At 70.8% G+C, this 57,671-nt stretch carries 47 protein-coding genes and 4 pseudogenes (1 of these 51 running past the window's edge); 25 read left to right on the top strand and 26 right to left on the bottom strand.

The window, feature by feature from the left end; all coding sequences use genetic code 11:
- Positions 1-87, top strand: the final stretch of a protein-coding gene (locus AB0472_RS25675; protein ID WP_366359367.1) for a LacI family DNA-binding transcriptional regulator. The gene continues 936 nt to the left of window position 1, outside the view; 87 of the gene's 1,023 nt are visible here — the last part of the coding sequence; its start codon lies off the left edge, out of view; its stop codon occupies positions 85-87.
- A 142-nt stretch (positions 88-229) separates the two neighbouring features.
- Here AB0472_RS25675 and AB0472_RS25670 read toward each other — a convergent pair whose 3' ends face one another.
- From AB0472_RS25670 to AB0472_RS25645, 6 genes are all read right to left on the bottom strand, one after another.
- Entirely contained in the window at positions 230-1,540 is a 1,311-nt protein-coding gene (locus AB0472_RS25670) for an alpha-glucosidase/alpha-galactosidase (RefSeq protein WP_366359365.1), read from the bottom strand.
- Positions 1,537-1,665, bottom strand: coding sequence for a hypothetical protein (locus AB0472_RS25665; protein WP_366359363.1), 129 nt, complete (start codon positions 1,663-1,665; stop codon positions 1,537-1,539). Before AB0472_RS25665 ends, AB0472_RS25670 begins: the two co-directional genes overlap by 4 nt.
- 43 nt (positions 1,666-1,708) lie before the next feature.
- Positions 1,709-2,599, bottom strand: coding sequence for a carbohydrate ABC transporter permease (locus tag AB0472_RS25660; RefSeq protein WP_366359361.1), 891 nt, complete (start codon positions 2,597-2,599; stop codon positions 1,709-1,711).
- Entirely contained in the window at positions 2,596-3,534 is a 939-nt protein-coding gene (locus AB0472_RS25655) for a sugar ABC transporter permease (RefSeq protein ID WP_366359359.1), read from the bottom strand. The genes AB0472_RS25660 and AB0472_RS25655 overlap by 4 nt, the downstream gene beginning before the upstream one ends.
- 11 nt (positions 3,535-3,545) lie before the next feature.
- On the bottom strand, positions 3,546-4,874 hold the full coding sequence (locus tag AB0472_RS25650) for an ABC transporter substrate-binding protein (RefSeq protein WP_366359357.1): 1,329 nt from the start codon (positions 4,872-4,874) through the stop codon (positions 3,546-3,548).
- A gap of 560 nt (positions 4,875-5,434) precedes the next feature.
- Positions 5,435-6,250, bottom strand: coding sequence for an endo alpha-1,4 polygalactosaminidase (locus tag AB0472_RS25645; RefSeq protein ID WP_366359355.1), 816 nt, complete (start codon positions 6,248-6,250; stop codon positions 5,435-5,437).
- A 524-nt stretch (positions 6,251-6,774) separates the two neighbouring features.
- On the opposite strand from AB0472_RS25645, the gene AB0472_RS25640 reads away from it, so the two are divergent.
- Entirely contained in the window at positions 6,775-8,010 is a 1,236-nt protein-coding gene (locus AB0472_RS25640) for a Gfo/Idh/MocA family oxidoreductase (protein ID WP_366359353.1), read from the top strand.
- Positions 8,011-8,180: 170 nt separating this feature from the next.
- Here the strand turns inward: AB0472_RS25640 and AB0472_RS25635 are convergent, their stop codons facing one another.
- The 9 genes from AB0472_RS25635 to AB0472_RS25595 all read right to left on the bottom strand — a co-directional run bounded on the left by AB0472_RS25635 (position 8,181) and on the right by AB0472_RS25595 (position 21,758).
- Entirely contained in the window at positions 8,181-12,329 is a 4,149-nt protein-coding gene (locus tag AB0472_RS25635) for a carboxypeptidase regulatory-like domain-containing protein (protein WP_366359351.1), read from the bottom strand.
- Between the two features lie 509 nt (positions 12,330-12,838).
- The gene (locus tag AB0472_RS25630; protein ID WP_366359349.1) at positions 12,839-13,894 is read right to left on the bottom strand and encodes a helix-turn-helix domain-containing protein; all 1,056 of its coding nucleotides are present in this window, start codon (positions 13,892-13,894) and stop codon (positions 12,839-12,841) included.
- Between the two features lie 167 nt (positions 13,895-14,061).
- Entirely contained in the window at positions 14,062-14,535 is a 474-nt protein-coding gene (locus AB0472_RS25625) for a cupin domain-containing protein (protein WP_366359347.1), read from the bottom strand.
- A gap of 60 nt (positions 14,536-14,595) precedes the next feature.
- Positions 14,596-16,104: a CoA-acylating methylmalonate-semialdehyde dehydrogenase gene (locus AB0472_RS25620; protein ID WP_366359345.1), complete on the bottom strand. Its 1,509-nt coding sequence runs from the start codon at positions 16,102-16,104 to the stop codon at positions 14,596-14,598.
- Positions 16,105-16,384: 280 nt separating this feature from the next.
- Positions 16,385-17,233, bottom strand: coding sequence for a class II fructose-bisphosphate aldolase (locus tag AB0472_RS25615; RefSeq protein WP_366359343.1), 849 nt, complete (start codon positions 17,231-17,233; stop codon positions 16,385-16,387).
- A 108-nt stretch (positions 17,234-17,341) separates the two neighbouring features.
- Positions 17,342-18,265 carry a DMT family transporter gene (locus AB0472_RS25610; RefSeq protein WP_366359341.1) on the bottom strand — a complete coding sequence of 308 codons (924 nt, stop codon included), beginning with the start codon at positions 18,263-18,265 and terminating at the stop codon, positions 17,342-17,344.
- Positions 18,258-19,262: a BadF/BadG/BcrA/BcrD ATPase family protein gene (locus tag AB0472_RS25605; RefSeq protein ID WP_366359339.1), complete on the bottom strand. Its 1,005-nt coding sequence runs from the start codon at positions 19,260-19,262 to the stop codon at positions 18,258-18,260. The genes AB0472_RS25610 and AB0472_RS25605 overlap by 8 nt, the downstream gene beginning before the upstream one ends.
- A gap of 34 nt (positions 19,263-19,296) precedes the next feature.
- Positions 19,297-20,469: an SIS domain-containing protein gene (locus AB0472_RS25600; protein ID WP_366359337.1), complete on the bottom strand. Its 1,173-nt coding sequence runs from the start codon at positions 20,467-20,469 to the stop codon at positions 19,297-19,299.
- On the bottom strand, positions 20,466-21,758 hold the full coding sequence (locus AB0472_RS25595) for a D-tagatose-bisphosphate aldolase, class II, non-catalytic subunit (RefSeq protein ID WP_366359335.1): 1,293 nt from the start codon (positions 21,756-21,758) through the stop codon (positions 20,466-20,468). The genes AB0472_RS25600 and AB0472_RS25595 overlap by 4 nt, the downstream gene beginning before the upstream one ends.
- Before the next feature lie 149 nt (positions 21,759-21,907).
- Between AB0472_RS25595 and AB0472_RS25590 the strand changes: the two genes are divergently transcribed.
- Positions 21,908-22,702 carry a GntR family transcriptional regulator gene (locus AB0472_RS25590; RefSeq protein ID WP_366359333.1) on the top strand — a complete coding sequence of 265 codons (795 nt, stop codon included), beginning with the start codon at positions 21,908-21,910 and terminating at the stop codon, positions 22,700-22,702.
- A gap of 64 nt (positions 22,703-22,766) precedes the next feature.
- On the opposite strand, the gene AB0472_RS25585 is transcribed toward AB0472_RS25590, so the two are convergent.
- On the bottom strand, positions 22,767-23,294 hold the full coding sequence (locus AB0472_RS25585) for a hypothetical protein (RefSeq protein ID WP_366359331.1): 528 nt from the start codon (positions 23,292-23,294) through the stop codon (positions 22,767-22,769).
- Here AB0472_RS25585 and AB0472_RS25580 point away from each other — a divergent pair.
- The 6 genes from AB0472_RS25580 to AB0472_RS25555 all read left to right on the top strand — a co-directional run bounded on the left by AB0472_RS25580 (position 23,265) and on the right by AB0472_RS25555 (position 30,047).
- Positions 23,265-23,789 (top strand): XRE family transcriptional regulator, encoded by a 525-nt coding sequence (locus tag AB0472_RS25580; protein WP_366359329.1) that lies wholly within the window; start codon positions 23,265-23,267, stop codon positions 23,787-23,789. The two genes, AB0472_RS25585 and AB0472_RS25580, sit on opposite strands and share 30 nt — an antisense overlap.
- 131 nt (positions 23,790-23,920) lie before the next feature.
- Entirely contained in the window at positions 23,921-24,652 is a 732-nt protein-coding gene (locus AB0472_RS25575; protein ID WP_366359327.1) for a TetR/AcrR family transcriptional regulator, read from the top strand.
- A 16-nt stretch (positions 24,653-24,668) separates the two neighbouring features.
- Positions 24,669-27,122 carry a SpoIIE family protein phosphatase gene (locus tag AB0472_RS25570; protein WP_366359325.1) on the top strand — a complete coding sequence of 818 codons (2,454 nt, stop codon included), beginning with the start codon at positions 24,669-24,671 and terminating at the stop codon, positions 27,120-27,122.
- 263 nt (positions 27,123-27,385) lie between these two features.
- Positions 27,386-28,309, top strand: coding sequence for an aldo/keto reductase (locus AB0472_RS25565; protein ID WP_366359323.1), 924 nt, complete (start codon positions 27,386-27,388; stop codon positions 28,307-28,309).
- A gap of 446 nt (positions 28,310-28,755) precedes the next feature.
- Positions 28,756-29,379 (top strand): sigma-70 family RNA polymerase sigma factor, encoded by a 624-nt coding sequence (locus AB0472_RS25560; protein WP_366359321.1) that lies wholly within the window; start codon positions 28,756-28,758, stop codon positions 29,377-29,379.
- Positions 29,376-30,047 (top strand): hypothetical protein, encoded by a 672-nt coding sequence (locus AB0472_RS25555; RefSeq protein ID WP_366359319.1) that lies wholly within the window; start codon positions 29,376-29,378, stop codon positions 30,045-30,047. The genes AB0472_RS25560 and AB0472_RS25555 overlap by 4 nt, the downstream gene beginning before the upstream one ends.
- A 373-nt stretch (positions 30,048-30,420) precedes the next feature.
- Here the strand turns inward: AB0472_RS25555 and AB0472_RS25550 are convergent, their stop codons facing one another.
- On the bottom strand, positions 30,421-31,296 hold the full coding sequence (locus AB0472_RS25550; protein ID WP_366359317.1) for an NUDIX domain-containing protein: 876 nt from the start codon (positions 31,294-31,296) through the stop codon (positions 30,421-30,423).
- Between the two features lie 147 nt (positions 31,297-31,443).
- Positions 31,444-31,731 (bottom strand): annotated as a pseudogene (locus AB0472_RS25545) (ABC transporter ATP-binding protein); the annotation flags it as partial.
- Between the two features lie 113 nt (positions 31,732-31,844).
- Between AB0472_RS25545 and AB0472_RS25540 the strand changes: the two are divergent.
- A pseudogene (locus AB0472_RS25540) lies at positions 31,845-32,177 on the top strand (TetR/AcrR family transcriptional regulator); the annotation flags it as partial.
- Positions 32,178-32,714: 537 nt separating this feature from the next.
- On the opposite strand, the gene AB0472_RS25535 reads toward AB0472_RS25540, so the two are convergent.
- Positions 32,715-33,683: a helix-turn-helix domain-containing protein gene (locus AB0472_RS25535; protein ID WP_366359315.1), complete on the bottom strand. Its 969-nt coding sequence runs from the start codon at positions 33,681-33,683 to the stop codon at positions 32,715-32,717.
- 275 nt (positions 33,684-33,958) lie between these two features.
- On the opposite strand from AB0472_RS25535, the gene AB0472_RS25530 reads away from it, so the two are divergent.
- The 3 genes from AB0472_RS25530 (at position 33,959) to AB0472_RS25520 (ending at position 41,875) form a co-directional block, all read left to right on the top strand.
- The gene (locus tag AB0472_RS25530) at positions 33,959-37,690 is read left to right on the top strand and encodes a S8 family serine peptidase (protein WP_366359313.1); all 3,732 of its coding nucleotides are present in this window, start codon (positions 33,959-33,961) and stop codon (positions 37,688-37,690) included.
- A gap of 446 nt (positions 37,691-38,136) precedes the next feature.
- Positions 38,137-40,539 (top strand): hypothetical protein, encoded by a 2,403-nt coding sequence (locus AB0472_RS25525; RefSeq protein ID WP_366359311.1) that lies wholly within the window; start codon positions 38,137-38,139, stop codon positions 40,537-40,539.
- 70 nt (positions 40,540-40,609) lie between these two features.
- The gene (locus AB0472_RS25520; protein ID WP_366359309.1) at positions 40,610-41,875 is read left to right on the top strand and encodes an SGNH/GDSL hydrolase family protein; all 1,266 of its coding nucleotides are present in this window, start codon (positions 40,610-40,612) and stop codon (positions 41,873-41,875) included.
- Positions 41,876-41,887: 12 nt separating this feature from the next.
- Here AB0472_RS25520 and AB0472_RS25515 read toward each other — a convergent pair whose 3' ends face one another.
- On the bottom strand, positions 41,888-42,754 hold the full coding sequence (locus AB0472_RS25515) for an alpha/beta hydrolase (protein WP_366359307.1): 867 nt from the start codon (positions 42,752-42,754) through the stop codon (positions 41,888-41,890).
- 279 nt (positions 42,755-43,033) lie between these two features.
- Here AB0472_RS25515 and AB0472_RS25510 point away from each other — a divergent pair, with 279 nt between their 5' ends.
- The gene (locus AB0472_RS25510; RefSeq protein WP_366359305.1) at positions 43,034-43,393 is read left to right on the top strand and encodes a nuclear transport factor 2 family protein; all 360 of its coding nucleotides are present in this window, start codon (positions 43,034-43,036) and stop codon (positions 43,391-43,393) included.
- A 100-nt stretch (positions 43,394-43,493) separates the two neighbouring features.
- Here AB0472_RS25510 and AB0472_RS25505 read toward each other — a convergent pair whose 3' ends face one another.
- Positions 43,494-44,468 carry an NADP-dependent oxidoreductase gene (locus AB0472_RS25505; protein ID WP_366359303.1) on the bottom strand — a complete coding sequence of 325 codons (975 nt, stop codon included), beginning with the start codon at positions 44,466-44,468 and terminating at the stop codon, positions 43,494-43,496.
- Between the two features lie 116 nt (positions 44,469-44,584).
- Positions 44,585-45,856 carry a YbfB/YjiJ family MFS transporter gene (locus tag AB0472_RS25500; RefSeq protein WP_366359301.1) on the bottom strand — a complete coding sequence of 424 codons (1,272 nt, stop codon included), beginning with the start codon at positions 45,854-45,856 and terminating at the stop codon, positions 44,585-44,587.
- Positions 45,857-45,994: 138 nt separating this feature from the next.
- On the opposite strand from AB0472_RS25500, the gene AB0472_RS25495 reads away from it, so the two are divergent.
- The 5 genes from AB0472_RS25495 to AB0472_RS25475 all read left to right on the top strand — a co-directional run bounded on the left by AB0472_RS25495 (position 45,995) and on the right by AB0472_RS25475 (position 49,845).
- Positions 45,995-46,576, top strand: a complete 582-nt coding sequence (locus tag AB0472_RS25495; RefSeq protein ID WP_366359299.1) for a helix-turn-helix domain-containing protein — start codon at positions 45,995-45,997, stop codon at positions 46,574-46,576.
- Positions 46,577-46,930: 354 nt separating this feature from the next.
- Positions 46,931-47,389, top strand: coding sequence for a cupin domain-containing protein (locus AB0472_RS25490; RefSeq protein ID WP_366359297.1), 459 nt, complete (start codon positions 46,931-46,933; stop codon positions 47,387-47,389).
- Between the two features lie 139 nt (positions 47,390-47,528).
- Positions 47,529-48,278, top strand: coding sequence for an SDR family oxidoreductase (locus AB0472_RS25485; protein ID WP_366359294.1), 750 nt, complete (start codon positions 47,529-47,531; stop codon positions 48,276-48,278).
- A 340-nt stretch (positions 48,279-48,618) separates the two neighbouring features.
- Positions 48,619-49,332, top strand: coding sequence for an SDR family oxidoreductase (locus AB0472_RS25480; RefSeq protein WP_366359292.1), 714 nt, complete (start codon positions 48,619-48,621; stop codon positions 49,330-49,332).
- Between the two features lie 381 nt (positions 49,333-49,713).
- Complete coding sequence (locus tag AB0472_RS25475) at positions 49,714-49,845, top strand: hypothetical protein (protein WP_366359290.1); 132 nt, start codon at positions 49,714-49,716, stop codon at positions 49,843-49,845.
- 334 nt (positions 49,846-50,179) lie between these two features.
- Here the strand turns inward: AB0472_RS25475 and AB0472_RS25470 are convergent, their stop codons facing one another.
- Both AB0472_RS25470 and AB0472_RS25465 read right to left on the bottom strand, forming a co-directional pair.
- Complete coding sequence (locus tag AB0472_RS25470; protein ID WP_366359288.1) at positions 50,180-50,803, bottom strand: NAD(P)-binding domain-containing protein; 624 nt, start codon at positions 50,801-50,803, stop codon at positions 50,180-50,182.
- A gap of 33 nt (positions 50,804-50,836) precedes the next feature.
- Positions 50,837-51,571: an SDR family oxidoreductase gene (locus AB0472_RS25465; RefSeq protein WP_366359286.1), complete on the bottom strand. Its 735-nt coding sequence runs from the start codon at positions 51,569-51,571 to the stop codon at positions 50,837-50,839.
- A 145-nt stretch (positions 51,572-51,716) separates the two neighbouring features.
- Here AB0472_RS25465 and AB0472_RS25460 point away from each other — a divergent pair, with 145 nt between their 5' ends.
- Complete coding sequence (locus AB0472_RS25460; protein ID WP_366359284.1) at positions 51,717-52,328, top strand: helix-turn-helix domain-containing protein; 612 nt, start codon at positions 51,717-51,719, stop codon at positions 52,326-52,328.
- A gap of 368 nt (positions 52,329-52,696) precedes the next feature.
- A complete protein-coding gene (locus AB0472_RS25455) occupies positions 52,697-53,899 on the top strand; it encodes an alpha/beta hydrolase (RefSeq protein WP_366359282.1) in 1,203 nt (400 codons plus the stop codon).
- Between the two features lie 147 nt (positions 53,900-54,046).
- On the opposite strand, the gene AB0472_RS25450 is transcribed toward AB0472_RS25455, so the two are convergent.
- Complete coding sequence (locus AB0472_RS25450; RefSeq protein WP_366359280.1) at positions 54,047-54,952, bottom strand: helix-turn-helix transcriptional regulator; 906 nt, start codon at positions 54,950-54,952, stop codon at positions 54,047-54,049.
- 153 nt (positions 54,953-55,105) lie between these two features.
- Here AB0472_RS25450 and AB0472_RS25445 point away from each other — a divergent pair, with 153 nt between their 5' ends.
- From AB0472_RS25445 to AB0472_RS25430, 4 genes and pseudogenes are all read left to right on the top strand, one after another.
- The gene (locus tag AB0472_RS25445) at positions 55,106-55,846 is read left to right on the top strand and encodes an SDR family NAD(P)-dependent oxidoreductase (RefSeq protein WP_366359278.1); all 741 of its coding nucleotides are present in this window, start codon (positions 55,106-55,108) and stop codon (positions 55,844-55,846) included.
- Positions 55,847-55,915: 69 nt separating this feature from the next.
- Positions 55,916-56,742: pseudogene (locus tag AB0472_RS25440) on the top strand (alpha/beta hydrolase).
- Positions 56,735-56,911, top strand: a complete 177-nt coding sequence (locus tag AB0472_RS25435; protein WP_366359276.1) for a hypothetical protein — start codon at positions 56,735-56,737, stop codon at positions 56,909-56,911. Before AB0472_RS25440 ends, AB0472_RS25435 begins: the two are co-directional and overlap by 8 nt.
- On the top strand, positions 56,908-57,276 hold the full coding sequence (locus AB0472_RS25430; protein ID WP_366359274.1) for a hypothetical protein: 369 nt from the start codon (positions 56,908-56,910) through the stop codon (positions 57,274-57,276). Before AB0472_RS25435 ends, AB0472_RS25430 begins: the two co-directional genes overlap by 4 nt.
- Positions 57,277-57,380: 104 nt before the next feature.
- On the opposite strand, the pseudogene AB0472_RS25425 reads toward AB0472_RS25430, so the two are convergent.
- A pseudogene (locus AB0472_RS25425) lies at positions 57,381-57,461 on the bottom strand (helix-turn-helix domain-containing protein); the annotation flags it as partial.
- Between the last annotated feature and the right edge of the window lie 210 nt (positions 57,462-57,671).

Here is a 57,671-nt window from a genome sequence, read left to right as displayed (position 1 = left end):
GGGGAGTCCGGCAAGGCCGCCCAGCGCATCGAGCTGGCGACGCACCTGGTGGAACGACAGAGCACGGCCCCGCCAAGCGGGTTGTGAGGAACCCGTTCGGGCCCACGGGACCGCGGGGCGCGGGCCGTGCAGCGGCCGGGCGACCTGTCGAACGCGTCGAATGCGGTTCACCCGGCACGGGGGACGGGCGGTGGGCCGACACATGTCTCGGCCCACCGCCCGCGGTCGCTCACGCGCCCAGGAGGGCGCGCAGTCCGGGCTGGAGGAGGGCGCCGTGGGCGGTGACCATGTCGTCGCACAGCCGCCAGATGTCCTCGACCGGCAGGGCCGCGGCCGTGGCCGGGTCGGTCATCGCCGCGTGCCTGATGTGCCGCGGGTCGTCCTCGACGGCCGCCCGCACCACCAGGTCGTTCGCGCTCAGATAGGTGCGGTTGAGCGCGGCGAGCTGGGGCGGGAGGGAGCCGATGCGGGTGGGCTGGACGCCCAGCGGGTCCACCAGGCACGGCACCTCGACGGTCCCGCGCGCCGGCAGGTTGTCGATCAGGGACCGGTTGGGGACGTTGCCGTAGACCGTGCGCGGGGTGCCGGTCACCATGCTGTGGATGATCTGCGGCGCGTACTCCATCGTCCCCTCGACGGCGACCGGCGTCCCGGCGGTCAGCGCGTCGCGGGTCCTCTCGTACGTCGCGACGTTCTCGTCGACGATCTTGAGGTACTCGCCGATCGGCAGCCGCAGCCGCTCCACCTCGCTGTCGTGGTGCAGATACCAGGGCACGTACTCGGAGGAGTGCTCGCTGGTCTCCGTGGGGTAGTAGCCGAGCCGGCGGTACATGTCGACCCGCACCCTGCGGCGCAACTGGTCGTCGGAGGCGATCAGTTCGTCCAGCCTCGGGTAGAGGCTCCGGCCCTGGTGCTCGAACCGCAGCACCCACGCCTGGTGGTTGACGCCCGCGGCGTGGTAACTGATCTCCTCGTAGGGGACCTTGACCAGGTCGGCGAGGTCGCGCATCGTCCAGTACACCGAGTGGCACAGACCCACCACGCGGGTCAGGCCGGTGGCCTGCGTCAGGTACTGCACGTTCATGGCCATGGGGTTGGTGTAGTTCAGCAGCCAGGCCTGCGGGCAGACCTCGGCGATGTCCCGCCCCAGCTCCTTCAGGAAGGGAAACGTGCGCAGGGCCCGGAAGATGCCGCCGATGCCGAGGGTGTCGCCGATCGTCTGCCGTACGCCGTAGCGGGCCGGGACCTCGAAGTCGGTCCGGGTGGCCTCGACCATGCCGATCTGCACGATGTTGATGACGAAGTCGGCGTCGGCCAGGGCTTCGCGGCGGTCGGTGTGCGCGGTGACGTTCGGGCGGGCGCCGAGCGCGTCGGCGATGCGGCGCGCGGCCGCGTGCGCGGTGGCCAGGCGTTCGGTGTCGATGTCGTGCAGCGCGACGTGCGCGGACTTCAGTTCGGGGAACGCGAGGAGGTCGGCGAGCAGTCCCTGGGTGAAGACGACGCTGCCTGCGCCGACGAAGGCGATCTTGGGGGTGGTCATACCGGGGTTTCCTCGGTCTCGGAAGGGCGGGAGAGGACGTCGTCCCGCGTGGGCTGTGCGGTCGTACCGGCGATGACGTCAGGGGCGGCGTCGCCGGTGACGAACACGTCGAAGGTGTGCGGCACTGAGGTGTTCCTGCCTGGGTGGGGTGTCGGGTGGCGAGCGGGATCAGCCTTTGAGACCGGTGGAGGTGATCGACTGGATGAACGCCTTCTGCGCGCCGAGGAAGGCGAGCAGGACCGGCAGCACGGTGATGACGTTCCCGGCCATCACGGCGGACCACTGCGTGTGGTGCTGTCCCTGGAAGGTCGTGAGGCCGAGCTGGAGCGTGTACTGGGTGTCGTGGTTGATGGCGATCAGCGGCCAGGTCAGGTCGTTCCAGGTGCTGAGGAACGTCAGGACGGCCACCGTGCTGAGGGCCGGCCGGGACAGCGGGAGCACGATCCGCCACAGCACGTGCAGCCGTGAGCAGCCGTCGATCCAGGCGGCCTCCTCCAGCTCGCGCGGCAGCGAGAGGAAGAACTGGCGCAGGAGGAACACCGAGAACGGCGTGACGAGGGACGGCACGATCAGCGCGCCGAGCGTGTCGATGAGGCCGAGCTGCTTCATCACCAGGAACGTGGGAATCATCGTCAGCTGGAACGGGATCGCCATCGTGGCCAGCATCAGTCCCAGCAGCAGCCGGGAGCCGGCGAACCGCATCCGCGCGAACGCGTAGCCGCCCAGGGTGCCGAGCACGAGGTTCGCGGTCACCGTGACGAAGCTGACGAGCAACGAGTTGGCGAACCAGCGCGGGAACATCGCGTTGCCGAGCACATAGCGGTAGCCGCCCAGGTCCAGACGGGAGGGCCACAGCGCCGGCGGGAAGCGGTTGATCTCCGCGTTGCTCATCACCGAGCTGACCGCCAGCCAGATCAGCGGAACCGCGAACAGCAGCGCCATCGGCGCGAGCAGCAGGTGCCAGGGGCTGAACGGCAGCCGCGGGCGTCGCCGGCCGGTCTCGTGCCGGGCGGTCGGGGCGGCCTGCGCGGCCTCGGGAGGGGCGGAGACGGCGGTCATGCGGCGGCTCCCTGGAGTCGGCGGCGGGCGATCTGGAAGATCAGGCCGATCAGGCCCAGGCCCGCGGCCAGTACGTAGGCCGAGGCGGCGCCGTACCCTGCGGTGGCGTTCTTGAACGCCTGCTCCCAGATGAAGTAGACGATCACCGTGGTGGATCCGAGGGGTCCGCCCTTGGTGGTGACGTACACGAGGTCGAACGTCTGGAGGGCCTCGATGGTCTGCCACAGCAACAGGAACACCGAGACGGGCCTGAGCGTGGGCAGGGTGACGTGCCGCAGGATCTGGAAGCGGCCCGCGCCGTCGAGGCGGGCCGCCTCGGTCAGCGAGGCCGGCACGTCCTGCAGCGCCGCGAGGTAGATGACCATGCAGAAGCCGGTACCGCTCCACAGACTGATCGCGACCAGCACGACCAGCGCCTGGGAAGGATCGTTGAGGAAGCCCTGCGCCGGGATGCCGAGGTAGTGCAGTACCGCGTTGGCAGCGCCGAACTGCGGATCCAGGATGAACGAGAACAGCACGCCCTGCGCGGCGGAGGAGACCACGAACGGCACGAAGAACAGGGTGCGGTAGAGCCCGACGAAGCGTATGCGCCGGTTCAGCGCGAGGGCGAGCAGCAGCCCCACCACCATGCTCGCCGGCACGTACAGCGCCGTGTAGAGCAGGGTGTTGTGCACCGCCTGGCTGAAGTGCGGGTCCTGCGCGAGGGCACGGTAGTTGTCCAGGCCCACCCAGCGGCTCGGTGTGACGAGGTCGTCGGCCCGGAAGGACAGCAGCAGCGACCAGATGATGGGCACCACGCTGAGACCGAGGATGATCAGGACCGCGGGCGAGACGAACGTCCAGGCCATCGCGGACTCGGCGGCCCGTCTGCGGCGCAGGGTGCGCCCGTTGTCCGGGGGCCGGGACAGCGTGATCGGGGTGGGCACTCGGGACACGGCGGATCTCCTCAGCGGGGTATGAGCAGTGCGGCGTTGGCGTCGGCGGCGCAGGAGCGCACTGCCTGGGCGGGACTGCTCCGGCCCAGCAGCACCGCGACGACGGCCTGTCCGAGGGCCTGCGAGATCTGCGGGTAGGCGGCGTGCACGGGGCGTACCCGGGCCGAGTCCAGTGCCTTGGTGAACACCTCCAGGCCCTCGGTGGTCTTCTCCTGGTGCTGCCAGGCGGGCAGGTCGCGGGTGCGGCGGCTGAGCGGGAGGCTGCCCGCCTCGATGTCCCAGCGCACGTCCTGCGCCGGCTGCATCAGCCAGCTCACGAAGGTCTGGGCGGCCTTCTTGCGGGCAGCGCCGTTGTCGAACACCGTCCACGTGTCGGGTCCGCTGATGGTCACCGGCCGGCCGGAGAAGGTGGGCAGCGGGACGACGTGATAGTCGATCCTGGCCTGCCGGATGTCGGGGAGCTGCCAGGGACCGGTGACGGCCATGCCCATCCGGTTGGACAGGAAGACCTGGTACATCTGCTCGCTGCCCGGCTTCGGGTCGACGTAGACGCTCTTGTCCCGGGCGAGGGCGGCCACCACCTCCAGGGCGCGGGTGCCGGCGTCGGCGAACCCGATGTGCTTGCCGTCGTCGGCGACGACGTCCCCGCCGAGATCCCAGATCATGGGCCAAAGGCGCCAGACGGTGTCCTCGTCGCCGACGCCGGGCCAGCCGGTGCCGAAACGGCCGCGGCCGACGTCCGTGAGCGCCTTGGCGGTGGCGACGAAGTCGTCCCAGCGCCAGTCCGCCTCGGGCAGCGGCAGGCCGGCCTCCTTGAAGAGCTTCCGGTTGCAGACCACCGCGAGCGAGTCCAGCAGGGCGGGCGCGGCGCGTACCTGACCGTTGACGGTCACGGCCTGGCGGGCCGGCGCCCAGTAGTTCGTCCAGGGTGTGCCGGCATGTCCGACCATGTCGGTGAGGTCGACGACCTGCGGGCTGCGGGCGACGCTCGCCAGGTCGGAACCGAAGATGTAGGCGATGTCCGGGTAGGAGCCCGCGGCGAGGGCGGCCGTCACCTTCTGGAGCATCGCGTCGGCGAGCACTCCGCCGCCCACGTCCACCCGGATCCGGGGGTGGCTCCGCACGAACGAGGCGACCAGCGCATCCATCGCCTTCTTGCCGGTGTCGGTCTGCCCGTGCCACATCTCGATCGTCACGGTGCCGTCGGCGCTCACGCCGTCGTCGCCGCCCGCGGCGCAGCCGGAGGCCCCCAGGCCCGCGGCCGCCGTGGTGGCCAGAGCCGCGCCGGCACGCAGCACTGTGCGGCGTTCGGGCTGTGCGCTGCGGGTGAGCGCGGACATGGGTACCTCCCGTGCGGAGCTGTGGGACATGGGCGGTGCGTCAGGGATGCGTTCGGTGTACGGAGTTCCGGCCGCGGCGACGGCGGGTGGTCCCGGTGGGTCCGGGTGCGGGCCGGTCCCGGGCGGCGGGAACGCCGTGGGGCGGTGCTCAGGGCCGGGCGCGGAGCGGGAGGGGCGGCCGGGTGCGGGCGCTGCCGCGTCGTCCGCGGGGAGTCGCATGGATACGGATCATGTCCAAGCCCCAGAACATGGTGGGTACGTCCCCGCCTCGGACACCGACCTGGGTCCTGGCGACTCAGTCCGGACTCCTGGCGCGTGGTCAGCTACCGGCTGGGCGTACCTCTGCCGCCGAGTGCTTCGACTACGGCGTTGACCAGGAGTTAAACGATGGTGCCGGGCAGCTGTCAAGAGGGAAGCAGTGATTGGATGTGCGCGAAACACCGGGGAAACCTGCATGATTGAGCATCATGCGATGTCGGCCTGGGACGGCTCGCCGAGCCGTCCCAGGCCGACACGCGTTTCAGGGCACGCCTGAGGGCGTGATCGGTGCGGGATGCGCCCTAGCAGGTCTTGCGGACGTATCCGCTGCTGCCGGCCGGCGAGACCGCCACGTCGCGCTGGACGATGCTCAGCGTGCTGCCCCACCCCTTGCACGCCTTCGACTTGCCGGAGTTGGTGTACTCGATCACGATCACGTTGTTGCCGAAGGCGCTGGTGTAGTCGCCGCATTCGTCGTACTGGCCGCACTCCTCGGCCACCGCGAAGTCGAGGCCGTTGGCGGTGCGGTTGCCGGCCAGTTCGGGCGTGTTCTTCTGGGCGATGGCCAGGCCGTCCGCGTGGGCACGGGCGGAGAGCAGCTTGATGAACGCCTGCGCGTTGTTCGCCGTCAGACGGTTTCCGGAGCGGCTGTAGCTGTCGTAGTTGTCGGGCTCGACGGCCTGGAAGCCCTTGTCCCGGCAGCCGTCGATCTGGGATCCGATCTGGCTGGCGATCCGCTGGCGCTTGGCGTCCGTACTGACGTCGAGGAGGGCCTCGCCCCAGTCCTCGTCGTAGACGACCTTGCCCGCGGAGTCGCGCAGCAGCAGGTCCGACGCCCACTCGCCCTCCGCGCCCGGCTGCGCCTGGAAGGCGTTGACGTAGCAGATGTTGTACAGGCCGGCGGCCGGGGAGGCGGTGTGGTCGCGGGTGACGACCTTGACGCCGGCGGGCGGCGTGTAGGCGCCCCCGATCTGGTAGTCGAAGCCCACGTGCGTGGGCGGCAGGGACACGGTCGCCGCCTGCGTCGAGGGCGCCGCGACGCACAGGGCGCCGGTCAGCGCGACCGCGCCGATGACGGTGCCGGTGAGTTTGAGCGGGGTGGTGTTCAGGTGGCTCATGCGTGAGCTCCAGGGGGAAGCGGGCACGTCCCCGCCTCGGACGCACGAGGTGTCCTGGCGACTTGGGCCGGGCTTGCGGCGCGGGGCCTGCATACCGGCTGGGCGTGCCTCTGAACGCGGAGCGTGTGGCTCCGGTGTAGTCCGAGAGTAAAGCGATCGCGTTCGGGGATGTCAACGGCGCCGAAGTCCCTTGTCCCCAGCGCGAGTTGGCGGCTCGCGTGCCCGAGTGTGCCCGTTGGCGGCGGCGACCGGCTGCTGAAATAAATGCTCGAAACTGCTTGATGCAAGCGTTGATTGAGCACCTTCGAGCATCTAAGGTCGGCGTGACGGTCGAACCGGGGCCGCGCCGTCGGCCCGGGGCGATGCGTGACGCACCTCTGCCTCGCTCCCGCGCCTGCCGTGCCCCTGACGGCGCCGGGGACACCGCGAGTCCGTCCACCACCGCGCACCGCGGCCGACCCTCCGACAGGCCCAGGCGTCCAGGCGTCCGCCCCGTCTCCCTGTTCGCGACGAAGGGATGCTCCATGACCGACCAGCCGGCCGCGCAGGAACTGCGTGTCGGTGTCGTAGGCACGGGCCAGCGAGCCGGGCTGGCCGTCCTGGCCGAGCGGCCCGGCTCGGCCCGCGTGGTCTCCTGCGCGGATCCGTCCGAGCGCGGCCGCAGCGACGCCCGCAAGCTCTTCGGGGCGGACGTCCAGGTCCACGACCGTTACGAGGACATGCTCACCGACGACCTGGACGCCGTCTTCGTCCTCACCCCGGACGACCTCCACACGGCTCCGGCCCGGTACTTCCTCGAAGCCGGTGTCGCCGTGTTCGTCGAGAAACCGCTGGCCGTCGACCTCGACGACTGCGACCGGGTCCTGGCCGCCGCGGCCCGCACCGGCACCCGGCTGTACGTCGGGCACAACCTCCGCCATCTGCCGGTCCTGCGCACCATGCGCGACCTCGTCGACGAGGGGGCGATCGGAACCGTGCGGGCGGTGTGGTGCCGGCATTTCGTCGGCCACGGCGGCGACTACTACTTCAAGGACTGGCACGCCGAACGGGCCCGGACCACGGGCCTGTTGCTGCAGAAGGGCGCGCACGACCTGGACGTGATCCACTGGCTCGCGGGCGGCTACGCCCGCACCGTGACCGCGCTGGGCGATCTGTCCGTCTACGGAGCCGGTTCGCACCGCCGTACCCGACCCCAGGGCTCGGAGCGGGTGCAGGACTGGTTCGACGAGGGCGTCTGGCCGCCGTCGGCGCTGCGCGATCTCAACCCCGTCATCGACGTGGAGGACATCAGCATGGTGCTGACCCGCCTCGACAACGGAGTGCTCACCAGTTACCAGCAATGCCACTTCACGCCCGACTACTGGCGCAACTACACCGTCATCGGCGACGAGGGCCGTATCGAGAACCTCGGGGACGGCGTCGAGGGCGACGCCCCGTTGATCAAGGTGTGGAACCGGCACCGTTCCGGCTACCGCGCCGAGGCCGACCTGACGCTGCCGCCCACCGAGGCGGCCGGCGGCCTGCACGGAGGCGCCGACCAGGCACTCGTCGACGAGTTCCTGCGGTTCGTCGCGCACGGCGGTGCGACCGAGACGTCGCCCGTGGCCGCCCGCGAAGCCGTCGCGACCGGCATCGCGGCCACCACGTCGCTGCGCTCGGGGGGCACCCCGGTCGAGGTCCCCGCCCTCGCCCCGCACCTCGCCGACTACTTCGGGCGCCACCAGCCCGGTTCGCGCGGTCCGGCCTCCCGGATCGACTGAGTCCTCCGGCCCGGCCTCCGGTGCCGTGCCGCGACTCGCCGTCCGGGACGGCCGAGTTCACCCCGGGCACGGGTGGGCCGGCCCGCGGGGGCCGGCCCACCCTTCCACGCCCAGGTCACGCCGACAGAGATGCCGTGGTGCGGTTCGGCACGCCGCCGGCGTCACGCGGGCTACCTGCGCTTCAGCGTGAAGTTGCTGGTGACCGTCGCTCCCTTCTGGATCTTGACCGTCGCAACGGTCGGCTGGTACCCGTCCTTGGCCACGATCACGGTCAGCGGGTTGTTGCGGGCGTCGAGCCAGAGTGCGTACGTGCCGTCTGCGGCGGTGGTCAGGGTGTACGTCGAGGCCCAGCTGTCGATCTGAACGGTCGCCCCGGCCAGCGGCGCGGTGCCGCCGGACGCCGTGGCGCCCAGGACGGTTCCGGTGATCTTGCCCCAGGTCTTGGGCGGGTTGACGTGCAGGCTGACCGGTACCCGGGGCACGGAGTACGGCGTGTCGGTGCCCACGGTGAGCGCGGCGGTGAAGTCACCGGGCTGGGTCACCTCGGCGACCGAGGCGTCCAGGGAGACGGTGACAGTCGCCTTCGCACCGGGCTGCAGCGTGAGCTGCTGGGTGCTCTCGCTCAGCCAGGTGATGTCGCCCGATCCGGTCTGGTCGTAGCCGGGCAGCAGCTCGGCCTTCGACGTCGGCGTGCTGGGCGCCGTGCCGCCGCCGATCTTGTAGAAGCCGGGAGCGCCACCGCCGCGGTACGTGGGGACGGCGGGGTTGGGCAGTGCGCTCCAGGTACCGGCCTTCGGGTCGAAGGCCTGGCTGCGGTTGGAGAGGGCGTTGTTGCCGACACCACCGGCCAGCAGCAGCTGTCCGTTGGCCGCCGTGTAGGCCGAACCCCACTGCGCGGCGGGCATGTCCGTGAGCTGGGACCAGCTGTTGGCGTCCGGGTCGTAGACGTAGGTGTGGATCACGTCGCTGTTGCCGGAACCCAGACCGCCCGCGCAATAGAGCAGGTCGTCTATGGCGCCACAGGCCTGCCACGCGATCGGCTCGGGGTAGGAGGCGATCGCGGACCACGAGTCGGACCTGGGGTCGTAGACACTGGCGTCGGTGGTGCCGCAGGAATCGGCGCCGCAACCGCCGATCATGTACAGCCTGCCGTCCAGGACGGCGCTGCCGGAGCCCGCGTACGGCTTGGGCGCGGACGCACCCGTGGTCCAGCTGTCCGAACCCGGGTCGTAGATCTCCAGTTTGGCGTCCGGGTCGCCGCTCGCGCCCCAGCCGCCGGCGGCGTAGAACTTGCCGTCGATGAAGCCGTGCGCGGGGGCCTCACGGGTGTCGGACGCGCTCGCCAGCTTCGTCCAGCTGCCGGCCACCGGGTCCAGGACGTACATGTCCTTGCTGTCGGCCGTTCCCGTGTACCCGTAGGCCGAGTACACCTTTCCGTCGTCCGTGCCGACGGCGTTGTCCATGATGGCGCCGGGGAAGTCCGGGACCGCCTGCCACGGGCCGTCGGCGGGCACGGCGGCCGGTTTCGCCGCTCCGCTCTTGGCGTGGGCCTTGCTGGACAGCGGGGTGTAGTCCCCCTTGACGGTCCGCAGCGCGGCGCCCTTGCCCTGCTGGGTGAAGGTACCGGACTGTTCGCCCAGTTGGACCGTGGCGGGTGCGCCGCCGGTGTTCTTCACCGTCAGGTTCTGCGTCTTGGACCCGCCCCAGGCCACGGTGGCGGCGACGGACGCGGGGGTGACGGTGATGTTCCCGGCCTTGAGGGTGAAGTCGGCCTCCACCGCGCTGTCGGCGCCCACCTTCACCGTCTTCGACAGGGAGGTGTACTTGGACTTGGCGGCGGTGAAGGCGTGGCTGCCGAAGGTGGTCGAGAAGAGGGAGTAATAGCCGTCGGAGAGGTTCGGGTCGTCAGGGGTGGCGACCGTGGTGGCCTTCTCGGCGGGCCTGTCCTGGCTGGTGACGGTGGCGCCGACCACGCCCGTGTCGGTGTTCGCGTCGCTCACGGTGCCGACGACGAGGGCACCGGGGGTGGGTGTGACCGCGCGTTCGCCGATGAAAACGTTGTCGACGGACCACCACCAGCCGAAGTGCGAGGTGAAGTGGAAGCGCAGCTGTACCGCCGGCTTGCCCGCGAAGTCGGTGAGCGGGACGGTGATCCGCTGGCCGGGGAAGATGGACGAGCCCGCGCTCCAGACCTTGGTCCAGGTCTCTCCGCCGTCTGCCGTGGCCTCCACGTCGGCGGTCTGGTTGTTGAACTGCTGGTACTGGGTGTTGAAGGCCAGCTCCGGGTCGTCCTTGCCGGTGAAGTCGTAGACCGGGGTCACCAGCGAGGTGTCCTGGCTGGCCGCGCCGCCGAAGTGGTCGCTGTCGGCGATGGCGAACGCCCCGTCACCACCGGTGCCGTTGCCGCGGTTGGCGGGGTCGTCGAACTCCCAGCCGCCCTCCGTGCCGTCCGCGTTGACCACGCTCCAGCCGCTCGGCGGGGCGTCGGTGGCGTCGAAGGGCTCGGTGTCGCCCTTGTCCTGGACCTGGTACCCGGGGGTGCTGGTGGCCCAGGAGTCGACCGGGACGGAGAAGCCCACGGTCTGGTCGGCGCTGCCGACGTCGACCTTCTTGGTGACGGCCCGGTAGCCGGTGGAGGCCGTGGCGACGTGCAGCGTGTAGGTGTGTCCCTGGGGCAGGTCGAGGCTGTAGGAGCCGGTCACCGGGTCGGTCCACACGGAGCCCGGCACACCGTCAGCGGTGATCTTGGCGTAGAGCGGCCATCCGTGGCCGGAGCCGTCGACGACCTTGCCGGCCACGGTCCGGCTGGGTACGGGGTCGAGGGAGAAGCTCTTCGTGAGTGTGGCGCCGTCGCCGACAACGATGTCGTGAGCCGAACCGTCGGCGTAGCCGAACGCCTGGACATCGATGTCGTAGGTGCCGGCCGGCACCGTCAGGGAGTACGCGCCGGAGGAGTCGGTGTGGGCGACGTTGGTGCCCGCGCTGACGGTGGCCGAAGCGACCGGCTTGCCGGTGGCGCTGTCGGTCACGGTCCCGGAGACCACGCCGTGCGGTCCGCTGCGGAACGCGGAGAGGCCCGCGGGGGTGCCCAGGCCGGTGGGACCGTCGTACCCGGTGGTGCCGTTGCACAGGTACGAGGGGGAGCAACTGCCGTTGCTGCCGGTGGTGATGTCGTTGATCCCGGCGCCCGCCGCGTACGGGTAGGCGTTCGGGTAGGTGCCGGGGACGGGCGTTCCGGCGTCGGCGTACACCGACGCGATGATGGGCGACGAGACGCTCGTGCCGCCGTACACCGCCCAGCCGCCGTTGCCGTAGGTCTGGTAGACCGCCACGTCCTCCGCGACGGCGGAGACGTCGGCGAGCGCCCGGTTGGCGCAGCCGGTGTCGTGCTGGAAGGCGGGCTTGGGCTCGTACAGGGAGCATCCGGAGCCGGCCAGGTTCCAGGCGGACTCGGTCCAGCCGCGCGGCGTGGAGGGCGCCCGGGTCAGTGTGGTGCCGCCGACGGCGGTCACGTACTGGGAGGCCGCCGGATAGCCGACACCGTAGCCGTAGTCGCCGGTGGACGCGGTGATCGCGACACCCGGGTGGTTGTAGTGGGCGTCCAGCGTGGTGGTCTCGGAGGGGTCCTCGCCGTTGCCGCCGCGGTAGTCGGAGCCGTACGAGTTGGAGACGAACTTCGCGCCGAGCGCGACCGCTTCGTCGACCGCCGCGGACAGGCCCTCGAAGCTGTTGTCGTCGGCTTCGACGAGCAGGATGTGGGCGTTGGGCGCGATCGCGGAGACCATGTCGAGGTCGAGCGATATCTCACCGGCCCAGCCCGGGTCCGGGGTGGGGTAGTGGGTGCCGCCGCGCTGGTCGACCTTCTGGAAGCAGCCGTTGTCCGTGGTGCAGGCGGGCAGTCCGTACTGCTCGCGGTAGACGGCCAGGTCCGCCTCGGCGGTCGGGTCGTCGAAGGCGTCGACGATGGCGACGGTCTGGCCGCTGCCGCCGTCGGCGCCCAGGTTGTACGCGCTCTGCAGATCGGTGGCGCCGTAGCCCTGAGGGGTCTCGGCCGTCCGCATCACGCCCTTGACCGACTTCACGTCGGAGCGGCGCAGGGCGAAGCAGGAGAAGTGACTGCGTTTGGCGACGGCACAGGTCGGCTCGAAGAGCGGACGTGTGTCCTTCGCGGTGGTGGACGTGTGTGCGGCGCTCGACGCTGATGCGGGGGCCTGCAGGCCGAGCAGCGCCATCGTGGTGGCGCCGAGGACGGCCAGACCGGTGGAGAGGGTGCGGCGGAGAGGGGATCTGGTTCTTGCTGCGGTGCCTGTGGTGCGCAACGTGTGACTCCCATGCGTGGTTGCTGGGGTCGACCCGTACACGGCTCTCGGGCGACGGTGAAGGGGTTGGTATTCACCGGGGGCCAATTAGCGGGAGGAGTAATTCGCCTGTCAATCATGCGCGTTGAGTGACAGTTGTGACGCACCGTCAGCGTCGTTGCACCGCCGGGGGATGCCGTACCGGCAATTCAGGGGTGTTTCACAGGGAATGCATGGTTCCGTCTGTCCGCTGATCGGACACGGGGTGCGGATCGGGGACCCGTGCTCACCGGTATGTGTCGAAGGCGTGAATACGACACGGCGTCAAACCGCCAGGCGACCGCGCTGACCAGCCGATACGAATGGTCGGACCTTTGTGCTGGTCACCCCGCCTGCTCCACGGAAACCCCACACGCCGAACGCCGCCGGGGCCCCGGCCCCCTGACCGACCTCCTTCCGTGGCTGGAATGAGACGGAACCGGCCGGGACTTGACCCCACCGCTGCGGTGCACGAGTGCGGCGCCGCCCGGCTACGACGACGGCGTGGAAAGGCCATCCTGATCCGGCCGCCACCAGCCACGGCCGGCGGCCAGCACTCCGGCCTGGAACCGGCTCGCCGCTCCGAGCCGGCCGAGGAGAGCCTGCACCCGGCGCTGCACCGTGCGATGTCCTATTCCCAGTTGACGCGCGATGGCCTCGTCCGACATCCCCATGGCGAGCAGCGAGATGATCTGCCGCTCCTCGTTGTTCACGAAATCGTCGTGGCCGTCGGACGCCGGCCTCCCGGGCAGATAGGGCTGCGCCTGCTCCCACAGCGACTCGAAGAGGGTGGACAGCGCGTCGAGCAGAGTGGAGGGATGGACCAGAATGCACGCGTCGAGAACCTGCGGCGTCGCCAACAGCGGGATCAGCGCCGCCTGTTCGTCCGCGATGATCAGTTTCATCGGCGCCTTGGGCAGGAAACGGACCTCTTCGCCGGCGGAGATGTCGACCTCCACCCGCGCCACCACTCCGGGCACGCTGAGGGTGTCACGAGCGTGGATGAAGCGGCTGCGCACACTGCGTCCGGCCACCGCCGTGGCGGAGCTGACGCGTTCGCCGTTGTTCGCCTGGGCATAGGGAGGCGCGTCGATGCCACGGATCTCCCGCTCCGCGCGCCTGAACAGCTGCTGTCCGCAGCGGGCCACGTCGTCACGTCCGGTGATCACCTGTATCAGCGCCGCCGAGTCCCGGCTGCGGCGGGCCTCACGATGCCGCTCCGCCAGCCGCGCGCTCAGGGCACGCACCCGGCGGATGTCACGTTCGCGGGCCAGCAGCAGCACTTCCAGTGCGTGGTCCGGCGGCAGAGCGGTGTAGGTGGGGGTGGCGCCGGGCAGCCGGGCGATCAGACCACCGTCCTCGAGCCGCATCAGAGACGCGACGGCCGTCTTGAGCTCGATGCCGGTACGGCTGCACAACTCGTCCGCCGACATCGGCGGATTGTCGACCAGGACGAGATACAGCACCTCTGCGGGCTGGTCCAGCCCGAGAACTTCCAACACCGTTGCCTCCGACGACAGCCTGGTCTGCGTGATCCCAATGATCACTCGGCCACCGGGTGTCGAACCGGGTTTCGTCGGGTTTCTGCGCACGCCGCCGGGTCGGGCTGTGGCGCGAACGAGCCGGCGGCCACCTCTGGGCCGTCGTTCCGGCGGGGCGGGCGAGTCCCGGCCCGCCGGACCCGGGGCCCCTCAAGCGGTGCGGCGACGGTGGGTCACTGATTCGGCCCGGACCGCCAGTCGGGGATGTTCTCGAGGTGCACGTCGTAGCGGTCCTGTTCAGGGACGAGCGACGCAAATTCCGTCTCGCCGCGGCTGATCGCCGCCAACTGCTCGAAGTAGCCGAACCGTTCGATGCCGGGGCTGAGGACGACGACCATGTCGGCCACCGTCCCCTCGGCAGCGCCGAAGGCGTGCGGCAGGCCGGGCGGTATGACGACGAGTCCGCCCTTGCCCACCGTGGTGAGCGTGTCGCCCAGGCGGAAGAGTACCGCCCCGTCGAGCACGTAGAAGACCTCGTGGGAGAGCTTGTGGTGGTGCGGCGGTGCCCCGTCCGCGCCGGTGTCGAGCGTCAGCCGACTGGCGCTGACCGCGCCTCCGTCGGCGAGCAGTTCGAACGCGCCGTTCTCGAGCAGCGCCCCGGCCGCGTCGCCGGGCTGCACCACCAGCGCCGGGTTCGTGAACTCCATGGTGGCTCCTTCGCCTCGGGACGAGTCAGGTGGGAGACCGGACGGTCCGTGCAGGCCCGGTCAGGCCGCGGTGGGAAAGCCCAGGTCCGGACCGGGAGCGACCTCCGCGAGGTCGGGCCAGCGGCTCGTGACGACCTTGCCGCGGGTGTAGAAGTGCACGGCTTCGCCGCCGTACATGCGGTGGTCGCCGAAGGCCGAGTCCTTCCAGCCGCCGAAGGAGTGGTAGCCCACCGGCACCGGCATCGGCACGTTCACGCCGACCATGCCGGTCTCGACCTCCAGCTGGAACCGGCGGGCCGCGCCGCCGTCCCGCGTGAAGATCGAGCTGGCATTGCCGAACGGCGAGCCGTTGACGATGCGCATGGCCTCCTCGTAGGTCTCGGCGCGCAGCACGCACAGCACCGGGCCGAAGATCTCGTTGCGGTAGGCGTCCGAGTCGGTGCGGACCCGGTCGAGGAGCGTGACGCCCATCCAGAATCCGTTCTCGAAGCCCTCGACGGTGAAGTCCCTTCCGTCGAGCACCACATCGGCTCCCTGGGCGGACGCGCCGGCGACATATTCCGCGACCTCGTCGCGGTGTGCCCGGGTGACCAGGGGCCCCATCTCGGACGCCGGGTCGTCGCCCGGACCGATCCTGACGTTCTTGGCCCGTTCGGCGATCCGTGGCACCAGCGCGTCGCCCGCGGACCCGACCGCGACCACCACGGAGACGGCCATGCAGCGTTGCCCCGCGGAGCCGTAGGCGGCGGTCACGGCCGCTTCCGCGGCCGCGTCGAGGTCGGCGTCCGGCAGGACCAGCATGTGGTTCTTGGCCCCGCCCAGAGCCTGCACCCGCTTACCGCCCGCGGACGCCCTGGTGTAGACGTGACGGGCGACCGGCGTGGAACCCACGAACGACACGGCCGCCACGTCGGGGTGGTCGAGCAGCGCGTTCACCGCGACCTCGTCACCGTGCACGATGTTGAGCACGCCGTCGGGGAGACCGGCCTCGGCCGCGAGCTCGGCGAGCAGCATGGACGCGGACGGCGCCTTGCTGCTCGGCTTGTGGACGAACGTGTTCCCGCAGGCGATCGCCATCGGGAACATCCACATGCTGATCATCGCGGGAAAATTGAACGGTGAGATGCCGACAACCACCCCGAGCGGCTGGCGGATGGTCGCCACGTCGACGCCGCTCGACACCTCCGTCGACATGTCACCCTTGAGGGCCGTGCCGAGTCCGCAGGCCAGTTCGACGATCTCCAGCCCGCGCGCCACCTCCCCGAGCGCGTCCGCGCGGACCTTGCCCTGCTCTGCGGTGATCAGCGCCGCGAGGTCGTCGCGGCGTGCGTGCAGCAGCTCGCGGTAGCGGAAGAGGATCGCGGTCCGCTGCGCGAGCGTCGACCCGCGCCAGGTGGCGTAGGCGGCCGTCGCCGCTGCGACCGCGGCGTCGACCTCGTCGGCACCGGCCATCGCGACCCGCGCGGTGATCTCACCGGTCGCGGGGTCGGTCACGGAGCCCCAGGTGCCGAAGGCGCCGGCAGCGGCGTCGAAGGGCCTGCCGCCGATCCAGTGGTTGACGGTCTTCATCGGCGGAACTCCTTCAAAGTTGACGACAGCGGGGGGGTGAGGTCCATGTCGTTCACCTCACGTGCCTCGACCTCGGCCGGGCGGTCCGCGATCCCTGTCGGGGACCCACTGCCCACGCCCGGCGGAACGGGGCTGCTGGCATCGAAGCTACGCCGCGGGCCCACGCGATCGTCCACTTCGGAGCCATGAGGCGGGAAGTGCCGGTGTCGGGTCCGGAAGTGCAGTGGGGCAGGTCACTCGGAAGTCGTTCCAGGAGTGGCAGGCGGCTGACCGGTGACGGTCAGTGAGCCAGCACGCTGAGCATGCCGTACACGGTGCTCGCAACGGCGTCGCGCCCGGGGCCCAGGTACTTGCGCGGGTCGGTCAGCGCGGGCAGTGAGTCCAGCGTGTCGCGCACGACCCGGGTCAGGGATATGTTGAGCGCCGTTCCGATGTTGATCTTCACGATGCCGGCCCGGACGGCGGAACGGAGTTCGCCGTCGGGGACTCCGGAGGAGCCGTGCAGTACCAGGGGCACCGGAACCGCTTCCCGGAGCCGTTCGACGAGCGCGTGGTCCAGCGTCGCCGACCGCTCGGTCATGGCGTGGCTGCTGCCCACCGCGACCGCGAGGGCGTCCACGCCGGTGCGCGCCACGTAATCGGCGGCTTCCGCCGGGTCGGTGCGCACGCCGGCGGCGTGCGCGCTCGCGGGGGAGTCCGGTTTGCCTCCCACGTATCCCAGCTCGGCCTCCAGCCAGAGCCCCGCGTCGTGCGCCCACCGTGCCGCCGCTGCGGTGGCGGAGACGTTCTCGGCGTAGGGCAGGGCCCCGGCGTCGAACATCACGGAGGAGAAACCGCAGTCGGCCGCCTGGTGCAGCAGCTCCACGTCGGTCACGTGGTCGAGGTGCAGCGCGACGTCGACCGTGCTGGACCGGGCCATCGCCGCCGCGGCCAGGGCGAGCGGGAGGAGCTGGCCCCTGTGATACCGCACGGCGTTCTCGCTGATCTGCAGGATCACGGGCCGTTCGGCTGCCTCGGCCCCTGTGACGATGCCCTCGGCATGCTCCAGGGTGATGACGTTGAAGGCGGTGACGCTACGGCGCTCGGTGGCGGCGTGGGCGACCAACTCGCCGGTGGGGACCAGAGGCATGTGTGCTCCTCGCGCGGGGGCTGTCTGAACCTGAGATGTCCGGATGCGGTGGTTCGGATCAGGCCGGCACCCGTGCGGGCCTGATCCGAACCACCGGAGAGCGGAGGCCTACGGGCCCGTCAGCGGTGCCGACGGCACCCGGGCCTCGGGCAGCTCTTCGCGCTTCTCGTCGGCGTACACCATCAGGGTGGATCCGCCGAGGGCGAGGACGATGCCGATGGTCCCCCATATCGTCGGCAGCGTCTGGTAGACGATCAGCGACAGCACGATGGTGAGCACGGGGGCCAGGGCGTTGGTGACGGGTGCGACGACGCTGGCCTTGCCGCGGCTGAGCGCCATGACGAGGAACAACGCGCCCACGGCGTTGAGGACCTGGGTGCCGGCGGTGAGTGCCGGGGCCTGCCACGGCGCGTCGGGCAGTCCGCCCATCATGGCGACGGCCACGGGGACGAGCAGCAGACCGCTGATCGTCATCCACCCGAACGTGGTGGCGTCGTTGACGTCGGCGAGGGCGGCCTTGCGCATGAAGAACGCCTGGGCGCCCCACGCCACGCAGATGAGGACGGACAGCAGCAGCCAGGACCCGGTGTCGGCCGAGCCGTGGTCGCCCGCGGGGATGCTGATGAGCACGATGGCGATCAGCGCGGCCACCACGCCGATGACGGCGAGCTTTCCGATCCGCTCCCTGAGCAGGGCCACCGCCATCAGGACGGTGATCACCGGGGAGAGCGAGACGACCGGGAAGATCAGGTAGGCGGGACCGTTGGACAGCGCCTGGAACAGCAGGAGTTGGCCGCCCGCTCCGGTGAGTCCCGCCGCGAGTCCGTAGAAGGCGGCGACCGGCCGGCGGTCGAACCGCTGGCGGCGCAGCGCGACCGCCGCGGGCAGCAGCATGGTGAAGGCCCAGATGACGTAGATCATCTCGTTGGGATAGCCGTACCGTTCGGTGGGCTGGCTGGAGAACGCGCCCCAGACGCCCCAGAACAGCACCAGCAGGCCCGCGTACAGGATCCAGTTTCTTTGGTCACGCATGGTGGTTCTCCGTGGGGGTGATCTCCGAGGAGGAGCGCAGGGCGGCGAGCGCCGCGGTGTCGAGAGGGGTGCCGGCGAGCTTCGCCGCGTAGAGGGCCGCGCCGACCACGGGCTCGAACAGGGGCCGGCGCAGTTCGTAGTGGGCGGTGCCGGCGCGGAGTTCGGTGGTGAACGCGTCGAGCACGGCGGCCGAGCGGAAGACGCCGCCCGAGTAGGACACCGGGACGGGTTCGGTCTCGGCGAAGCCCAGCCGGCGCCGCGCACTGTCCACCAGCAGGGCCAGTTCCCGGCCGGCCTCGGTGAGGACGGCGGCGGCCTGCGTGTCGCCCAGCCCGGCCGCCTCGACCACGAGGGGACTCAGCGAGGCGATCTCGCTGCGGTGCCCCTGCCACCGGTTGAGGACGACGTCGATGACCTCGAGGTCGGTGGTCAGAGCGAGATGGCGGCGCAGGAGGTCCGCGAGCGGACCTTCGGGCAGCCGGCCGTCGCTCATCCGGGAGAACACGTTCAGCGCGCGGGCGGCGATCCAGTACGCCGATCCCTCGTCGCTGAACAGTTCGCTCCAGCCTCCGGTGCGCACACCGCTGCCGTTGCGCTCGCCGTAGGTCATCGAGCCGGTGCCGCTGATGACGTTGATGCCGTCCACAGCGCCGAGCGAACCGGCCCAGCCGCAGATCATGTCGTTGTCGCACGCGTAACGCCGGTGTCCCAGCACCTCGCCGGGGACGGCGTCCAGCGCGGCGACGTCGCCGGGGACCTCGCCGTACCCGGGCAGGCCCAGGAACGCGTGGGCGATGTCCGCCGTCGTGATGCCCGCGCCCTCCGTCACGGCCCGGATTCCCTCGCGCAGGACCTGCGCGACGTGCTCCACGCCTCCCGTGCCGTTGTCCGCGAAGTAGTACGCACCCTCCGCGACGGCCCGGGCCCTGATCGCGCCCGCACGGTCGATGAGGCAGAAGGCTGTCTTGGTGCCTCCGCCGTCCACACCCAGAAACATCGTTGTTCCTCCGCTCGGCTCTGTCTGAACGCTGTTAGACGACGTCGTCGCGTCGCTGGGGGAGCGGATGCACGGTCACGCCCTGCACCACGCGGTTCACCTCTCCGGAGGGGAACGGGTTGTCGGGCCGGATGCCCTGGTGCAGGGACGCGCGCAGCGCGATCAGCTGGGCACACAGCACCGCGGGAAGGGCGAGGACGGTGTCGTCGACGCCGGCGAGCCCGGGGAGCAGCCAGGTGTCGTCACCGGGCAGCCCGTCCTGCGACGCGGAGACGGCGACGACGCTGCCCTGCGGCAGCCCCGCGCGCAGTTCGGCGAGGATGTCGAGGTCGTAGCGGCGCGTGTAGGGGTCGTTCGACACGTAGACGACGACGGCCGTGCGGTCGTTCAGGATGGACTTGGGGCCGTGGCGGAAGCCGAGTGAGGACTCCGAGGACGCCACGAGCGCGCCTCCGGTCAGCTCCAGCAGCTTCAGTGCAGACTCCTGGGCGAGCCCCTTGAGCGCGCTGCTGCTGCCCAGGTACACAAGCCGTTCGGGTTCGCGGGCCAGCAGTTCTTCGATCTGCGGGCTGACGCCGCCCGCGGTGATGTGCTCGGCCGCGGCGGCGGGTGCCTCGATGGCGTCCGGGGTGAGCGCGCCCAGGGCGAGCAGGGACGCCAGGAGCATGCCGGTGAAGCTCGACGTCATGGCGAAGCCCTGGTCGTTCGACGCGGCGGGCATCAGCAGGACGCGGGAGGAGGCGCTCTCGCCGTGCAGGCGTGCCAGCTGCCCGGCGCTGTTGCAGGTGATGACGAGGTGGCGCACGTGTGCCAGGACCTGGTCCGCCAGCCGGGTCGCCGCGACACTCTCGGGGCTGTCCCCGGACCGGGCGAACGACACGAGCAGCGTGGGGACGTCGTCGGGGAAGGACGCGTAGGGGTCGGCGACGATGTCGGTGGTGGAGACGGCATCGGTGCGGCGGCCGGTGGCGCGGGCGACCGCGGCCCGGACGACCTCTCCGGCGAAGGCCGAGGTACCGGCTCCCGTGAGGACGATGCGCAGGTCCTCGTCGGCGAGCAGGGGGGACAGGAAGGTGTCCAGGGAGGCGCGTTCACCGGCGACGATCGCCCCGACCTCACGCCACACGTCGGGCTGCTGGATGATCTCGGCGGTGGTGTGGTCGGCCCCGCGGTCCTGAGGTACCAGGTCCTGGGTGGTGGTCTTCACGCGTACTCCTTGTCGTGGGTGCGGCATGCACGGTCGTAGTCGCGCAGGACGTCGCGGACGTGGTCGACGACGAGGTCCCGCGGTGTCGCGGAAAGGGCCCCGGTCCTGACGCGCTGGTACTGGTTGGGCAGGTGGGCGCTGAGCAGCGGCAGCGGAATGTCGCGGCCCGAGAGGTTGGTGAACAGCCGGTCCTGGGCGGCGGCGATCTCGGGGTCGGGCCAGTAGTAACGCATGCGGTCGCTGTAGCTGTAGCGCCTGGCCAGCCGCTGATCGTCGGCGTCGCCGTCGTAGTAGCCCTCCCACCAGGAGGGCTCGTCGCGCATACGCCGGTCGACCACCTCGCTCAGCCGGGACCGGGATCCGGCCGGGACGAGCTCGTCCTCGATGTCGGCCAGCGCGAACAGGGCCTCGCGCAGCGCGAACGTCAGGCCGGGTCCTACCTTGAGCACCGCCCAGTGGTCCTCCACCAGGCCGGCGAGTCCTTCCACCGTCTGGTAGTCGGTCGAGTGGGCTTCGAAGACCATGGCGGGTTCGTCGGCGAGGACCGTGCGCAGCTCGGCCGTCCGCTCACGCCGGTAGTCGAACACCTGGAGGTGATCGAACTCCACACCGGGCTGGACGACCAGGGCCATGACGCGAGGCCATGCCCCCGCCACGCCGTGCCTCCCGAACGCGCGCCGGTTGTGCTCCAGCGTCAGTCGCGCGGCCTGCGGATTGGTGGCAGACATGCCTTCCAGCGTCTCGTGGGCTCCTCCCGGCACCGGAACCTCGGTTCCGATGACATAACGGAGGGTTCCGGCACAGTCGCCCGCGGTGGACTCGGCCACGCGTACCAGGCGTGCGGTGCGCTCGGCGACCAGTTCGTCGGTCAGCGGAGCGGCGTCGTCGGCACAGGCGAAGCTGCAGTCCAGGTGGATCTTCGTGAAGCCCGCCCGGACGTATGCCGCGACGAGCCTGTCCGCCTCGGCCATCGCTTCCGCCGAGGGCAGCGAACGCCATCGGTTGGGTCCCAGGTGGTCTCCGCCCAGCACGACCCGGTCCAGCGGCAGCCCGTGCTCGGCCGCGATGCCGTGCACGAGTTCGCGGAAGTCTTCGGGTCGCATGCCGGTGTAGCCGCCGTACTGGTCCACCTGGTTGGAGGTCGCCTCGGCGAGGACGGTGCCTCCCGATTCGAGGGCCTGGCGGACCGCTGCCTCGATGACCAGCGGATGGGCCGAGCAGACGGAGGTGATGCCGTGCGGTTCGCCTGCCTTCTGGCGGCGGACCACTTCATCCAAGGGGTTCCACATGATCACTCCAGGGTTCACCGAAGGGCGTCAGCCGCGTCTGTCGGCGCGCCTTCGGAAACGTGACTGGAACGGTACTGGTCTCGTTGGTGGCCGTCAATGGTCTGTTATTGGTATGGAACTGGTCTGCATGAAACTGGTATACATCTGGTATGTCTTCTTCGGACCGTGGTCTCCCTCAAGGGCTGTTGAGCGGAGACGCCCTGCCGCTGTACTCCCAGGTCGCCGGACGCCTCCTGGACGACATCGCCGAGAAGGGCGCCCGCCCGGGAGACCGGCTGCCCTCGGAGCGGGCACTGGCCATCCGGTACGGCGTCTCCCGCGTCACCCTTCGCTCCGCCCTGAACGAACTCGCGGAGCGCCAAGTCATCGAGTCCGCGCCGGCCCGCGGCTGGTTCCTCGCCGAGGGCTACGAACGCGTCGCCCCCGTGCCGCCCGCGCCGTCGGCGGGTCAGGCGGCAGCCCAGTCGGTCCAGGGTTTCGCCGACTACGCCGAACAGCAGGGACTGCGGCTGCGCGACGCGGTCCTGGAGACCAGGGTCCGTCCCGCCACGGTCCAGGAGTCCGAACAGCTGAGGGTCGGCCCGGGAGCCGCGCTCTTCGAGATGCGCCGACTGCGCTACCTGGACGACATCGTCGTGGTGCTGGAGCACAACCGGCTGCCGCTCGCGCTGTGCCCGGAGCTCGCGGAGACGGACTTCACCACGCACACGCTCTTCGCCACACTCCGCCGCGCCGACCCGCCCCAACTGCCCAAGGTCGCCGACTACTCCGTGGAGGCCCGCCACCCGACGGCGGAGGAACGCCGACTGCTCGAAATCACCGACGCGACCCCGGTGCTCGTCGCCACCCAGCTCGCCTTCAACCAGAACGGACAGCCCCTCGAACTCACCGCGGCCGCCTACCGCGGCGACCGGTACCACTTCCGGGCCTCCATCACAGGGTGAGTGCGTCACTCGGACGCCCCGACGGACGTGGGCGACGGCTGTGCGTCGCCGTGGGGCGGGTGCTTCACCGCGCGCGTGCGGACACGGGCTCCAGGGCGACCGGCCCGGTCCGCGACAGGTGGGCGACGAAGAAGAGCACTGCGCCACAGCCGGCGACCACGAGCCAACCCGGGTGCGACGCGTGTGCGAGGGCAGAGCCCGCCTGCCGTGATGAAGCCGCCGGCGAGGAGCGGCGGCAGCCGTGGTCCCGAGCGGGCGACCAGGCGGCCGGACCAGGGGGCGAGGACCGTCGCTCCGGCCGCCGGCGGCAGGGCCGCCACACCTGCGGCCGGCGGCGTCCGCTGCCGGGTGTGCTGCGGTAGAGGGTGTTGAGCAGCAGCGTCGTGTCCAGGGCGACGAAGACCGCGACCGCGCCCACCACGGCCCCGCTGAAGACCGGGCGCCTGAAGAGCCGCAGGTCCATCAGCGGCTCCGGCCGGCGGGACTCGACCCACACGAATCCTCCCGCCGCCACGGCAGCGCAGGCGTATCCCGTCAGCGTCGCGGACGACGTCCAGCCGAGGTGCGGCCCTTCGATCAGGACGCCGACCACGGCCGCGCGATCTCCGTCAGCACCCTGTCCCGACGGGAAGCGGGCAAGCGGCGGCCGTCCCTGGACCTGCTGATCCCGCTGGCCCGGGCACACCGCATCGCACTCGACCAACTGGTGGCAGCACCGGCCGGCGGCGAACCCAGGGTGCACCTCCAGCCGCTGCGCATGAACCGCGGGAGCGTCCTCGTGCCGCTGACGCAGTATCCGGGCCGTGTGCAGGTCTTCAAGCAGGTACTGGCACCCCGCCCGCCGGAACTGGTCACGCACGAGGGCTACGAATGGCTCTACGTCCTCGCCGGCCGGCAGCTCCTCGTCCTCGGGGAGCAGAACTTCACGCCACGGCCCGGTGAGGTGGCCGAGTTCGACACCACCGAACCCCACTGGTTCGGGCCCGCGGACACGGACACCGTGGAGATCCTGCACCTGTACGGCCCACGAGGAGTCCACGCCGTCGTACGCGCCAGGCCCTCCACGGCCGAAGAGCGCTCCCGGTGATCCCCACGTTCCTCGGCCGGCCGTCAGTTACCGAAACGGTTCGTGGACGTGGACCTCTGCGGCTTCTTCATATATCCCCGTAAGTTTACCAATGTTATGGAAAATAATCGCAACAGTGATAAATTGGACCGATGCAGGAACGGGCCGTACGTACCCAGGAACGGGTTCTGCGCGCCGCCGCGGAGCTGCTGAGCTCGCAGGGGCGTGCCGGTGTCTCCACGCGTGCCGTGAGCGCGGCAGCCGGTGTGCAGCCCCCCACCCTGTACCGCCTGTTCGGTGACAAGGACGGGCTGCTCGACGCCCTCGCGGCCTACGGTTTCGAGCAGTACCTGCGCGAGAAACAGGCGCTTGCGCAGACCGACGACCCCGTCGCGGACCTGCGCCGTTCCTGGGACCTGCACGTCGAGTTCGGTCTGTCGCGCCCCGGCTTCTACGTACTGATGTACGGCGAGGGCCGCTATCGCGGCGGCATGCGGGGCGGGCTGGAGACCATCGCCATCCTGCGCCAGACCCTCGCCCGGGTGGCCGCGGCCGGCCGGCTCCGCATGAGCGTGGAGCGGGCCACTCAGCTGGTCCACGCCATGGGCCTGGGTGTCGTCCTGTCCCTGATCGCCACGCCGCCCTCCGAACGGGACGAGACCCTGCCGGCTACGGCCCGTGAACACGCACTGCGCATGATCACCACTGCGGACACCGTGGGGGAGCAGGGCTCGTGCGCGGACACGGCGTGCCGGGCCGCGGCCCTGCGCGAGGCGCTGTCCCGGGACGGCACCACCCCGCTGACACCGTCCGAGGGCGCGCTCCTGGCGGACTGGCTCGACCGCCTCGCCGACGTGAACTCCGCCGCGCGGTCGGCATCCTGAAGGAGGGACGGCGCCGATGGCCGGAGCCAGGAACGCGATGCCGGAGGCCGGACGGGAAGCCGGGCAGTCGGCAGGCCCCGCGATGGCGGTGGTGGACGCGCACGGAGTGGTGGCCGCCTGGAGCCCGGAGGCGGAGCGGCTCAGCGGCGTCGTCGCCGCCGACGCGATCGGGCTCTTCGCCGGACGGCTGCTGGCGGACCCGGCGGTGGTCCTGCGGGCGCCCGCCTTCAGCGACCCGAGCCGCCGCGGAGACGGCTGGTCCGGGATCGTCGGCCTCCGCCGCGGCGACGGACCGCCGCGGGACGTGTACCTGCGGCTCCATCCCCTCACCGAGCGCGACGGCGGCGTGCGCTGGCTGGTCACCGCGACCGAGATGACGGCCGTTCCCTCGTGGCCGATGAACGGCGCCGGTGTGCGGGCACTGCTCTCCGGGGCGCCGATCGGCATCGCCGTGCGCGACACCGATCTGAGGTGCACCTGGGTCAACGACGCGTTGGCGCTGCAGGACGGCATACCGCGCGAGAAGAGACTCGGACGCCGGCTGACTCAGGTGCTGCCGGGACCCGAGGCCGAGTCGGTCGAGGCGGTGATGCGGCTGGTCCTGCGGAGCGGGAAGCCGCAGGTCGACCACGAGTACCGCGCGTGGATGCCGACGAGGCCGCAGCAGGAACACGCGTTCTCGACCTCCTTCTTCCGCCTCGACGACGCCGACGGGCGCACGTTGGGGGTGTGCGTCATGTGCGTCGACGTGACCGACCGGCAACGGGCCCGCGAACGCCTCGCCGTGCTCAGCGAGGCCAGCACCCGGATCGGCACCACGCTGGAGGTGATGAGAACCGGTCAGGAACTCGCCGACCTCGCCGTGGCCCGCATCGCCGACTACGTCACCGTGGACCTGGCGGAGTCCGTCGCGGAGGGCGAGGACTCCCTGGCCCGGCTCGGCGCGGCGAACGGCCGCGTGCCCGCCTTCCGCCGGGCGGGGGTCGCCTCGGTCCACGACGGCGCACCGGAGTCGCTCTTCCCGCGCGGGGAGACCGTGTCCGTGCCGGCCCCTTCCCCCTTCACCGAGGTCCTGGTCACGGGCGAATCACATCTCGAACCGGTGCTGAGCACCGCACGGGACCCCTGGCTGGACGCGGACCAGGAACGGTTGGAGAAGGTACGCAGGTACGGCATGCACTCGCTGATGATCGTGCCGATCCACGCGCGCGGCGCGGTGCTGGGCGTCGCGGTCTTCGTGCGCATGGGCGACTCCGTGCCCTTCGAGAAGGACGACCTGCGGCTGGCCGAGGAACTCGTCGCGCGCGCCGCCCTGTCCCTCGACAACGCACGGCGGTACGTACGCGAACGCACCGCCGCCCTCGCGCTCCAGCGCAACCTGCTGCCGGGCAGACTGGTCGGCGGGGCAGCCGTCGAGGTGGCCTCCCGCTACGTTCCCGCCGACACGGAACACGGCGTGGGCGGCGACTGGTTCGACGTCATCCCGCTGTCCGGCGCCCGGGTGGCCCTGGTCGTGGGCGACGTGGTCGGCCACGGCATCAACGCGGCCGCGACCATGGGCCGGCTCCGGGCGGCGGTCCACACCCTGGCCAACCTGGACCTGTGCCCGGACGAACTGCTGGCCCACCTCGACGACACCATTTCCCGCCTCGGCGTGCAGGACGGCGGCATCCCGGACCGCGCCGCCGCGGAGTCCGGCGCCACCTGCCTGTACGCCGTGTACGACCCCGCCACCCGGCGCTGCACGATGGCCCGGGCGGGGCACCCGCCGCCCGTGGTGGTCTCGCCGCAGGGCGGCGTGTCCGTCCCCGACCTGCCCGCCGGTCTGCCGCTCGGTGTCGGACCGGCCTCTTTCGAGTCCGTGGAGGTGGAACTGCCCGAGGGCTGCGTGGTCGCGTTCTACACCGACGGGCTGGTGGAGACCCGGGATCAGGACATCGACGCCGGGATACGCCGGCTGGGCACCGCCCTCGCCCGGCCGGACCGCCCGCTGGACGAACTCTGCACCGCCGCGTTCGACACCCTGCCGTCCAGGGCACTGGACGACGACGCCACGCTGCTCCTGGCGCGGCCCCGTTCGCTGCCGCCGTCGCAGATCGCCACCTGGGACCTGCCGAGCGACCCGGCCGTGGTCGCGCAGGCCCGGGCCCTGGCCACCGCCCGGTTGACCGAATGGGGACTGGAGGGGCTGGTCGTCACCACGGAACTCATCGTCAGTGAGCTGGTCACCAACGCCGTACGCCACGGCGCCGGTCCCATCACCCTGCGCCTCATCCGGCACGAGGTGCTGGTGATCGAGGTGACCGACACCAGCGACTCCGTCCCTCGTCTGCGCCATGCCCGTCCGACGGACGAGGGCGGGCGCGGTCTCTTCCTCGTCGCACAGCTCGCCAGCCGGCGGGGCACCCGCAACTCGTCCGCGGGCAAGACGGTCTGGGCCGAACAGGAGATCAACCCGCCCGCTTCCTGAGGGGGTCCGCACCGAAGCCCCTGCTGCCCGATGGCCTGCTGACAGATGCGCTGTGCTGCTAGGATGTCGGCCATCAGATGAGCCTTCTCGGCGCGGATGCAGATCCGCCGGGGAGGCTCTTTCCGTGTTCGGGGCCCGCTCGCCCCGACGCCGGTGGTCCCGCTACGGGTTGTCGCCCTGCCGGACGGCCTCGACGCGCCGCGCACCACGCACAGCGGCACACGTCGGTTCCTTGTTCCTGACCGTGAGAGGAGACCCATGCCATGGGCCAACGCACGAATGCCGCGTCTGCCGCGGGTACCTGGCAGCTCGGTGACCGGACCGTCAACCGCATCGGGTTCGGCGCGATGCGCCTGACCGGTACCGCGCCCTTCGACCGGGGCGTGCCGCGTGACCGTGATCGGTCGATCGGCGTGCTCCGCCGGGCGGTCGAACTCGGCGTGAACCACATCGACACCGCCGCGTTCTACTTCTCGGCGACGCGTTCCGCCAACGAGCTGATCAACCGGGCGCTGGCGCCGTATCCGGAGGACCTGGTCATCGCCACCAAGGTCTGGCCGGGCCGTGATCCCTCGGGCGCCTGGTGGTGGGCCGCGCCGGAGCAGTTGCGCGGCCAGGTCGAGGAGAACCTGCGCCAACTCGGCCGAGACCATCTGGACGTGGTGAACCTGCGCGTACCTCCGAGCCTGCGGACCGGCTCGATCGGCGAGCACTTCGGCGCGTTGGCCGAACTGCGCGACGCCGGGCTGGTACGCCACCTCGGCCTCTCCCACGTCACGTCCGTGCAGCTGGCCGAGGCCCGGGCCATCGCCCCGGTCGTCTGCGTGCAGAATCCCTACGGCGTCGGTGCGCCGGAGGAGGACCGGGCACTCCTGCGGCTGTGCGGTGAACTCGGCCTCGCCTTCGTCCCGTTCTTCGCGATCGCGGGCGCCGGGCGCGAGGCGGGTCCGGGTGCCGACGACCACGGGACGGTGTGCGCCGTCGCCCACACGCACGGTGTGTCAGCGGCGCAGGTCCGGCTGGCCTGGACCCTGCAGCAGGGTCCGCACGTGCTGGCGATCCCGGGAACCGGTGATCCCGGCCACCTCGCACAGAACGTGGCGGCCGGCACGCTTCGGCTCTCGGAGGACGAGATGGCACGCCTTGCCTCGCCGCGGCCGGCCGGAGCGCAGATGCTGCCCCGCTGATGCCGCCGGGAGGAAGGACTGCGCGGCCGCCGTCGCTCCGCGGACCACCCCCCCATGACTCTAGGTGAAGCTTTGGGGCATGCGCCGAGTGTGGCGTGCACCGAGCGTGGCGCGCGCCGATGTGCGCTCGGCGCGCAGGCGGCGACCTGGTGTGATGTAGAACACGCCATGGATACGCAGAACTGTTCGCTCGTTCACTCCCACGGGTCCGGCCTGGTCAGGACGCTACCGAGGGTGACTAGCACTGCTTGTTGAACATTACAGCACGCTGACCGGCAGGGACGCTCGGTGATTTTTTCTGTGCGCCGTGAGTGATCCGCCCCGCGAATCACTTAGGTGGGTCTCAAGCCCAACGGCCCGTCGGCGCGCACGAGTTGGCGCCGGTCCCAGCCGACCCCGATGGAGAGGAAAAGCCTGCCCATGTGCCGTGCCGCCGGGAGGCCTGCGTGAATCATGACGACGTCCCCGAGGACAGCCCAGCCCCGGACCAGGGCGTGAGGCTGTCACAGGACATGTACCAGCCGCTCGACCTGGCGATCGACTTCGAGGCGTTCTACCTCGGGCACCAGGAGCCGTTCCACGCCTACGCGGAAGTCCACTTCGGGACCCGAGAGCTGGCCGAAGAGGTCATACACGAGGTGTTCCTGCAGATCCATGCCGGCTGGACACAGCTGCTCAGCTCGGGCTCCCTGGAGCAGGGCGCCTGGGCGATCATGCGGCGGGCCGTCCATGACCGCCTCGAACGCGAAGGCCGTGCACCCGCGTTCGTCATCAACGGGCCCATCGCCCAGGCGCTGGCCCCGGCACTCGCCACGGCCCGGGACAAGCTGCACAAGATGGAGTCGGCCACTGGCCTGTACGAGGCGATCGCGGAACTGCCCAACCGTCAGTTCGAGGTGATCGTACTGCGCTACATCCTCGGCTACCCCACCGCCAAGGTCGCCTGGTACGTCGGCATCGACGAACGCACCGTCGGCCACCACCTGCGTCGCGGCAAGGAACGCCTGCGCCTGAAGCTCGGCCTGCCCGACGAACGCAAAAGGCCCCATCAGAAAGGGGAACGGCCGTGACCACCACTCTCGACGCCCTGCTGAACGAAGTCCGGCTGCCGGTCGCAGCCCCGAGCCGGTTCGACGTCGCCGCAGGCCTGCGCCGGCTCGCCGCCGACGCCCGCCGCCGCACCCCGACCACGGACATCGCCCGCGCCGCACAGGCCGGCCAGCGGTTGGGCGTGGTGTGCCGGTGGGTCCTCAACGAACCGGCCGTCGCCGACCACGTCGCCAAGATCGCCGAAGGTCCCGAGCGCGCCCCGCTGACGGAGGAGCACCTGGACCTCGACGGCGCCCTCGCCTTCGCCTGCCTGCTGTACCTCACCCGCCACCCCGAGTCCGCCCAGTTCTGGTGGCAGCTCGCCGCCGGCGCCGGCAGCCGCGCCGCCGCCTACTGCCTGCACCTGCACCACCTGGCCCTGGGCGAGTCCAAGCGGGCCCGGCACTGGTTCCACCAACTCACCCACTCCATGGCCGACACCGCACCACCCGACGCGGCCTTCCTCGAAGGACTCGAACTCTTCGCCCGCTACGTCCGCACCAACGGCTCCACCGCGCTGGCCCCCACCGGCCGTCTGGAGAACGAGATCGACCGGCTCGCCGCCCGGGCACCCGGCCGCTCCGTCATCGTCGCCTGTCCCGACCGGCAACTGGTCGACCAACTGCAGGTGTTCGCCGCCAGCCGCTGAACCGGCCCCGAGCACCAGGAAGAGAAGAGAAGGAAAGAAGGAGGGGAGCCCCGCTCCGGCCACCGGTTCCGAGGCCAACGGCCGGGCGGACTCCCCGCCAACGACGCCATACACAAGGAGGCAGCCTGAGACGGCGACGACCACGACCCCATCGCGTGGTGGCCGGCCCCGGAGCCGATGTCCAGGGCGCGGGCCGGCGATGTCACCGAGGATCTCGGCTCCCGGTCCGTCCCCCTCCCAGGGCATCGAGGACATCCGGTCGGGGACCGGCGGCGTGTAGGCGCGGGGCAGTTGGCGCCGGCCGTAGATCTTCCAGGCTCGGGTGCCGATGTCCTCGACGGTCACGGTGCCTCCTGGGCGGGTGAGTTGCAGATCAGTGGTGCGAGACGAGGTAGGCCGGGCCCTCCCCGCGCCGGGCTCGTTCGACGGCTGCGAGACGGGTGAAGTCGCGCGGCGCCATCAGCTCCCGCCAGGTGCTGAGGTCGTGGACGGCCCACATATCGTGTTCGGCGGGATCGAGTCGGATCCGGCCGAGCTGGTCCGCGGTCAGCCGGCCACCGTCGAAGACAAGCCCCACCCTGTTCAGCGGCCGGCGGGGCCCGGCGTGCAGGAAGGACGTCAGGAGCAGCCTAGGAGTCCCGAGGGCCAGCTCCAGGCCGGTCTCTTCGACCGCTTCGCGCCGGGCGGTCCGGAGCGGGTCCTCTCCTTGGGCGTCCAGGTTTCCGCCGGGGAACTGCCAGGGGCGTGAGTGGTAGACCGAGCGCAGCTGGACGGGGCGGTCCTGCTCGTCACGGACGTACAGACAGCCGTACACCGTGTGGTGCGGAATGGTCCGCGCGTACTGCGTGGGTGTCATCGGCATGCGGCGGCCGGGCCTGGCCGGGCGGTGGTCGAACTCGAAGGCCAGGGCGCCGAGCGCCTCCTTGGCCGGCGGGTAGATGCCGCGCAGCCCGTGCAGCAGGTCGTCGCGTGATCCGTCCGGGTCGATCCGGGTGGCGTCCTCCGAGCCGAGCAGGTCCTCGAAGGAGGCGTACGGGGTGATCCGCTTCACGATGACGTCGAGTTCCCGGTCGCTGTCCCGGTCGTGGAAGACGATGGCGTCGCCCACGTCCACGGCCGTCTTCTCCGCGGTGGCGGCGCGGACCTCGATCGTCTTGCGCCCCGACTCGACCTGCGCGTAGTAGCGGCCCATGAGTCGGAAGTGATGCTGCCGCGGCGCGGCCCGATCCTCGTCCTGCGTGGTGTACATGAAGACACGTCCTTCCCGGTGGCGGGGGGATCGGCTGAGAGCGGTGCCGCGGGAGACGGGTCATACCTGGTCCCGGGCGGTGGGCGGTGGGCGGTGGGCGGTGGGCGGTGGGCGGGGCAGGGTTCGGGACGGTCACGGCCGGGGCGTGTCGAGGACGTAGATGTGGTCGGCGCGGCGGACGCCGGACATGCGGTGGGTGACCAGGACGACGGCCCGGTCCGGCGCGGCCAGGCGCCGGATGCGGTCGAAGGCTGCGATCTCTGCTGCTGGGTCAAGGGCGGACGTCGGCTCGTCCGCGATGAGGAACCCGTCCGCCTGTGATGTTGAACTACGCCAGTGCGTGCGGGCCAGACCCACTTTCTGCCATTCACCGCCGGACAGTTCGATGGCACCGCGGAACATACGGGCCAGCCGACTGCGCAGGCCCTCGGGGAGCCACGGTCGGCACGCCCGTTGTCTGCGAGCGGGCCGAGGCGGCGCCGCCACACGGAGTTGATCACCTACTGGAGTTGGCAGACAGTGTCTATGCGAGGTGGTGGACACTGTCCATGACTGCTGAGGGGTCGCTGCGCGAGCGGTTGATCGATGTCGGGGTCGAACTCGTGCTGACCGAGGGCTCTCCGTCCGTGGGCCTGCGGGACATCGCCCGTCGCGCGGGGGTGTCGCACGGAGCGCCGCGTCGGTACTTCCCCACGCACGACGCGCAGCTCTCGGCCATCGCGCGTCACGGATTCGAGGACCTCGGAACCCGGTTCACGGCCGCGGTCGCCGAAGCGGCCACACCGCGCGGCCAGTTGGAGGCCCTCTCGCGGGCGTACATCGGGTACGCGCTGGAACGGCGCGGCATGTTCGAGCTGATGTTCCGGCACGACCTGCTCGACGGTGCGCCGCAGGCATCAGGCCCGGCACAGGGGCAACGGCTGACCGACGTGGTCCAGCCGGAGCATGTCGCCGCGGCCGACCGAGGTGTGCCGGGTTTCGCGGGCGGGTCAAGGGCTCGTCATGGCACCGCACTCGACCCGGTACCGTAAGGGTCCACGACTCCACACCCTGACATGGAAAAAAGAAATGCAGGATGCACATCCTGGACGGCCCCGGCGTTCTTTCCGCCCGTGCCCGGAGTCTGCTCGAACGAACGGGTCGGCGCGAACATCGGCAGGAACCCCGACTCTCCACGGAGTTCCTGCGACTCCCTGACCGCGTTGGCCGGTCGATCCCCCCCCCACCCCTGATGCTCGTCATCCGCAGGGAAGGATTCGAGCAGAGATACGGCGGGCTCCGCTGCCAGGTGCGCCGCAGCTGGACCATCCGGGGCGAACGTCACGACTCGGTCCGCGAGTGGCACTACGACCTGGGCGTGTGCCGCCACGACCGGCCGCCGCCGGCCCCCGCCGCCGTGGCCGGCCGGCGCACGGGTCTCAGATCCAGCCCCTCTTGGCGGCCTCGACACCCACCTGGAAGCGGGTTTCGAGGCCGAGGCCGGAGGCGATCGCCCCGATCCGGCGGGTCACCGTGCGCGCGCTCGTCCCCAACTGCCGTGCGATCGCGTGGTCCTTGTAACCCGCCTGCATCATCTTCAGCAGCAGGAGGTCCTGCGGGCTCGGCCCGTCGGGCGTCGCCGGCGCCGTCGCGACGAGGGACTGCGCACGCTGCCAGTAGGAGTCGAACAACTCGAGGAGCGCGTCGAGCAGGCCCGACTGGTGGACGACGGCGATCCTGTCGTAGCGGCCCGGGACCAGCGCGACCAGGGCGACGCGCCGGTCCATGATGCGCAGCCGGAAGGGCAGGGCCGGCAGGATGCGGGCCTGCTCGCCGATCTGGGCGAGGTGGGTGATCAGTTCGAACCGGCCGGGCTGTGCCAGCGCCTCCTGGGTGTAGACCGACCGTATGTCGACGCCGCGGCCCAGCAGGTCCATCGTCAGGGCCTCTTCCAACTCGGTGCTGTAGGGACCGAGATAGGGAGGCCGGTCGAGCACCCAGAAATGGGTGCGGACCGACTGCATCAGTTCGGCGACGCGCAGCGTGATCTCCGCCTCGCCGGTGATCACCTCCACCAGTCCGGTCGGATCCTCCTGCAGCCGATGGGCGCGGTAGTCGTCCGCCAGGTCGTCGACGGTGCCCCACACGGCGGTGAACGCCGCCTCGGTCTCGGCCCGGCGTCTGGCGAGCAGCGCCCTGAGCGCGGTGTGCGGGCTGACCGGCCGGTACTGGCCGGGTCCTTCCTTTCTCAGCATGCCCAGTTCCACCAACCGGGAGACCGTGCGCCTGATCCGGCTGGGCGTGGTGCCCAGGTTCTCGGCGATCTCGGCCGCCGTCCGGTCCGACGTGGTGAGGTAGACGCGGTAGACCCGTTCGTCGAACTCGCTGATCCCCAGGGTGCTCAGCACCGGTTGCCCTCCCAGCGATCGCCGTCCGTCGAGCTGCCGGGACGGCCGTGGCGCGAATCGCCAACTGGCGATGTACGACACGAGTGTGATCTAGACATTCGCCGTTCACAAGCTTTCACTCTGAACGTTCACGCCACCTGTGGACGGTTTCCGAGCACCCTCGGTGCCTACGACCGGTCAGGCGGCGCCACTTGGAGGGCAGAGGACAAACGTGCTCTGCCCGACCGCGAGCCGGGAGAGACCCTGTGAAAGCGCACCACCACAGACGCTGGAGTGTGCCGGTTGCCGCCGGCGCCCTGGCGTTGGCGCTGTCCGGCCCCTGCGACGCGACGGCCTTCGCGTCCTCGGCGGCCCGTCCCGCCGCCGACCACCTGCCCAGCGCATCCCTGTCCACCGCCTCCACGTCCGACCGGGTGCCCGCGGGCGACCACTCCGTGACGCTGATCACCGGAGACGTGGTCACCACCCGGCAGAGCCCGAGCACCGGCAACGGGACCGGAGGCGTCGTCAGCGTCCGCGGCGCCGACGGGCGCCCGGTGCAGACCCACGTCCTGACCTCGGGCGACGACCTCTACGTGTTCCCCGAGTCGGTGCTGCCGTTCGTCGCCAAGGGCATCCTGGACCGGCAGCTGTTCAACATCACGGCCATGATCGCCGACAGGTACGACGACGCGCACCGCGACCGGCTGCCACTCATCGTCTCCTACACCCACGCATCCGACGCCCGCGCCAAGGCCGCCGCCCTGCCCGACGGGACCACCCGGGTCCGTACCCTCGACGGCATCAACGGCGCCGCCCTCACCGCGGACCGCGCGCACGCCGCGGACTTCTGGAAGTCCGTGACCGCGACACCGTCGGCCGACGGCGTCCGCAAGCAGTCCGCCGCACCCGCCTTCGCCGACGGGATCGCGCACATCTGGCTGGACGGCCTCGTCCACGCCGACCTCGCCGACAGCACGGCGCAGATCGGTGCCCCCCAGGTCTGGGCGAACGGCAACACCGGACAGGGCGTGGACGTGGCCGTCCTGGACACCGGCGTCGACGCGGGACACCCGGACCTCGCGGACCGCGTGGCGGACCGCCAGAGCTTCGTACCGGACGAGAACACGGACGACCACGTCGGTCACGGCACGCACGTCGCGTCCATCATCGCCGGTACCGGCGCGGCCTCCGACGGCAAGGAGAAGGGTGTCGCCCCCGGCGCCCGTCTCGACATCGGCAAGGTGCTGGACGACACCGGCTCCGGTCAGACCTCCTGGGTCCTGGCCGGCATGGAATGGGCCGCCGTCGACCAGCACGCCAAGATCATCAACATGAGCCTCGGCGACGGTCAGCCGTCCGACGGGACCGACCCCCTCAGCCAGGCCGTCGACACGCTCAGCGCCGAGACCGGCGCGCTGTTCGTCGTCGCCGCGGGCAACTCCGGGGCGCCCGCCACCATCGGCGCACCGGGCGCGGCGAGCGACGCGCTGACCGTGGGTGCCGTCGACTCCAGCGACTCCGTGGCCGAGTTCTCCAGCCAGGGCCCGCGCGTCGACGGCGCGCTGAAGCCGGAGATCACCGCCCCCGGCGTCGACATCCTCGCGGCCAACTCGCAGTTCGACGGCAACGGCGAGGGTGCCTACCAGACCATGAGCGGCACCTCCATGGCCACGCCCCACGTGGCGGGCGCCGCCGCGCTGATGGCCGCCGCCCATCCCGACCTCACCGGAAGCCAGCTGAAGGACCTGCTCACCAGCAGCTCCCGGCAGACCCCGCAGTACGACGCCTTCCAGGCGGGCAGCGGCCGTCTCGACGTCGCCGCGGCCTCGCACGCGGGAGTCTTCGCGACGGCGACCGCGTACGCCGCGCAGGTTCCGCAGAGTCCCGCCGGCGGCGTGCAGCGCCCGGTGACGTACACCAACACCACGGACAGGCCCGTCACCCTCGCGCTGAGCGTCGAGGCGGTACACGCCCCCGCCGGTGTGTTCCGGCTCTCCGCCTCGCAGGTGACCGTGCCGGCACACGGTACCGCCGGTGTCACCGTGACGATCGACGGCTCGGGCGTCACCACCGACGGCCGGTACACCGGCCAGGTCCTCGCGAAGACGGCGGCCGGCGAGGTCGCCGCACACACCGCCGTCTCCCTCGGCGACGTCGAGCACAAGCTGACCATGAAGTTCAAGGACGCCCAGGGCCGGCCCATGCCCGGCGTGGTCGAACTCCTCAGGTCCGGTGACGACTCCCCGATGTTCGTCGAGATCGACGAATCCGGCATGGCGCAGATGTACCTGCCGAACGACGTGTACTCGGTGCTGTCCTTCAAGACCGTGCAGGGCGTCCACGGACCCCACTCCTGGGGCATGGCGCTGCTCGGCGACCCCGACGTCCGCATGGACCGCGACACCACCGTCACGCTCGACGCGTCCAGGATCGGCCGCATCGACATGACCACGCCCCAGCGGACCGAGACGACCTACCAGCGGCTGGACTACACCCGGCTGATGGGTGGTCAGGTCTGGCGCGACTACATGGAGACCCAGACCAACTACGACAGCCTCTGGGCCCAGCCGACCACCCACAAGGTCACCCACGGCGACTTCTACCTGGCGGCCCGCTGGCGCAAGGAGCAGCCCGCGCTGTCCGTCTCCACCAGGACGACCGACTTCACCGACGTGCTGCGCCAGGACGGTGTCACCCCCCTGCCCAAGGGCACCGCCAAGCTCCCGCTGGTCTTCGCCGGCCAGGGCGCGACCACCGACTACGCCCACCTCGACGTGCGCGGCAAGGCCGTGGTGGTACGCCGTAACGACGACGTGTCCGACAGGAACCAGGCGGCTGCCGCAGTGGCCGCGGGTGCCAAGCTCATGCTGGTCGTGAACAACGTGGACGGCCGCGGCTTCCGCTCCTACAACGCGCCGTTCAGCTCGACGCCCGTCCGGCTCGACGTTGGCCTGCTCAGCACCGACGAGGGCGAGAGGCTCGTACGCCAGGCCCAGACCCGGGGCGCCACGGTCACGGTCGGATCCGCGCCCGTGAGCCCGTACGTCTACGACCTCGACCGGACCTGGCACAACGAGATCCCCGCCCACCTGGTGGTGCAGGGCAGCGCCAAGAACCTCGCCCGGATCGACGAGACCTTCGACAGCCCCGCCCCGGGCACCACCGGCGGCGAGTTCCGGTTCGACTGGCCCGCCTACAACAACTGGGCCATCGGCGAGATGATGCCGGAGCCGGTACGAGGCAAGCGCACCGACTGGGTCTCCACCGGGGGCTTCAACAGCTGGAGCCAGAGCGCGTATGCGGACGGCCTGGTCTTCGAAGCCGGCCCCAAGACGTCCTACCGGGCCGGCAGCACCCGGTCGGAGGAGTGGTTCAAGCCGATCGAGCGGCCCTACCTGAACGACGTCTACAGTCTGCCCACGCGCACGGGTGACCACCTCTACATCGACGCCCCGGCCTGGGGCAGCCACGACCACGTGGGCATGAGCCAGATGGACCCGGTGACCGAGCAGCGCCAGACCCTCTACCAGGGCACCACGCAGCTGGGCACGGGAACCTTCACGAACGTCTCGGGCGACGCACCCGCCGCCGGCAGTCTCCCGTACCGGCTGGTCGTCACCAGCAAGCGCGACGTGGCGTTCACCCCGTACTCCTCCAGCACGCGCACCGAGTGGGACTTCACCTCGAAGGCGGCCGCGGACGGCTCCGCCGCGGTGCTGCCGCTGGTGCAGATCGACTACGAGGTCGGCACCGACTCGGCCGGGCGGGCCGGACGGCACGACTCCCTGTCCGCCACCGCCGCTCAGCTACCGGGCGCCGTCGGCGCCGGCCGGCTCGGCGCGGTCACCCTGGAGATGTCCTACGACGACGGCACGACGTGGCACCGGGTCACCGGTGACCACGCCGGGCGGTTCCGCCTGGACGCGCCGAAGAAGGCGTCCTACGTGTCGCTCAGGGCGAGCGCCCGGGACTCGGCGGGCAACGCGGTGCACCAGACGGTGATCCGGGCGTTCGGCCTGCGCTGACACACCGCCACGGTTCACACCTGAGGTTGAACGGTCCGTCCGGAGGCCACCCGCCCCCGGACGGACCGTTCGGGCGACCCTGTCGGCGGCCACATTGCCGCACTCTCGCAGAGAGATCGGATGGCGGCAGATAATTTCCGTCCCAGATCTAGGACTTGGGCCCACTGTTCCGTACATTCATCGGATGTCTGGGCCATCGCTCGTCCTGTGGGAGATCGACCATGCGCACCGTTGTCGCCGCGTGCCTTGCTACCGCCGTGGCTTGTCTCGGTTTCACCGGCGGCCCGCCCGAAGCCGTCGCCGCCGACGCGTCCGCTCACGCGCCGGACACCTTGCACGTCGCGCCCGACGGGCGTGGTTCTGCATGCAGTGACCGCAGTCCATGCGGTCTGGAAACCGCTCGCGACCGCGCGAGATCTCTCGTCCCGCACGCCGCCGGCGACGTCGTGGTCGAACTCGAGGGCGGTACCTACCGGCTCTCCGCTCCCTTCCGGCTCGGCGTCCAGGACTCCGGGCGGCCCGGCCACCCGGTGGTGTACCGGGCGGCCGCGGGGCAGACGCCGGTGCTCAGCGGCGCGACCCGGATCACCGGCTTCACGCGGGTCGACGCCGCGAAGAACATCTACCGGGCCCGGGTGCCCGCGGGCGCCGCCGGCCGGGAGCTGTTCGTCAACGGAACACGCGCCGACCGGGCCCGCGGGCCACGCAACCCGGCGGGGTTCTCGGTCACCGCCACCGGCTTCACCACCGCCGACTCGTCGTACACCACGTGGACGAACCCCGCCCAGGTCGAGGTCGTCCGCAACAGCGGCTGGAAGCAGATGCGCTGCCCGCTGGCGTCCATCACCCGTTCCGCGTCCGGCGGTTCGGACCTCACCGTCGATCCCGGCTGCTGGAACAACAACCACAACGCGGTGCCCAACCCGAGCTTCCCCTTCAACGGCGCCGGACTGCCGACCATGGACGGCGTCAGCTGGCTGGAGAACGCCTACCAACTCCTGGGCACACCAGGCCAGTTCTACCTCGACGAGGCCGCCGGCTACCTCTACTACGTGCCGCGCGCGGGCGAGAACCTGGCGACGGCGGACGTCGAACTGCCGGTGGCGCCCGAACTCGTCGACGCCTCGGGCACCCCGGGACACCTGGCCCCCGTCAACGACACCGACTGGCGGGCGGACTACACCGGCAGCTGGGGATACTCCGACGGGCGGCACCTCGGCGACCTGAACGCGGACGTGCACTACACCTCCAACGACGGTGACGCGGTCTCCTACACCTTCACCGGCACCGGGATCCAGGTGCTGTCCGAGACCAACTCCGACGAGGGCACCGCCGACGTGTACATCGACGGCAAGAAGGTCTCGACGGTCTCCGGGAACGGCCCGGAACGCCTCGCCCAGCAGGCCATGGTCTCCGTCACCGGACTGCCCAAGGGCAAGCACACCCTGCGTCTGGTCAAGACCGGCGGCACCTACCTGCTCGTCGACGGGTTCACCGTGATCCCCGACGTCGTGGCACCCGTGCACGACCTCGTCTTCTCCGGACTCACCTTCGCCTACACCACGTGGAACGCCCCGTCCGCCGAGGGCTACGTGGACAACCAGGCCGGGGTGATCTGGGACCCCGCCACCCGCACACCCATCCGCATCCCCGCGGCGGTCCAGGTGCACCGGGGCACACGGATCTCCTTCTCCGGCGACGTGGTCCAGCACACCGGCACCAGCGGTATCGACCTGGCCGACCAGACACAGAACTCCACGGTCGAGGACGGCACCGTCACCGACACCTCCGGCACCGGCATCTCGGTCGGCGAGGTGGACGACTACTACCAGACCGACCCCGCCCTCATGACGAGCGGCAATACCGTCTCCGGCAACACCGTGCAGTTCCCCGGCCAGGAGTACCAGGACGCGGTCGGCGTCTGGGTCGGCCACACCAGGGCGACGACCGTCTCCCACAACGACATCGGCTACACCCCGTACTCCGGCATGTCCGTCGGCTGGGGCTGGGGATGGGCGTCGAACTGCACACTGCAGGCCAAGCAGGGTCTGCCCGACCCCTGCCTGCACGGCACCACGTACGCCGGCGGCAACAAGATCCTCGGCAACCACGTGCACAGCGTCATGGGCGCGCTCTTCGACGGCGGTCCGATCTACACCCTCGGCGGCCAGTCGGCAGCCTCGGAACTCGCCGGCAACGTGCTCTCGGAGTGCATCGACGGCTGCAACATGATCTACCACGACGAGGGCAGCTCGCTGTGGAACACCCACGACAACGTCGTGCGCTTCGCCAACGGGTCGCTCTGGACGAACCTGTGGACGCCGAGCATCCACGACGACACGATCCACGACAACTACAGCGACACCGCCTCCTACAACAACAACGGCACCGACATCACGTTCCAGCAGGCCACCGTGGTGACCGACGGGAACTGGCCGCCGGCGGCCAAGGCCATCATCAAGGCCGCGGGACCCGGCACCCTCCCCGGCCGGACCGTCGACGACGACGACCTGCGGATCTCCTACACCGGCAGCTGGTCCTCCAGCGGTTCCCGCGGCTACGGCGACCTCGACGACGGCGTCCACTACGCCCAGCACGACGGCGCCGCCGCGACGATCACCTTCACCGGCACCGGGATCAGCTTCCTCACCGAGACGAACTCGGACGAGGGCGACATCGCCGTCACCCTGGACGGCGCCCCCCGGACGACCGTCAGCGCCAACACCCCGCAACGACACGCCCAGCAGAGCGTGTACACGGTCGCGAACCTGCCCGCCGGCACCCACACGCTGACCCTCACCAAGGCCGGCGGCGACTACCTCCTGGTGGACGGCTTCACCCTGAACTGACCGCGGACCGCGATCACAGGCAACTCACCGCCATCGGGGCCGGCCGTGCGCCGGGAGAAAGGAAACACCCATGCTCTCCGCACCCAGACGTAAGCTGCTCGCCGTGCTGACGGCACCCGCCACGGTCGTCGCGCTGCTCACCGGCGCGCACCTCGCCACAGGCCGAACGGCCGTCCCACCGGCAGCCGACTCCACCGCGTCGCACGCCCAGGCACCACAGGGCCGGGTCGCCGCCTGGTCGCCGAGCATGACGGCCGGCGGACCGAACTTCAACGACCAGACCATCCGGATGGTCGCCCACTCCACCGTCGACGGCGGCGCGCTGCGCATCCACCTGTCCAACCTGCGCGGCACCATCCCGCTGACGGTGGCACACGTCACCGTCGGCGCGCAGGCCGGCCGGGCGACGGCCGTCGCCGGGTCACTGCTCCCGGTCGCCTTCGACCACCGCAGGTCCGTGACCGTCCCCACCGGCGGGGAAGTGGTCAGCGACCCGGTGGCGATGCACGTCAAGGCCGACCAGAGCATCCTGGTCAGCATCTACCTGCCCCATGCGACCAGTTCCGCCACGTGGCACTCCGACGCCTTCGACACCAGCTACCTGTCGGGGCCGGGCGACCACACCGCCGAGGCGTCCGACGCGTCCTTTGTCGCGGCGCGGACCTCCTGGTACTACCTGTCCGGGATCGACGTCGTCCCGACACGTGCCCGCGGAACCGTGGTGGCCTTCGGAGATTCGATAACCGACGGCTACAACACCCCTGCGGGGGCCTACCACCGCTGGCCCGACGACCTGGCCAGGCGGTTGGCCGGTACCGCCCCGACGGCCGTCGTCGACGCCGGCATAGGCGGCAACCGCGTCCTGACGGACGTCCCCAACATCTGGCAGGGCGTCAGTGCGAAGAAGCGCTTCGCCCATGACGCGCTCGGCCAGCCGGGAGTGAAGGACGTGATCCTCCTGGAGGGCATCAACGACATCGGCAACAACGCCGGTCCCGGCGGCGCGCCACTGACCGCGCAGGACCTGATCGACGGCTACCGTGACCTGATCCGGCAGGCGCACGCCGCAGGGGTCCGGATCATCGGCGGCACCATGCTGCCCGACAGGGGCAACGGCTACTACTCCGACGCCGCGGAGGCGATCCGCCAGGCGGCGAACCAGTGGATCCGCACCAGCGGGGCCTTCGACGGCGTGGTCGACTTCGACAGGGCCGTCGCCGACCCGGCCGATCCCGCCGCCCTCAACCCGGCCTACGACTCCGGCGACCACATCCACCCCAACGAGGCCGGCATGCAGGCACTGGCGAACACGGTCGATCTCTCCCTGCTGAGGTGACAGACGCCCCACCTAGGTGAGGACGCGGCCGAGGAAGCCGTGGATGTACCCGCTGATGGCGTCCAGGTGTGTCTCGAGGGCGAAGTGGCCGGCGGGCAGCAGGTGGACCTCGGCCTCGGGCAGGTCGCGCGAGAACGCTCGCGCGCCGTCCGGCCCGAAGATCTCGTCCCGCTCGCCCCAGACCGCGAGCAGCGGCACCTGACTGGTACGGAAGTACTCCTGCAGCTTCGGGTAGCCCTCGATGTTCGTGGGGTAGTCGCGGAACAGGGCGAGCTGCACCTCGTCGTTTCCGGGCCGTTCCAGCAGGAGCTGGTCGAACATCCAGGTGTCGGGGCTGACGAGGCTGGTGTCGGACGCGCCGTTCTCGTACTGCCAACGCGTGGTACTGGGACTGAACTTGGCCCGGGCACCCGGCTCCGTGTCCCGGCCGGGTTCGGTGGCGTACGCGAACAGGTCGTCCCAGAAGGGCTTGGTGAAACCCTCCATGTACGCGTTCCCGCTCTGCGTGATGATCGCGCTGACGTCGAAGGAAGGGCTGAGCGCCAGGCGCCAGCCGATCGGTGCCCCGTAGTCGTGCACGTAGATGGCGAAGCGCCGAATCCCCAGGTGATCCAGCAGCCCGGCGGTGACACCTGCCAGGTTGTCGAAGGTGTAGTCGAACTCGTCCACCTTGGGCATGGCCGAATGGCCGTACCCGATATGGTCGGTGGCGATCACGTGGTAGTCGTCTGCCAGTGCGGGGACGAGATGGCGGAACATGTGTGAGCTGCTCGGGAATCCGTGGAGCAGCAGCACGACCGGCGCGTCGCTGGGGCCCGCTTCTCGGTAGAAGACCTTCTGCCCCTTGATGGTCGCTGACTTGTGTCGCGTGGGAAGCACGTCAACCTCCTGCACCCTCCGGCGCTGATCTGCGTCAGATCCGCCCACCTGCCGGTGCCATGTGTTCGGCCGGGGGCGGCCGTCGCGGAGCTCGAAGCTGGTTTCCCCTGCGCGGCGTCCCGGCCCCACGGCATATGACGTCCGTTTCCACGCTAGCCCTGCCCATCAGGAAGGACAACGCGGCTCAACCACGCCGGGGCACCCGGACGACAGCCCAAGCATCACTTCTTGATCGTTCGGTCCATATGTGTTTGACGCGGTCACGACGGTGAGGCACATATGCCCCGTTGTGATCCGGTTGCATGCCCTCCTGCCCGCACGGCGAAGATCGACTGGTGCGTCCCGGGGGCTGATCGACTGCCCTGGACGGGGCGACGCACGCAGCGGGCCGAGGTCGCCGGCTATCTCAGGGTCCTGGGCGAGAACATCGTGCCGCAGGAGAAGGTCGACAAGGTCCAGGCGTTGATCGTGGAAGGCGAACACGCCGTACTCCTGGGCGAGTTCACCCGGACCGCGAGGAGTACGGGCCGCAGGTACCAGATGCCCGTCGCCATGCATCTGCAGGTCGTCGGCGACAGGGTCGCCAAGCTGTACCTGTACGAGGACACCGCCAAGGTCGCACAGGCGTACCAGCGGTAGACCGTCGAGACGCCTGATCACCGCCGTCGGCGGTGCCGGTCCAGGTGCCGGGAGAACCTCGCGGGTCACCGGTCGGTCCGGTGACCCGCGAGATCTGCGGTCAGGCGGTGGCGCCGTCCGCGTCGTCCTCGGTCACCTGGATCACGATCTTCCCGCGCGGGTGTTCCGACTGCAGGGCCTCGTAGGCGGCACGGGTCCGGGACAGCGGGACCACACGGTCCACGACCGGCGTGAGCCGGCCGTCGTCGATCAGTGCGGTGATCGCCTCCAGGCCGGCACGGTCGGGCTCCACCACGAAGAACACCCCCTGAGCCCCACGCGCGGCGGCGTCATCGGGGTTCGGCGGCTGCACGATGCTGACCAGGGTGCCGGCCCGGCGCAGAACGGACCACGAGCGGGCCTGTGTGTCGCCGCCCACCGTGTCCAGCACCACGTCGGCGCCGTCGACATGGTCCTCGAAGCGCTCGCCGGCGTAGTCGATGACCCGGTCGGCGCCGAGCCCCGAGACGAATTCACGGTTCCGCGCGGACGCCGTTGCCGTCACCCGCGCGCCGAGCGCCGCTGCGATCTGCACGGCGAAGGAGCCGACGCCTCCGGCGCCGCCGTGGATCAGGACGTGCTGCCCCGATGTCAGCGAGGCCCTGCCGACCAGTGCCTGCCAGGCCGTGAGGGCGGCCAGCGGGACGGCGGCCGTCTCGCAGTGGGTGAGCCGGGACGGCTTGACCGCCAGGGCGTCCACGGGAACGGCGACGAAATCCGCGGCGGCTCCGTCGCGGGTGAACGGGATCAGTCCGTACACCCCGTCTCCCACGGACAGACCGGTGACCCCCGGACCGAGTTCGGCCACGACACCGCTGACCTCGTGCGACGGGACGATCGGCGTCCGGTCGCTGCCGCTCCCGTCGAAACTGTCGGTCCAGGTCGCGTCCCAGGCGAGTTCCCCGTTCGTGACGGAGGCGGCGTGCACGGACACGAGCACCTCGCCCGCGGCGGGCACGGGGCGTGGCGCGTCCTCGTACACCAGTTGTTCCGGGCCGCCCCGCTTGTGGGCTCGTACAGCACGCATGGTCGTCATCGACCCGGCACTCCTTTCGACGCGGGCAGCGTTCCCGTCGGCCTTGTGGGTGGGTCCTGCCGGGTTCGCGGCGGTGAGGGTCCTGTGTTCACGATGCCAGTGGTGAGGCACGGCCTCTACCGCCTGACCAGCTCGGCCGCCTGCCCGGCGCCCGCTTCCCGCACGGTCGGCCGGGAGCGGGCCAGGTGGCCGGCACCGTCCAGGAGGAGTCCGGCGGCCACGGCGCAGACGCCGAGCACGAACAGCAGACGGTGCTCGCCGTCGCTGCGGTCGAAGAGGTAGGAGAAGCCGTAGGAGGACAGGGCGAGCAGCAGGGCCGAGACGACGGTGGCCCTGCTCCAGGCCGCGGCCTGCGCCTCGGGGCGCCGGGGCACGAGCTGATGCACGCGTCCGAGGAACACGGGGACGATGCCGGGCGGGAAGGAGCCGATGACCGCGCTGAGCAGCATGATCGGAATCAGGCCGGGCACGGTGCAGAGCCCGACCAGTGCGCCGGCCTGCACGACGGAGGTGAGGCGGATGGTCGCCGCGAAGCCGATCCGGTCCGCGAGCAGTCCGTAGGCGGTGGGGCCGGCGATCGCGCCGAGGCCGTAGACGATCCAGACCAGGGCGCCGTGTCCCGCTCCCTCGCCGAGGCCGCGGGAGACGAAGTCCACGAGGAACTCCATGGTCGGCACGAGGCTGACGCAGAGCAGGCCGTACTGCCCGAGGGCCAGGTTCAGCCGGAGGGAGCCGGCGGCACGGCGCACCGGCCTGCGCCGAGGCGCCCCCTGCGCGACGGCGGACGGCGCCGCGACGGCGGACGGCGCCGCGGCGGGGGTCGGCCAGCCGCCCCAGCTGAAGGCGGTGAGGACGGCACACAGGACGGCGAGCCCGATCCAGGTCGCTCGCAGGCCGTGGTCGAGCAGGAGAGGGATCAGCGTGCCCGTCGCGGCGATGCCCAGACCCAGCCCGAGGAAGACGGCCCCACCGGCCAGGCCGCGACGGCGGTCCGGCAGATACGGCAGGACGGCGCCCGCCACCCGGACCATGATGATGCCGCCGGCCAGCCCCGAGGCGAGGCGCCACAGGAAGAACCAGCTCACCGAGACCGGAACGCAGCAGGCCAGGATGGAGAGGGTCGCCAGGACCATCGACCAGCGCAGCGCCCGGGGGTCTCCCAGCAGGCGCTCGACGCGGCGGGCGGTCAGGGCGCCGATCAGGTAGCCCGCGAGGTTGGCGGCGCCGAGGTAGGCGCCGGCGGTCGGCGAGAACCAGTGGTCGCGGATCAGTTCGGGCAGCAGGGGGGTGTAGACGAAGCGGGCCAGGCCGATGCCGACGAAGCTTGCCGAAGCGCCTGCCGAGATGGCGCGCCAGGGCGGGACCTGCCGTATGGAGGAGGTGGACATGCGAAGGATCCGGTTTCTGCGAGCGGAGCGGCCTCCGTCGAGGGTGGGGCCGCAGGGCCGACATCTTTGACAGCCCTGTCATGTTTGACAGGGTTGCAAACTTTGACGGGTACGTCAAAGATGAATTAGCCTGGCGCCATGGCAGGTCGACGTCAGTTCGATGAGAAGCAGGCGCTGGAGCAGGTCCTGGACGTCTTCTGGCGTCAGGGCTACGGCGCCACCTCGATGGCCGACCTGGCGGCGGCGACCGGCGTGCAGCGAGGTTCGCTCTACAACGCCTACCGCGACAAGGAAGCGCTGTTCCTGCGCGTCTTCCAGGACTACGAGCGCGCCTTCCTCGCCGACGCCGCCGCCCGGCTGACCCATCCGGACCTGCGGCAGGCACTGCTGGACTTCTTCGACTTCACGATCGACTCGATCACCGCGGGGACCCCCGCCCGCGGCTGCCTGTCGACCAGGACGGCGACCGACACCCGGGCCGGGACGGAACCCATCCGGGCCGCACTGCGCGGCATGCTGGACGGTCTGGAGGGCGTCCTCACCCAGCGGCTCTCCCAGGACGACGCCGCGGGCCGACTGACGGTCCCACCGGTCGACGCGGCCCGCGTCCTGGTCACCGCGACCCGCGGAAACGTCGTCGTGGAGAGCGTGTACGAGGATCCTGAGCGACTGCGGACCGCCGCCAGAACCCTCGTCGACATGATCGTGCGGGCCGCCTGACGGCCCGCGACGGAACGGCGTCGGCTGCCGGACGCGGGCCGGCCGCCGGTCGCGGTGCCCCGGCGCAGAGCGCGGCCGCAGCCGGTGCCGGGTCGCGACAGGCCTCCTAAGCTGGAGATGCTCGGGACCCGCCGGAGGTGTCCCACGTCCGCGAGCACAAGCGGGAGCGCCGCCTCGCACGGCCGTCATGCCTCCCCGGCGCGGAGAACCCCCTGCACCCCCGCCCGTTCCCACGCGGCCGGGGACGACGACACCGCGCGGCCGTGAGCCGGGCACCCTCCGCGTCCGCCCGCGTCGGCCACACTCCCGGCGAACGAGCATCAGCAAAACCGCAGACCGGACAGGAGACCGATCATGATCGGACTACGGATCGCCGGTGGACTGCTGGCAGTCGCCACGCTGAGCACGGCCACCGCGTGCGCAAGCCTGGATGCGAGTGCGCGTGCCGAGGGAGCGGGGGTGGCCGCGGCATCGACACGCCCCACCGATCACCTTGAGCTGCTGTTGCAGCAGGCTCTTCCGACGGTGAAGGGCAAGACGTTCACCGCGGCGATCGTCGACCTCCCGCCCGACGCGCGCGCCGCGCCGCACCGGCACGGCCAGGCGTTCGTCTACGCCTACGTCCTCGAAGGCACCGTACGCAGTCAGCTCGAAGGCAAGCCGGTGACCACCTACCACCAGGGGCAGAACTGGGTCGAGCAGCCGGGCGCCCATCACCTCCTGACCGAGAACACCAGCCCGACCAAGGCGGCCAGGCTCCTGGTCGTCTTCGTCTCCGACACCGGGGCCGCCCTCAAGACCGACGACCGGTAGATCACCGAGGCGGTCCGCGCCCCTGTGAACGGCACGCCGGGGAACGGCGGGGCCCGCCCGCACGGCGTAGCCCTGGCGGCGACCGGGACCGCGCCGACCTACGGTCGGGAGCACAGGTCACTCACCAGGGGGCGCAGGAATGAAGACAGCCGTGATCGGTGGCACCGGCTTCGTCGGGGCGAGGCTCGTGGAAAAACTGCGATCCACGGGGCACGAGGCGACGCCCCACGGCAGGTCCACGGGGCTCGACCTCCTGACCGGCGCGGGACTGCCGGACGCGCTCCGCTCGGTCGACGTCGTCGTGCTCACCATCGACGCACCGTCCTTCGACGCGGCCGCCTCGCCGTTCTTCCGCAGCACCACGCTGAACCTTCTCGCCGCCGCCGACAGGGCGGGCGTCGGCCACATCGTCCTGCTGTCGATCGTCGGGATCGACCGGGTACCGGGAGCCGACTACTACAAGGCCAAGGTCCTGCAGGAGGATCTGATCGGGTCGGGCCCGATTCCCTTCTCGGTCGTACGGGCCACCCAGTTCATGGAGTTCGTGGAGCCCATCATGTCGTGGACCAGCGACGGTGACGTGGTCCGCCTCCCCACGACCCGGCTGCAGCCGATCGCCGTGGACGAGGTCGTCGGCGCACTGGTCGACGTGGCGACCGGCGCACCCGTCAACGGCACCGTCAACGTCGCCGGACCCGATGTCTTCCCGCTGGACGAACTGGGCCGCATGACCCTGCGGGCGCGCGGTGACGAACGCACCGTCGTGGTGGACGAGTCGGCGGGCCTGTTCGGCGCCGTCCCCGAGACCGCCATCATCGCCCCGCCAGGAGCGCGCATCGGCCGCGTGCACTACACCGACTGGCTCACGAGCGGACCGCCCGCCGCGTAGCCAGGTGGTCGTCCATGCAAGGCCGCGTAGCCAGGTGGTCGTCCATGCAAGGTGGACTGCACCTCGTACAACCAAGGTGCGCAGCACCCCGTACGACCGGATCGAGGCACCCGGCGCGGTGTCCAGATGACGGGCCGCAGCGCGCCCGCGGCCAAGTACGCGTGCAGGCACGCGCTCAGGGCCGCGGCGGCCCACACTCCGCGCGGCAACAGATCGGAACGCGTCTTATGACTCGTATGTCACATATTGGACGGGCTCCCTGTCATGCAGGTGAGCGAGCGAGGGCCTTCCTCTGGACCGCCCCGTGGTCGCTGCACCACCTCCGACGAAAGAGATGATCATGAGCACGCACAGCAGGAAGGTCGCGGTCGTCACCGGCGCGTCACAGGGCATCGGAGCCGGTCTGGTCGCTGCCTACCGCGAGATCGGCTACAACGTGGTCGCCACGTCCCGGAACATCTCCCCGTCCGGCGACCCGGGCACCCTGACCGTCCAGGGCGACATCGGCGACCCGGCCACCGGCAGGCGCGTCGTCGACGCCGGTGTGGAGCGGTTCGGGCGCATCGACACCCTGGTCAACAACGCCGGGATCTTCGTCGGCAAGCCCTTCACCGAGTTCACCAAGGACGACTTCACCTGGCTGCTGGCCGTGAACCTGCACGGCTTCTTCCACATCACGCAGGCGGTCGTCCCACACATGCTCGACCAGGGCGGCGGCCACATCGTCCAGATCACGGCCAGCAACGCCGAGCACGCGATCGGAGTCGTCAACGGCACCATGGCATCGCTGACCAAGGGGGGTCTGGAGTCGGTGACCAAGGCGCTGGCCACCGAGTACGCCAAGCAGGGCATCCGCGTCAACGCCGTGTCCCCCGGCGTGATCAGGACCCCGATGCACTCGGCCGAGACTCATGGGTTCCTCGGCTCCCTCCACCCCGTCGGCCGTATCGGCGAGGTCAGCGACGTCGCAGACGCCGTGATCTACCTGGAGAAGGCGCCGTTCGTCACGGGCGTGGTGCTGCCGGTCGACGGCGGTCAGAGCGCCGGCCACTGACGACCCGCCGCCGCGCCCACTCGATACCGCGCCGTCGGCTCGGCCGTCCGCCTGGCCCGGTGAGTTCTGGTGACTGGGCGGAGTAGGCGCCCGCCCTGCCTGTGCGGGGCGGACGCGCGGCGCTGTCAGGGCGGTCGCGCGGCTGGGGCCGGGCACGGCGTGATCCCCGGGCCGCCATTTCACAGCTCCGCCACCGTCTCCCGCAGATACCTCTCCAGCCGCCTGACCGACGCGGCCACGCCTCTCGTACCGAGCCGGCAGGTGCAGAGACTGCGGACGACCGTCGGCTGTCGCATGGGCAGGGCGACGACGCAAGGACGACCTTGATCGGATCGTCCATGAGGTGCTCTTGCCTGAGCCCGGCGGGCACCGTCCCGGGGCGTGTTCGTCGTCGAAGGTGATGGCCGGGTCGATCGCTCCCTGGAACAGCAGCGCATGCGTTTCGCGCTGCTCAAGTTCACGGAGTGCGATGCGAACGGAAGTGTGCTCTGGCCTGTCCGATCCGTCATGTGAGCTGATCAGAGCCGTGGTCATGCGGCAGTTCCCTGTGGGATGTCAGGGCTGTCGACGAGCGCCTACTCGGCGAACTTCGCCACCACCATCCGGGTACCAAAGACCTCTGAATGTTGCGCTTCACGTCGGACGGAGGGGCTGCCGCCGAAAGCGCAGGCATTTTTGCGGTCACGGCAGGGCGGTGAACCAACAGGGCTCCTGTGCTGCCGAGCTGAGACGCCGAGCACCTCCCTCGACGGCACGGGAGCCCTGTCCGTCGTACACCGCGCCCTCGCGCCGGTTCCGCCCCTGATCGGCAGCCGCTCGCTCCGAAGACGCCCCGTCAACCGCCCGCTCAGGCGGGAAGTTCGGTGACGCTCAGGGCGAAGTCCAGGTTCCCCACCCCGTGGTTGGCGAGGCCCACCGTGACCACGCCCGCTCCTTCCAGCCAGTGCGCCATCTTCAGGCCCCCGACGTCCAGCGGGCGCATGCCGAGGCTCTTGACGAACGCCTCCACGCCGGCCTTGGCCTGCGCATCGTCGCCGGCGATGAAGACGTCGGGCCGGCCCTTCTCCAGGACATGGCGGAAGACGGTGTTGAACGCCTTCACCACGCCGGCGCCGGCCGGTGCCGCCTTGGCGGCTTCCTGCGCGATCGAGGTCGCCTCGCGGTGGGCCAGCCCGTCGAACGTGGCGTTGAAGGGGTTGCTGATGTCGACGATGACCTTGCCCGCGAGGGCGTCCCCGTACCGGGTGACGGCCGGGACGACACCGTCGTACAGCAGGGCCATGATGACGATGTCCCCGGCCGGGGCGGTACCCCATTCCCCCGTCGTGGTGCCGCCGCCGAGAGCGTTGGCCAGGTCGGCGGCCTTGGTCCGGTCGCGGCCCATGACCTCGACGGTGTTGCCGCCCGCTATGGCCCGCGCGCCGATGGTGCGAGCCATGTTCCCGGTGCCGATGATGCTGATGCTGCTCATGGGATGTCCTGCCCTGGTTGTGTGTTGTCCGGCTCAGATGGCGGTGGTGCCGCCGTCGGCGACCAGTTCCATGCCGTTGACGTAGCTGGAGTCGTCGGAGGCGAGGAAGAGGGCGGCGGCCGCGATCTCGTCGGGGCGGCCCATCTGGCCGCGGGGGATGAGGGACTCGAACTGCCGCTTGGTGGCCTCGTCGAAGAGCTCCTCCTGCTTGGCGGTGGCGACCTGGCCGGGGGTCAGGACGTTGACGCGGATACGGCGGTCCTTGAGCTCGTTGAGCCAGACGCGGGCCCAGGCCTGCTGGACGGCCTTGCTGCCGGCGTAGACGCTCCAGCCGGGGAACGCGCCGAGGGAGGCGTTGGAGCCGGTCATGACGATGGAACCGCCGTCGTTGAAGAGCGGCAGGGCCTTCTGGACGGTGAACAGGGTGCCGCGGGCGTTGAGGTGGAACGCGGCGTCGAAGTGGGCCTCGGTGATCTCGCCGAGCGGGGCGGGCTCGCCCCCGCCGGCGCTGGCCCAGAGCACGTCGAGGCTTCCCTTCTCACGCTTGACGGTGTCGTACAGGCGGTCCAGGTCGTCAAGGTCGGCGGCGTCGCCCTGGACGCCGGTGACGTTGCGGCCGATCTTCTTCACGGCCTCGTCCAGGGCGTCCTGGCGGCGGCCGGTGATGAAGACGTGCGCTCCCTCGTCGGCGAACAGCTTCGCGCCTGCCAGTGCCATGCCGCTGGTGGCGCCGGTGATGACCGCGACCTTGCCGTCGAGCTTTCCCATAGTCGTTCCCTTGGGTCGGTGATGCCGGTACGTGCCCGGGGAGACGGTGTTATGTACACCGCCCTGTGTGCTTACGGTACGGGGCGGTCGGCCGGGGCGCAAACTAAGTACACCGGTCGTTACCCGACTGCGGTACGCTGGACCCATGACGGAGTTGGAGAAGGGCCCCACGGGCCGCCGCCGCGGCCGGGGCGCCCGCGAACGCATCCTCGGCGCGTCCCAGCAGCTGTTCCGCGAGCAGGGCATCAACCGCACCGGCATGGACCAGCTCTGCGCGGCGGCCGAGGTGTCCAAGCGCACGGCCTACCAGCACTTCGCGGGCAAGGACGAACTCGTCGCCGAGTACCTGCGCCGGTTCGACCCCTCCGTCCTGTCCGACGTGTTCGACCGCACCGACCTCACGCCCCGCGAACGGCTCCTCGCCGCCTTCGACATCGCCCCCGGCACCCCTCTGTGCCCCTACATCGCGGCGGCCGTCGAACTCCACGACCCCCAGCACCCGGCATCCCAGTACGCGCGCGACTACAAGAAGGCCGTCGCCGCGCGGCTCGCCGACGCGGCCCGCGAAGCCGGCGCCGCCGACCCTGAACAACTCGGCGAGCAGCTCGCGCTGCTCCTCGACGGCGCCGCGGCACGTACCCGCGTCCTCGACGCCGACGCCTTCCCCGCCGCCGCTGCCGTCGCCGCCGTCCTCATCGACAACGCCATCCCGGCCACGGCCGGCGATGACCGGCGGCGGGAGGAGACGTCGGGCTGACTTGGCGCCTCGCGCCCGTACTGGAGCGCTGCCGGCAGGGAGACGGCACCCGCGAGGCACTTGCCGTCCTCCCGGGGCCGGTTGCCTGCCGGCTGTCGCCGTGGGGGAGGCCGCCTGGACCGCTCAGTCGGTCGTGGGCGTCAGGGGCCAAGGGGCCGTGGCGTGGTTCCGTGAGTCTGCTGGAGTGCGCCCGTGCCTGGCAGCCCCATCACACCGCCGCCGGCGGCACGCAAGGAAAGGGGCTCAACACAGTCGACGGCGCGGTGCTACGTTTGTCCTGCGCCTTGTACACGTCACGTTGATGAGCTGTGCCCACAGGCCGACGGGCTGGTGTCTTGCGGTCCGTGGCGCCGGCAGGGGGAGTCACGGTGCCGTTCGCCCAGGTGATCAGCAGCAGCGGGATGCTCACGCTGATGACCCTTCTCGCGCTGCGCCCGCCGCGACCACGGCGCACCACACCCTTCACGTTCAGCTTCTTTCTCACCTTCCTGATCAACGAGCAGCCGTTCCTCGCCCTGTATGCGCTGGCTGCCGGTGCGCTACCGCCTTTGCTGGCCGGAGAGACGGGAACGCTGTCGTGGTGGCTGGGCGCGGGCACGGCCGCGGGCACCGCGGCCGGACTGCTGGTGCTCGCGGTGCGGGCCCGCACCGCCCGGCCCCGGCTGACCACCGCACTGCGACAGGCACTCGGGCCGCAGGCGGTGGCGCCGCGCGACAGCCGCGGCCTGTGGTCGATCGTGCGCCTGCTGGTGCTGCCCCTGATCTCCTACCGGTTCGACGTACGTCGGGTGGCCAACCTCCGCTACGGCGACGCAGGCCGCGGCCACCTGCTGGACGTGTACGTCCCCCGGGCAGGGACGGCGAACGCTCCGGTCCTGGTCTACCTGCACGGCGGCGCCTTCCGCATGGGCAGCAAGATGATCGGTGCCCGCCCGCTCCTGTACCGGCTCGCCGGCCGGGGCTGGGTGTGCGTGAGTGCCAACTACCGGCTGGGCGGCCGACTGGACTACGCCGACCGGCTCGCCGACGTGCGGCAGGTCATCCGGTGGGTGCGCGACAGCGGCGCCGCCTACGGAGCCGATCCGTCGGCGGTGTTCCTCGCCGGGGGCTCCGCCGGGGCTCATCTGGCGGCCACGGCCGCGCTCACCGCATCCGCGGCACCGGGGCAGCCGGACGGCGAGGAGGCCGGCCCACCGGTGGCGGGGGCGATCGGCTTCTACGGCTACTACGGGCAGGCCGACGCCGGCGCCGACTCCACCCCGCTGGCGCACCTGCACCCCGACGCCCCGCCGTTCCTCGTCGTCCACGGCACACTGGACACGCTGGTCCTGGTCGAGGACGCCCGCCACTTCGCGTCCGAAGTCGGGCGCGTCTCCACCCAGCCGGTGGTCTACGCCGAACTCCCGGGCACCCAGCACAACTTCGACTTCTTCCCCTCGCTCCGTTTCCACGCCGTCACCGACGCGGTCGAGGACTTCGCCGCCTGGGTGCGCGCCACCGACGCGGCCGGACCGACGCACTTGGATACGGCGCCCGCCCGCCGGGAGGATGATCCCGGCCGGCACCCCTAGGGCGTGCACCGAGTCGCGATCAGTGGGCAGTGGATGTGAGGTCTTTGATCCAGATCGCCGAGGCGCGTAGGTGGGGAGGGCGAGGTTGTCTTCCGGGGTCTTGTCGTACCGCGCGGCGATACCGCGGCAGGCCTTGCGGGCGTGGCGTCACGGTCGGTGTCGGCCCCGACTGTCCTGCGATGGCTGGGAGGCGTCGACGTCGCGGCCTGTCGGCGGGTCGACGGACGCAGCGGGCCGCTGCCCGTCGGCCGGGGCGAGGGAGGTCAGCAACTGGAGCTTCTCGGCGGCGTCGCTGTCCTGGTCCGGGTAGTAGAGCACGAGCAACAGGTCTCCGACGGCGAGCTTCTCGCGGTTGAGGTGCAGTTCGCCTACGACCGGATGGTTGACGATGCTGGTGTAGCCGAGCGCTTTGACGTCGTGCCGTGCCCACAGGGTGCGAAAACGGCTGCTGGCCAGGGACAGCTCGCCGACGAGTTCGACTGAGCGCTGGTCGGTGACGCTGTCGTCCACCGAACGGCGAAACGCCGCGACGGAGTCGACGACCGCCGCCTCCCAGTCGTGCTGGAAGTGGCGTTCCTCGGGGTCGAGCAGCAGGGAGCGCAGCCGGTTCGCGCCAGGCCGCAGCCGCGGCGACAGCGCCATCGCGAGCTGGTTGGAGGCCAGGACGTCGAAGTGCCGGTCCTCGACGAACGCCGGCACGTCCACGGCCGCCAACAGATGGTGCAACCGGGCGGGCAGGCGCGGCGCGCGCTGCCTGCGGCGGGCCGGCGGCCGGGGCCCGTTGAGTCCGAGCAGGTACTCGGTTTCCAGGTCGTCGAGGTGCAGGACACGGGCGATGGCCTGGAGCACCTGCGGGGAGGGGTTGTGATCCCTTCCGCGCTCCAGCCGCAGGTAGTAGTCCGCACTGATGCCGGCAAGCATCGCGACCTCCTCGCGGCGAAGCCCTGGGACGCGCCGGTTGGCGCCACTGGGGATGCCGGCCTGCTGCGGCGTGACCAGGTCGCGGCGGGCGTGCAGGTACTGGCCCAGCCGGTTCGCGTCGTCTTGAGGCATACCTCCCACGGTAGCCGCGGCCGACTGTCGCAGAGAGGGTCCTGGCACACCCCGGATCGGCAGGGCCTTTCTCGTTCCACGGCATGTGAGCGAGCCTGCTTGCGGAAGATCCGGTAGTTGCTGGACGACTACCGAACGTCACAGGAGGTTCTGGTGAAGCTCACCCATCGCACAGTGCTCATCGTCGGTGGCACCTCTGGCATCGGGCTCGAACTCGCGCACCGGTTCGCGAAGGACGGCAACACGGTCGTCGTCGGCGGGCGCCGGCCCGAGCCACAGGACGGTCTGCAGTCCGTTCGGCTCGACGTCACCGACCCCACCTCGGTCCTGCGGGCCCGCGACGAAGTGCTCGCCGCACACCCCGACCTCGACGTCGTCGTCACCATGTCCGGAGTCCTGCTCACCGAAGACCTGCGCGACCCCGCGCACATCACCGACGCCGAGAACATGGTCGCCACGAACCTGCTCGGTACCATCCGGACGATCGACGCCTTCACGCCGCACCTGATCGGCCGCGGCGCCGGAACGATCATCACGGTGAGCTCGGGAATCGGGTTCCTGCCCTTCCCGCTCATGGCCACCTACGGCGCCACGAAGGCCGCGGTCCACTCCTACACCGAGTCGCTGCGGGCGCACCTGGCCGGGACCGGCGTTGAGGTGGCCGAGCTCGTGCCGCCGGCCGTCGCGACCCCCGCGATGGCGAAGCTCAACCCGGCGGCCGTGCCGATCGACGAATACCTCGATGAGGTGATGGAGCTGCTGGCCGTGGAGCCCACGACCCCCGAGATCATCGTCGAGGCCGCGCTGCCGCTGCGCTGGGCCGAGCGGGACGGCACCTACGCCGAGCTCCTGGAGCGCCGCTCCGCGCCGCTGAACAACCTGCCCGGCCGCTGATCGGCCCGCTTCCGGGCCCGGCCGCTGATTCCGCTGCCGTGGCTATCGAGATCAACTACGGAGATCGCCATGACTGAGTTCCTGGACGTGGAAGGCGGCACTGTCGCCTACGAGGTGACCGGCTGCGGGCCGCTGACGGTGCGTGCGCACGGGATCGGCCAGAGCCGCGGCACCTGTCGGTTCATGGTCCCAGAGTGGGTGGCCGCCGGTTACCGGGTCGCGGCCGTGGACCTGCGAGGCAGCGGAGAGCCGACCGCGACGTGGCCGTCCTGCACCCGTACCGACATCGCCGGCGACCTGATCGCACTGATCGAGCATCTCGGTGGTCCCGCGGTGCTGGTCGGCCACTCCGTCTCGGGCGGTGCCGTGACGATCGCCGCTGCCAAGGCGCCGGCGCTCGTGAGCGCCGTCGTCGAACTGGCCCCGTTCACCCGCAAGGTGGAGTACTCGCTGAACGCCCTGGGCGTGTCCCGCTACCGCAACGCCGCGAAGGCGATCTCGGCCGTCGCGATGCTCGGCAGCCACCAGCAGTGGCGGAAGTACCTGGAGCTCGCGACCCCGGAGCCGCGCCCGGCGGACCGGGCCGCGAGCCTCGAGCGCACCGACGCGGTGCTGCACGAGCCGGGCCGGATGAAGGCCCTGCAGAAGCAGATGAACAGCGCCGCCGACGGCGGTGCCCAACTCGGCGACGTGCACTGCCCGGTCCTGGTCGTCTGGGCACCCTCGATCCCGACTGGAGTGACCCGAAGGCCGAGGGCGAGGCCATCGTGGCCGCGCTGCCGGAGGGCGTCAGCCGGCTCGAGATGCTCCCGGGGGCGGGCCACTACCCGCAGGTCCAGTTCCCGTCGCCCGTGGTCGGCCTGGTGCGCTCATTCCTGGAGACGGCCCGTGCCTAGGGCCGGGCTCGACCGGGCCACGGTCACTGCGGCTGCGTCGGAACGCGCCGACGAAGTCGGCTTCGCCGGCCCGGCCATGGGCCTGCCGGCCGAGCGGGCCGGCGTGCGGGCCGAGGCCGCCATCGGCGGGCCCGACACGGCGCCGCTCCATGCCGGGGAGGGGTCATGACCCAGGCCGCCGACTCCCCGAACCGCGCCAACGCCGCCTCCGGGCTGCGGTTCCTGACCGAACTGATCGGCTGGACGGCCGCCCCGTGGGCGCTGCACCGGGTCGACTGGGCGGTCGCGATCACCGCGCTGGTCCTGCTGATCGGGCTTCCGGCCGTCGTCGGAACACCCGGCGACCGCCCCTTCGACCCGCCGGTCGCGATCCCCGGCGCAGCGATGCTCCTGCTCGTGCTCCTCGAAGTGGCCGCCGCGGCGGTGGCGCCGTGGTGCGCGTGGCCCACGTGGGCGGCGGTCGTCGCAACCGCGCTGGCCGCGACGTCGGTCGTGCTCGAACAGCCGCGCTGGCGTTGGCTGTTGCGCCACTAGATCATGACTCGACACGCACCCTGGTGCTGTGACCACGTAGACACCTCGGGCGGCTGGCCCGCCAAGCCAGGGCGGTCATTGTCCGAGTGCGCGGCAACAGCATCCTGGCCCCCCGCCCACTGAGGGTCCAGGCAGGCATGACCGATCTCGTTGAACCGGTGGAAGACGTCCCGGACGGTGCCCTCGCCCGGTCCGCGCCCACGGACAGACTCAACCGCCGTGCCTCCAACGGTCGAAGTCGAAAGGGACGTCACCGCACATCCACCCCCACCCGCCGATCACTGCGACAACTGCCGCGCTCTGTCGGCGTGCGGACGGCACGCCGGCGCCGGGTCCCCGCGGGGGCGGGGGGGGGGCGGGGGTGGGGGCGGGGGGGGACCGAGGCGCAGCAGGTG

This window comes from Streptomyces sp. NPDC086777 (assembly GCF_040702065.1).
Lineage (GTDB): Bacteria > Actinomycetota > Actinomycetes > Streptomycetales > Streptomycetaceae > Streptomyces.
This window is presented reverse-complemented; position numbering and strand designations above follow the sequence as displayed.

Excerpts from the sequence above, each read along its gene's own strand:
- AB0472_RS25460 (WP_366359284.1), top strand. The coding sequence starts at position 51,717 with ATGACGGAGTTGGAGAAGGGCCCCACGGGCCGCCGCCGCGGCCGGGGC.
- AB0472_RS25430 (WP_366359274.1), top strand. The coding sequence starts at position 56,908 with ATGACCCAGGCCGCCGACTCCCCGAACCGCGCCAACGCCGCCTCCGGG.
- AB0472_RS25595 (WP_366359335.1), bottom strand. The coding sequence starts at position 21,758 with ATGTGGAACCCCTTGGATGAAGTGGTCCGCCGCCAGAAGGCAGGCGAA.
- AB0472_RS25470 (WP_366359288.1), bottom strand. The coding sequence starts at position 50,803 with ATGAGCAGCATCAGCATCATCGGCACCGGGAACATGGCTCGCACCATC.
- AB0472_RS25615 (WP_366359343.1), bottom strand. The coding sequence starts at position 17,233 with ATGCCTCTGGTCCCCACCGGCGAGTTGGTCGCCCACGCCGCCACCGAG.
- AB0472_RS25670 (WP_366359365.1), bottom strand. The coding sequence starts at position 1,540 with ATGACCACCCCCAAGATCGCCTTCGTCGGCGCAGGCAGCGTCGTCTTC.
- AB0472_RS25500 (WP_366359301.1), bottom strand. The coding sequence starts at position 45,856 with ATGTCCACCTCCTCCATACGGCAGGTCCCGCCCTGGCGCGCCATCTCG.
- AB0472_RS25625 (WP_366359347.1), bottom strand. The coding sequence starts at position 14,535 with ATGGAGTTCACGAACCCGGCGCTGGTGGTGCAGCCCGGCGACGCGGCC.
- AB0472_RS25575 (WP_366359327.1), top strand. The coding sequence starts at position 23,921 with ATGCAGGAACGGGCCGTACGTACCCAGGAACGGGTTCTGCGCGCCGCC.
- AB0472_RS25520 (WP_366359309.1), top strand. The coding sequence starts at position 40,610 with ATGCTCTCCGCACCCAGACGTAAGCTGCTCGCCGTGCTGACGGCACCC.
- AB0472_RS25510 (WP_366359305.1), top strand. The coding sequence starts at position 43,034 with ATGCCCCGTTGTGATCCGGTTGCATGCCCTCCTGCCCGCACGGCGAAG.
- AB0472_RS25485 (WP_366359294.1), top strand. The coding sequence starts at position 47,529 with ATGAAGACAGCCGTGATCGGTGGCACCGGCTTCGTCGGGGCGAGGCTC.
- AB0472_RS25570 (WP_366359325.1), top strand. The coding sequence starts at position 24,669 with ATGGCCGGAGCCAGGAACGCGATGCCGGAGGCCGGACGGGAAGCCGGG.
- AB0472_RS25450 (WP_366359280.1), bottom strand. The coding sequence starts at position 54,952 with ATGCCTCAAGACGACGCGAACCGGCTGGGCCAGTACCTGCACGCCCGC.
- AB0472_RS25645 (WP_366359355.1), bottom strand. The coding sequence starts at position 6,250 with ATGAGCCACCTGAACACCACCCCGCTCAAACTCACCGGCACCGTCATC.
- AB0472_RS25480 (WP_366359292.1), top strand. The coding sequence starts at position 48,619 with ATGAGCACGCACAGCAGGAAGGTCGCGGTCGTCACCGGCGCGTCACAG.
- AB0472_RS25640 (WP_366359353.1), top strand. The coding sequence starts at position 6,775 with ATGACCGACCAGCCGGCCGCGCAGGAACTGCGTGTCGGTGTCGTAGGC.
- AB0472_RS25660 (WP_366359361.1), bottom strand. The coding sequence starts at position 2,599 with ATGACCGCCGTCTCCGCCCCTCCCGAGGCCGCGCAGGCCGCCCCGACC.
- AB0472_RS25605 (WP_366359339.1), bottom strand. The coding sequence starts at position 19,262 with ATGTTTCTGGGTGTGGACGGCGGAGGCACCAAGACAGCCTTCTGCCTC.
- AB0472_RS25565 (WP_366359323.1), top strand. The coding sequence starts at position 27,386 with ATGGGCCAACGCACGAATGCCGCGTCTGCCGCGGGTACCTGGCAGCTC.
- AB0472_RS25490 (WP_366359297.1), top strand. The coding sequence starts at position 46,931 with ATGATCGGACTACGGATCGCCGGTGGACTGCTGGCAGTCGCCACGCTG.
- AB0472_RS25620 (WP_366359345.1), bottom strand. The coding sequence starts at position 16,104 with ATGAAGACCGTCAACCACTGGATCGGCGGCAGGCCCTTCGACGCCGCT.
- AB0472_RS25465 (WP_366359286.1), bottom strand. The coding sequence starts at position 51,571 with ATGGGAAAGCTCGACGGCAAGGTCGCGGTCATCACCGGCGCCACCAGC.
- AB0472_RS25505 (WP_366359303.1), bottom strand. The coding sequence starts at position 44,468 with ATGACGACCATGCGTGCTGTACGAGCCCACAAGCGGGGCGGCCCGGAA.
- AB0472_RS25590 (WP_366359333.1), top strand. The coding sequence starts at position 21,908 with ATGTCTTCTTCGGACCGTGGTCTCCCTCAAGGGCTGTTGAGCGGAGAC.
- AB0472_RS25550 (WP_366359317.1), bottom strand. The coding sequence starts at position 31,296 with ATGTACACCACGCAGGACGAGGATCGGGCCGCGCCGCGGCAGCATCAC.
- AB0472_RS25495 (WP_366359299.1), top strand. The coding sequence starts at position 45,995 with ATGGCAGGTCGACGTCAGTTCGATGAGAAGCAGGCGCTGGAGCAGGTC.
- AB0472_RS25650 (WP_366359357.1), bottom strand. The coding sequence starts at position 4,874 with ATGTCCGCGCTCACCCGCAGCGCACAGCCCGAACGCCGCACAGTGCTG.
- AB0472_RS25610 (WP_366359341.1), bottom strand. The coding sequence starts at position 18,265 with ATGCGTGACCAAAGAAACTGGATCCTGTACGCGGGCCTGCTGGTGCTG.